This window comes from Micromonospora sp. LOL_021, from assembly GCF_048060215.1.
Lineage (GTDB): Bacteria > Actinomycetota > Actinomycetes > Mycobacteriales > Micromonosporaceae > Micromonospora_E.
The window spans coordinates 169,362-227,032 of record NZ_JBHMIN010000002.1 but is presented as its reverse complement, the minus strand read 5'-3'; the positions used below and the strand labels follow the sequence as shown (position 1 = coordinate 227,032).

General features: G+C 71.5%; 49 protein-coding genes and 1 pseudogene (2 of these 50 cut by a window edge). 21 read left to right on the top strand and 29 right to left on the bottom strand.

The window, feature by feature from the left end; all coding sequences use genetic code 11:
- The 4 genes from ACFHWT_RS03190 to ACFHWT_RS03175 all read right to left on the bottom strand — a co-directional run.
- A protein-coding gene (locus tag ACFHWT_RS03190; RefSeq protein ID WP_416593049.1) for a methyltransferase domain-containing protein crosses the window boundary here: on the bottom strand, positions 1–2,087 show its 5' portion. Its footprint begins 1,189 nt before the window's first position; 2,087 of the gene's 3,276 nt are visible here — the first part of the coding sequence; it begins with the start codon at positions 2,085–2,087; the stop codon falls past the left edge of the window.
- 181 nt (positions 2,088–2,268) lie between these two features.
- Positions 2,269–3,204, bottom strand: a complete 936-nt coding sequence (locus ACFHWT_RS03185; RefSeq protein WP_416593048.1) for a glycosyltransferase family 2 protein — start codon at positions 3,202–3,204, stop codon at positions 2,269–2,271.
- A gap of 120 nt (positions 3,205–3,324) precedes the next feature.
- Entirely contained in the window at positions 3,325–5,517 is a 2,193-nt protein-coding gene (locus ACFHWT_RS03180) for a carbohydrate-binding module family 20 domain-containing protein (RefSeq protein WP_416593047.1), read from the bottom strand.
- Between the two features lie 262 nt (positions 5,518–5,779).
- Positions 5,780–6,673, bottom strand: a complete 894-nt coding sequence (locus tag ACFHWT_RS03175; RefSeq protein WP_416593046.1) for a LysR family transcriptional regulator — start codon at positions 6,671–6,673, stop codon at positions 5,780–5,782.
- A gap of 112 nt (positions 6,674–6,785) precedes the next feature.
- On the opposite strand from ACFHWT_RS03175, the gene ACFHWT_RS03170 reads away from it, so the two are divergent.
- Positions 6,786–7,787 carry a bile acid:sodium symporter family protein gene (locus ACFHWT_RS03170; protein WP_416593045.1) on the top strand — a complete coding sequence of 334 codons (1,002 nt, stop codon included), beginning with the start codon at positions 6,786–6,788 and terminating at the stop codon, positions 7,785–7,787.
- 29 nt (positions 7,788–7,816) lie between these two features.
- Here ACFHWT_RS03170 and ACFHWT_RS03165 read toward each other — a convergent pair whose 3' ends face one another.
- Complete coding sequence (locus ACFHWT_RS03165; protein WP_416593044.1) at positions 7,817–9,130, bottom strand: LCP family protein; 1,314 nt, start codon at positions 9,128–9,130, stop codon at positions 7,817–7,819.
- A gap of 169 nt (positions 9,131–9,299) precedes the next feature.
- Here ACFHWT_RS03165 and ACFHWT_RS03160 point away from each other — a divergent pair, with 169 nt between their 5' ends.
- Positions 9,300–11,231: an asparagine synthetase B family protein gene (locus tag ACFHWT_RS03160; RefSeq protein ID WP_416593043.1), complete on the top strand. Its 1,932-nt coding sequence runs from the start codon at positions 9,300–9,302 to the stop codon at positions 11,229–11,231.
- A 99-nt stretch (positions 11,232–11,330) separates the two neighbouring features.
- Positions 11,331–12,719 (top strand): Na+/H+ antiporter NhaA, encoded by a 1,389-nt coding sequence (gene nhaA, locus ACFHWT_RS03155; protein ID WP_416593042.1) that lies wholly within the window; start codon positions 11,331–11,333, stop codon positions 12,717–12,719.
- A gap of 83 nt (positions 12,720–12,802) precedes the next feature.
- Here the strand turns inward: nhaA and ACFHWT_RS03150 are convergent, their stop codons facing one another.
- Entirely contained in the window at positions 12,803–14,461 is a 1,659-nt protein-coding gene (locus tag ACFHWT_RS03150) for an ABC-F family ATP-binding cassette domain-containing protein (RefSeq protein WP_416593041.1), read from the bottom strand.
- 39 nt (positions 14,462–14,500) lie between these two features.
- On the opposite strand from ACFHWT_RS03150, the gene ACFHWT_RS03145 reads away from it, so the two are divergent.
- The 3 genes from ACFHWT_RS03145 to ACFHWT_RS03135 all read left to right on the top strand — a co-directional run bounded on the left by ACFHWT_RS03145 (position 14,501) and on the right by ACFHWT_RS03135 (position 16,026).
- Positions 14,501–15,253 (top strand): ROK family protein, encoded by a 753-nt coding sequence (locus ACFHWT_RS03145; protein ID WP_416593040.1) that lies wholly within the window; start codon positions 14,501–14,503, stop codon positions 15,251–15,253.
- Positions 15,254–15,403: 150 nt separating this feature from the next.
- On the top strand, positions 15,404–15,775 hold the full coding sequence (locus tag ACFHWT_RS03140; RefSeq protein WP_123607363.1) for a tetratricopeptide repeat protein: 372 nt from the start codon (positions 15,404–15,406) through the stop codon (positions 15,773–15,775).
- Positions 15,772–16,026 carry a Smr/MutS family protein gene (locus ACFHWT_RS03135; protein WP_123606272.1) on the top strand — a complete coding sequence of 85 codons (255 nt, stop codon included), beginning with the start codon at positions 15,772–15,774 and terminating at the stop codon, positions 16,024–16,026. Before ACFHWT_RS03140 ends, ACFHWT_RS03135 begins: the two co-directional genes overlap by 4 nt.
- Positions 16,027–16,053: 27 nt before the next feature.
- Here ACFHWT_RS03135 and ACFHWT_RS03130 read toward each other — a convergent pair whose 3' ends face one another.
- Positions 16,054–16,656: a TetR/AcrR family transcriptional regulator gene (locus tag ACFHWT_RS03130; RefSeq protein WP_416593039.1), complete on the bottom strand. Its 603-nt coding sequence runs from the start codon at positions 16,654–16,656 to the stop codon at positions 16,054–16,056.
- Between the two features lie 68 nt (positions 16,657–16,724).
- Between ACFHWT_RS03130 and ACFHWT_RS03125 the strand changes: the two genes are divergently transcribed.
- Complete coding sequence (locus tag ACFHWT_RS03125) at positions 16,725–17,549, top strand: SDR family NAD(P)-dependent oxidoreductase (RefSeq protein ID WP_416593038.1); 825 nt, start codon at positions 16,725–16,727, stop codon at positions 17,547–17,549.
- A 97-nt stretch (positions 17,550–17,646) separates the two neighbouring features.
- Here ACFHWT_RS03125 and ACFHWT_RS03120 read toward each other — a convergent pair whose 3' ends face one another.
- The 3 genes from ACFHWT_RS03120 to ACFHWT_RS03110 all read right to left on the bottom strand — a co-directional run bounded on the left by ACFHWT_RS03120 (position 17,647) and on the right by ACFHWT_RS03110 (position 19,057).
- A complete protein-coding gene (locus ACFHWT_RS03120; RefSeq protein WP_416593037.1) occupies positions 17,647–17,826 on the bottom strand; it encodes a hypothetical protein in 180 nt (59 codons plus the stop codon).
- A 107-nt stretch (positions 17,827–17,933) separates the two neighbouring features.
- Positions 17,934–18,404, bottom strand: coding sequence for a MerR family transcriptional regulator (locus ACFHWT_RS03115; protein ID WP_416593036.1), 471 nt, complete (start codon positions 18,402–18,404; stop codon positions 17,934–17,936).
- A gap of 47 nt (positions 18,405–18,451) precedes the next feature.
- Entirely contained in the window at positions 18,452–19,057 is a 606-nt protein-coding gene (locus ACFHWT_RS03110) for a TetR/AcrR family transcriptional regulator (RefSeq protein ID WP_416593035.1), read from the bottom strand.
- 62 nt (positions 19,058–19,119) lie between these two features.
- Between ACFHWT_RS03110 and ACFHWT_RS03105 the strand changes: the two genes are divergently transcribed.
- A complete protein-coding gene (locus tag ACFHWT_RS03105) occupies positions 19,120–19,965 on the top strand; it encodes a class I SAM-dependent methyltransferase (protein ID WP_416593034.1) in 846 nt (281 codons plus the stop codon).
- A 25-nt stretch (positions 19,966–19,990) separates the two neighbouring features.
- Here ACFHWT_RS03105 and ACFHWT_RS03100 read toward each other — a convergent pair whose 3' ends face one another.
- A complete protein-coding gene (locus tag ACFHWT_RS03100; RefSeq protein ID WP_416593033.1) occupies positions 19,991–20,431 on the bottom strand; it encodes a hypothetical protein in 441 nt (146 codons plus the stop codon).
- Between the two features lie 488 nt (positions 20,432–20,919).
- Between ACFHWT_RS03100 and tcmP the strand changes: the two genes are divergently transcribed.
- A complete protein-coding gene (tcmP, locus tag ACFHWT_RS03095; protein WP_416593032.1) occupies positions 20,920–21,897 on the top strand; it encodes a three-Cys-motif partner protein TcmP in 978 nt (325 codons plus the stop codon).
- 1 nt (position 21,898) lies between these two features.
- On the opposite strand, the gene ACFHWT_RS03090 is transcribed toward tcmP, so the two are convergent.
- Positions 21,899–22,669 (bottom strand): DUF5131 family protein, encoded by a 771-nt coding sequence (locus tag ACFHWT_RS03090; protein ID WP_416593031.1) that lies wholly within the window; start codon positions 22,667–22,669, stop codon positions 21,899–21,901.
- Between the two features lie 390 nt (positions 22,670–23,059).
- Here ACFHWT_RS03090 and ACFHWT_RS03085 point away from each other — a divergent pair, with 390 nt between their 5' ends.
- Positions 23,060–23,275 (top strand): hypothetical protein, encoded by a 216-nt coding sequence (locus tag ACFHWT_RS03085; RefSeq protein WP_416593030.1) that lies wholly within the window; start codon positions 23,060–23,062, stop codon positions 23,273–23,275.
- Between the two features lie 22 nt (positions 23,276–23,297).
- On the opposite strand, the gene ACFHWT_RS03080 is transcribed toward ACFHWT_RS03085, so the two are convergent.
- Complete coding sequence (locus tag ACFHWT_RS03080) at positions 23,298–23,612, bottom strand: MGMT family protein (protein ID WP_416593029.1); 315 nt, start codon at positions 23,610–23,612, stop codon at positions 23,298–23,300.
- 60 nt (positions 23,613–23,672) lie between these two features.
- Between ACFHWT_RS03080 and proB the strand changes: the two genes are divergently transcribed.
- Both proB and ACFHWT_RS03070 read left to right on the top strand, forming a co-directional pair.
- Positions 23,673–24,782 carry a glutamate 5-kinase gene (gene proB, locus ACFHWT_RS03075; RefSeq protein WP_416593028.1) on the top strand — a complete coding sequence of 370 codons (1,110 nt, stop codon included), beginning with the start codon at positions 23,673–23,675 and terminating at the stop codon, positions 24,780–24,782.
- Between the two features lie 31 nt (positions 24,783–24,813).
- Positions 24,814–26,058 carry a glutamate-5-semialdehyde dehydrogenase gene (locus tag ACFHWT_RS03070; protein WP_416593154.1) on the top strand — a complete coding sequence of 415 codons (1,245 nt, stop codon included), beginning with the start codon at positions 24,814–24,816 and terminating at the stop codon, positions 26,056–26,058.
- A 39-nt stretch (positions 26,059–26,097) separates the two neighbouring features.
- Here the strand turns inward: ACFHWT_RS03070 and ACFHWT_RS03065 are convergent, their stop codons facing one another.
- From ACFHWT_RS03065 to ACFHWT_RS03045, 5 genes and pseudogenes are all read right to left on the bottom strand, one after another.
- On the bottom strand, positions 26,098–26,886 hold the full coding sequence (locus ACFHWT_RS03065; protein ID WP_416593153.1) for a prenyltransferase/squalene oxidase repeat-containing protein: 789 nt from the start codon (positions 26,884–26,886) through the stop codon (positions 26,098–26,100).
- 185 nt (positions 26,887–27,071) lie between these two features.
- A complete protein-coding gene (gene moeZ, locus ACFHWT_RS03060; protein WP_282233470.1) occupies positions 27,072–28,232 on the bottom strand; it encodes an adenylyltransferase/sulfurtransferase MoeZ in 1,161 nt (386 codons plus the stop codon).
- A gap of 155 nt (positions 28,233–28,387) precedes the next feature.
- Complete coding sequence (locus tag ACFHWT_RS03055) at positions 28,388–29,266, bottom strand: DUF3152 domain-containing protein (protein ID WP_416593027.1); 879 nt, start codon at positions 29,264–29,266, stop codon at positions 28,388–28,390.
- Between the two features lie 208 nt (positions 29,267–29,474).
- A complete protein-coding gene (locus ACFHWT_RS03050) occupies positions 29,475–30,392 on the bottom strand; it encodes a DUF3152 domain-containing protein (protein WP_416593026.1) in 918 nt (305 codons plus the stop codon).
- 101 nt (positions 30,393–30,493) lie between these two features.
- Positions 30,494–31,657: pseudogene (locus ACFHWT_RS03045) on the bottom strand (hypothetical protein); the annotation flags it as partial.
- 1,994 nt (positions 31,658–33,651) lie between these two features.
- On the opposite strand from ACFHWT_RS03045, the gene ACFHWT_RS03040 reads away from it, so the two are divergent.
- The 4 genes from ACFHWT_RS03040 to ACFHWT_RS03025 all read left to right on the top strand — a co-directional run bounded on the left by ACFHWT_RS03040 (position 33,652) and on the right by ACFHWT_RS03025 (position 38,112).
- Positions 33,652–34,290 carry a TetR/AcrR family transcriptional regulator gene (locus ACFHWT_RS03040; RefSeq protein WP_278173588.1) on the top strand — a complete coding sequence of 213 codons (639 nt, stop codon included), beginning with the start codon at positions 33,652–33,654 and terminating at the stop codon, positions 34,288–34,290.
- A gap of 66 nt (positions 34,291–34,356) precedes the next feature.
- Positions 34,357–34,581 carry a DUF3107 domain-containing protein gene (locus ACFHWT_RS03035; protein ID WP_278173586.1) on the top strand — a complete coding sequence of 75 codons (225 nt, stop codon included), beginning with the start codon at positions 34,357–34,359 and terminating at the stop codon, positions 34,579–34,581.
- 601 nt (positions 34,582–35,182) lie between these two features.
- A complete protein-coding gene (locus tag ACFHWT_RS03030; protein ID WP_416593025.1) occupies positions 35,183–36,907 on the top strand; it encodes a DEAD/DEAH box helicase in 1,725 nt (574 codons plus the stop codon).
- Positions 36,904–38,112, top strand: coding sequence for a class I SAM-dependent methyltransferase (locus ACFHWT_RS03025; protein ID WP_416593152.1), 1,209 nt, complete (start codon positions 36,904–36,906; stop codon positions 38,110–38,112). Before ACFHWT_RS03030 ends, ACFHWT_RS03025 begins: the two co-directional genes overlap by 4 nt.
- Here the strand turns inward: ACFHWT_RS03025 and ACFHWT_RS03020 are convergent.
- On the bottom strand, positions 38,099–39,067 hold the full coding sequence (locus ACFHWT_RS03020; protein ID WP_416593024.1) for a hypothetical protein: 969 nt from the start codon (positions 39,065–39,067) through the stop codon (positions 38,099–38,101). The genes ACFHWT_RS03025 and ACFHWT_RS03020 overlap by 14 nt on opposite strands.
- 102 nt (positions 39,068–39,169) lie before the next feature.
- On the opposite strand from ACFHWT_RS03020, the gene ACFHWT_RS03015 reads away from it, so the two are divergent.
- Positions 39,170–40,138, top strand: coding sequence for an NlpC/P60 family protein (locus ACFHWT_RS03015; RefSeq protein WP_416593023.1), 969 nt, complete (start codon positions 39,170–39,172; stop codon positions 40,136–40,138).
- Between the two features lie 51 nt (positions 40,139–40,189).
- Here the strand turns inward: ACFHWT_RS03015 and ACFHWT_RS03010 are convergent, their stop codons facing one another.
- Positions 40,190–42,475, bottom strand: coding sequence for a DEAD/DEAH box helicase (locus tag ACFHWT_RS03010; protein ID WP_416593022.1), 2,286 nt, complete (start codon positions 42,473–42,475; stop codon positions 40,190–40,192).
- A gap of 56 nt (positions 42,476–42,531) precedes the next feature.
- Positions 42,532–43,644: a glycerophosphodiester phosphodiesterase gene (locus ACFHWT_RS03005; RefSeq protein ID WP_416593021.1), complete on the bottom strand. Its 1,113-nt coding sequence runs from the start codon at positions 43,642–43,644 to the stop codon at positions 42,532–42,534.
- Positions 43,645–43,813: 169 nt separating this feature from the next.
- On the opposite strand from ACFHWT_RS03005, the gene ACFHWT_RS03000 reads away from it, so the two are divergent.
- Both ACFHWT_RS03000 and ACFHWT_RS02995 read left to right on the top strand, forming a co-directional pair.
- On the top strand, positions 43,814–45,148 hold the full coding sequence (locus tag ACFHWT_RS03000) for a TrkH family potassium uptake protein (RefSeq protein ID WP_416593020.1): 1,335 nt from the start codon (positions 43,814–43,816) through the stop codon (positions 45,146–45,148).
- Positions 45,141–45,815: a potassium channel family protein gene (locus ACFHWT_RS02995; RefSeq protein ID WP_416593019.1), complete on the top strand. Its 675-nt coding sequence runs from the start codon at positions 45,141–45,143 to the stop codon at positions 45,813–45,815. The genes ACFHWT_RS03000 and ACFHWT_RS02995 overlap by 8 nt, the downstream gene beginning before the upstream one ends.
- Before the next feature lie 45 nt (positions 45,816–45,860).
- Here the strand turns inward: ACFHWT_RS02995 and ACFHWT_RS02990 are convergent, their stop codons facing one another.
- The 3 genes from ACFHWT_RS02990 to ACFHWT_RS02980 all read right to left on the bottom strand — a co-directional run bounded on the left by ACFHWT_RS02990 (position 45,861) and on the right by ACFHWT_RS02980 (position 50,280).
- Positions 45,861–47,450 carry a serine/threonine-protein kinase gene (locus tag ACFHWT_RS02990; RefSeq protein WP_416593018.1) on the bottom strand — a complete coding sequence of 530 codons (1,590 nt, stop codon included), beginning with the start codon at positions 47,448–47,450 and terminating at the stop codon, positions 45,861–45,863.
- 48 nt (positions 47,451–47,498) lie between these two features.
- Positions 47,499–49,157: a fused MFS/spermidine synthase gene (locus ACFHWT_RS02985; protein ID WP_416593017.1), complete on the bottom strand. Its 1,659-nt coding sequence runs from the start codon at positions 49,155–49,157 to the stop codon at positions 47,499–47,501.
- Positions 49,158–49,254: 97 nt separating this feature from the next.
- Positions 49,255–50,280 carry a coiled-coil domain-containing protein gene (locus ACFHWT_RS02980; RefSeq protein WP_416593016.1) on the bottom strand — a complete coding sequence of 342 codons (1,026 nt, stop codon included), beginning with the start codon at positions 50,278–50,280 and terminating at the stop codon, positions 49,255–49,257.
- Between the two features lie 279 nt (positions 50,281–50,559).
- Here ACFHWT_RS02980 and ACFHWT_RS02975 point away from each other — a divergent pair, with 279 nt between their 5' ends.
- Positions 50,560–50,862 (top strand): DUF2218 domain-containing protein, encoded by a 303-nt coding sequence (locus ACFHWT_RS02975; protein WP_123606201.1) that lies wholly within the window; start codon positions 50,560–50,562, stop codon positions 50,860–50,862.
- Between the two features lie 3 nt (positions 50,863–50,865).
- Here ACFHWT_RS02975 and ACFHWT_RS02970 read toward each other — a convergent pair whose 3' ends face one another.
- Genes ACFHWT_RS02970 through ACFHWT_RS02955 form a run of 4 tightly spaced genes read right to left on the bottom strand, consistent with a single transcriptional unit; the run spans position 50,866 to position 54,979 of the window.
- The gene (locus ACFHWT_RS02970) at positions 50,866–51,666 is read right to left on the bottom strand and encodes an inositol monophosphatase family protein (RefSeq protein WP_416593015.1); all 801 of its coding nucleotides are present in this window, start codon (positions 51,664–51,666) and stop codon (positions 50,866–50,868) included.
- Positions 51,667–51,669: 3 nt separating this feature from the next.
- Positions 51,670–52,119: a response regulator gene (locus ACFHWT_RS02965; protein ID WP_416593014.1), complete on the bottom strand. Its 450-nt coding sequence runs from the start codon at positions 52,117–52,119 to the stop codon at positions 51,670–51,672.
- A complete protein-coding gene (locus ACFHWT_RS02960; protein ID WP_416593013.1) occupies positions 52,119–53,756 on the bottom strand; it encodes a sensor histidine kinase in 1,638 nt (545 codons plus the stop codon). Before ACFHWT_RS02960 ends, ACFHWT_RS02965 begins: the two co-directional genes overlap by 1 nt.
- Positions 53,753–54,979, bottom strand: coding sequence for a PP2C family protein-serine/threonine phosphatase (locus ACFHWT_RS02955; protein WP_416593012.1), 1,227 nt, complete (start codon positions 54,977–54,979; stop codon positions 53,753–53,755). The genes ACFHWT_RS02960 and ACFHWT_RS02955 overlap by 4 nt, the downstream gene beginning before the upstream one ends.
- 209 nt (positions 54,980–55,188) lie before the next feature.
- Between ACFHWT_RS02955 and ACFHWT_RS02950 the strand changes: the two genes are divergently transcribed.
- A complete protein-coding gene (locus ACFHWT_RS02950) occupies positions 55,189–57,606 on the top strand; it encodes a M28 family peptidase (protein WP_416593011.1) in 2,418 nt (805 codons plus the stop codon).
- A gap of 43 nt (positions 57,607–57,649) precedes the next feature.
- Here ACFHWT_RS02950 and ACFHWT_RS02945 read toward each other — a convergent pair whose 3' ends face one another.
- Positions 57,650–57,671, bottom strand: partial view of a glycoside hydrolase family 9 protein gene (locus ACFHWT_RS02945; RefSeq protein WP_416593010.1) — the final stretch only. It continues 2,309 nt past the right edge of the window; 22 of the gene's 2,331 nt are visible here — the last part of the coding sequence; its start codon lies beyond the right edge, outside the window — the gene reads right to left on this strand; it ends in the stop codon at positions 57,650–57,652.

Genomic DNA, 57,671 nt, shown 5'->3' with positions numbered 1-57,671 from the left:
GCCAGCGCGACGGTACCGGCGGGGTCGCCGGTCAGCCGGGCGATCAGGTCGCCGAGGCTGGCCGCGTCGCTGTACGTGGGCAGCTGCGCCAGCCCGAGTTCGGCGAGCCCGATCCGGCAGTTCGTCAGTGGCAGCGCGCCCGCCGCCAGGCTCTCCAGCAGCCGGGAGTTGACGTTGCCGTACGGCCGGGTGGTGTGGTTGAGGTCGTCGAGCACCAGCAGCGCCCGCCGGTACAGGCCCGGCAGGTTGAAATAGCTGGTCGGGCCGCCGGCGTACCGGGAGAAGTACGGGTTCAGCCCGCGCTTCTCGCCGAAGACGACGAACGGGAAGGTGATGTCCACCCCGCGCAGGCACTGGTACAGGTGCCGCTCCCGGCCCCACGAGTTGACCGTCGTCACCGCGCCACCGCGGACCTGGTCGGTGTCGGGCAGGGTGAACAGCTCGGTGTCCACCCCGAGCGGCAGCAACCCGACCGGCCCGTCGTAGTGCTCGCGCAGCCGGCTGACCGAGGCGGAGGAGGAGGCGACCACCGTGTCGAACAGGGCGAGGTGCGGATGCTCCCGCCAGCGGTCGGTCTCGTTGCGGACCCAGGCGACGATCCGGCAGCGGTCCGGCACGGTCAGCGGGTCGAACGTCGGGATCATGGCGAGCGCCACGTCGGTCTCCGGTGGCAGCTCCGCCCAGCGCTCCGCCGGCAGGTACGCGACCTCGTAGCCGTGCCGCTGCAGGTAGCGGCCGATCCCGACGGCGACGTAGAGGTCGCCACGGCCGGCGTCCAGGTCGACGGTGGAGACGCAGAACGCCACCCGCACCGCGTCGGAGCGGTGAAACCGGTCCTGCGCGCAGGCCCGCCGGTAGGCGTCGCACAGCACCGGATCAGCGGTGAGCCCGTGGAACTGGGCCGGCACGTTGGTGGCCGGCGCCCTGCGGCCCTCCGAGCCGTCGGCACCGGCACCGGTGCCGGTCGTGGCGCGTCGGTTGGTCGACCGGCTCCGTCGGCGTTTGACGGCCCGCAGGCCCTCGTTCGGCCGGAACACGTACCGGACCATCTTTCCGGCCCGGTACGTGTTGCTGTTGGTCATCTTGTTGATCCGGGTCTGCAGCCTGGTAACCGTCTCCTGCAGTTCCTTGACCTTCTGCTGCGAGTCCTTCAACTTTGCCTGGAACTGCGTCCGTTCCTGCTCGGCCCGGCGCAGCGTCTCGCGGGCCTGCAGCGCGTCGAGTCGTTCCTGGCCGACCAGGTCCTGGGCGAGGCGGAACTGCTCGTCCAGTTGCCGGTGCCGGTGCTGGAGGTCGTCGAGTTGCGCGGTCAGCCGCTCGTTGACGGCCAGCGCGTCGAGGTGGGCCGAATGCTCGGCGGTGAGCCGCTGCTCGGCCAGGCTGATCCGGACCGCTTCGGTGGACGGCCGGCACTCCACGACGTACTGGTAGGTCTCGGCCTCCGCACCGAGCTGGGCCACCACCCGGCGCAGCTCGGCGCTGATCTCGAAGGCGCGGGCGCGGTGCGGAGTCTGCTCGGCGGACCGGATCGTCCGGTGTGTCGCGCTGACCAGGAACCCGTTCGACTCCAGCAGCGTCTGCATGCTGGTCCGGGTGAAGAAGCGCAGGTGGGTCGAGTCCAGCAGGCCCGTCCTGGTGTACTCGAAGTTGCCCGTCATCAACTCGATGATGATCGACTCGTGCGCCATGTTCGGGAAGCTGACGACCAGCAGACCGTCCGGCGCGAGGATCTTGTCGTCCCGCAGTGCGCGCAGGACGGAACCCGGTTCGATCAGATGCTCCAGCACGTCGGCGAGGATCACCACGTCGTACTCGCGGCCGGCCAGCGCACCGGGCCAGTCCGGTTCCCGCAGGTCGACGACCACTGTCTCCTGTACGCCGCCGGCCCGGGCCTCGGCGAGCGCCTCGGCGTCGACGTCGGCGCAGGTGACGGTGCGCCCCGCGACGGTGGCGAGCATGCTGGAGACGACGCCCGGCCCCGAGCCCAGATCGAGCACCCGGGGGCCACCGCTCGCCGCCAGCCGGTAGACGGCGGCGGCGGTGTTGTTGGTGTCCTCCGGCTCGAAGCTGTAGGAGTATCTGCTCACGTCCGCCTCCGCGGGTGCGCCGTGGGCCTCGTCGGCCGGGCGGTGCGTAGTGGGGGCGCAGGGGGTGGCTGAACAGCAACTTTACTGGATCAACGGGGTGACTGGCGGCGAAGCGACAGCAACCATGTCAAGTCCGGTTACCGGGCCGACCCGACCCGGTTAGCGAACCGCCCGTCTGCGGCTAGCCCGAGACGAGTGCGTCGATGTCGTCGCGGCGGCCGAGTCGACCGTCCCGGCCGTCGGCGAGAGCCAGTTCGACGAGCTTTTCGTAGCCGCCGCGCAACTGCGGGGCATGGGTGGCGACCTGCCGGAGCCAACAGGTGACGAACGCCTCGAGCTCCGACTCGATTTCGCTCAGCGGGGCGGTGAAGAACCGCTTGCTGAAGTGCAACCGGTTCCGGCACATGTAGTAGACGTAGTACGGCGGCGGGTACCTGCCGGCCGACCGTTTGTAGTGCCACACCCGGGAGTAGGGCGCGAGGACGGTGCGCCAGCCGGCCTGCTGGGCACGCAGGCAGTAGTCGGTCTCCTCGTAGTAGAGGAAGTAGTCCTCGGAGAGCAGGCCGATCTGGCGTAACGTCTCCCGGCGGATCAGGAAACACGCGCCGGTGACGTAGTCGACGTCGCGTACCGTCCCGTCCGGCACGGACGGATCGAACACCCCGGCGTCGGCGTGGTACGTGGACCCGTGGCCCTTGATCACGCCGCCGTTGAACAGGATGCGGGCCGGGTGTCCGCCGTCGAGGATGCGGCTGCCGACAATTCCGGCGTCCGGGTGCTCCTCGGCGGTGCGCAGCAGGCGGGTCAACGTCTGCGCGCTGACGACCGCATCCGGGTTGAGCAGCCAGACGAACTCGGCGGACGACGCCAGTGCGGCCCGGATCCCGATGTTGCAGCCGGCGGCGAAGCCGACGTTGTCACCGGCCGAGACGACCTCCACGGCCGGATCCAGCAGGTCGGTGAGATCGGGCCCGTGGTGCTCCCGCTCGGTGTTGTCGACAACGATCACCCGCTGGTCGGCGGTGTCACTGGCCTGCAACGAGGTGAGGCAACGGACAGTGTCGTCGTAGTACCGGTAGTTGACTACGACGGTTGCTACCCGCGGCCCGATCCGCACCGGTGACCTCCCGAACGGCAGGCGTCCGCAGCCGGTCCGTCCACCTGGGCCGACGCTATCAGCTCGGCCACCGGGTGTACGGCGGATCGGGCGCAGCCGGTCCGCCGTACACACCGTGGGTCACCGCCAGGTGTCGGTGAGGGTTGTCGCGTCGCCGGCCGGGGTGGCGCTGCGGTTGCCGCCCGACTCCCAGTCGACGGTGCCGTCCGGCGCCCGTTTCACGTACTTGTACTCGAAGGACTCACCGGCCGGCAGCGTGACGCTGCCCGACCAGAGCGGGTAGTCGTCCGCAGCGAGGGCGACCGCCCGGGTCGGGTCCCACGAGCCCAGCGCCGGGACCGAGCCGACGACCAGGACGTCCTGTCCGTACCAGGTGGTCGCGGTGACGTCGAAGGTGACCGCGACGGTGCCCGGCTGCTCTCCGCCGGAGCCGGGCTGGCCCCAGGTGGCGGTGAGCGGGGTGCCGCCGACGCCGCTGCGGTTCGCGCCAGCTTCCCACTCGACCGCGCCGTCCGACGCCACCTTGACCAGTTTCCACTCGAACGCCGTACCGTCCGGGACGTCGACGGAGCCGGTCCAGGTCGGGTAGCTGGCCGCGTCGGTGCCCAGCGGTGCCGCGTCGGCAGGGTCCCAGGAGCCGAGTTCGGGCAGCGAGCCGACCACCCGTACCTGCTGGCCGGGCGTGGTCTGCACGGTCACCGTTACCGGGGTGCCGTCGCCCGGGGGCGGGTCGACCGGGGGGCAGCCGGTCGGGTCGGTGCAGTCGAGCCGTGCCGCGACGTGCAGAGCCACCGCCCGGTTCGCCGGGATGTCGGCGTGGAAGCCGCCGTCGGTGACGGCGATCGTGCCGCCGGTGCAGGTGCCACTGTCCGCCCGGTAGGTGCCCCGGGCCACGTTGCAGTACCAGCCGTCCGGCAGGCCGGTGGTGAAGCTGCGGCTCCAGGTGCTGCCGGTCGCGTTGAACGCGGCGTACCCGCGGTCGGCGCGGGCGAAGCCGAACCGGCCGTTGCCGTCGGTGACGCCGCCGCCGATGCCGGTGCCGGCGGTGGCGTTGCGGAAGCTGACCATGCCGGCGACCTGCTCGTCGCGGTGCTCGCAGATCCACTCGGCGCTGGCGCAGTCGGTCGGCAGCGTGGTGCCGTCGCCGGTGCTGGGCGGGCCCTGGGCGACCACCGGGCCAAAGGCGTAGCTGGACATCAACTGCGGGGTCCCGTACGGGTGGGCCAGCATGAACGCGTCGGCCAGGTAGTAGCGGTCGCCGTCCTGGTAGGTGAGCGTCGGGGTGGCCCGCTGGGTGTCGTGGTTGTCGATGAAGACGACCGCCTGGTCGCCGGTCAGCCCGCCGTAGTCCGGCAGGCTGGCCAGCTGGGCGATGTTGCCGTCGCGGAACGCCGCGGAGACCGCCCGCTGGTAGTCGAAGTTGGTGACCTTGCCGTACGGTGCGTACGCGGTGTACGGAACGGTGCCGTCGCCGTACACCTCGTGGAACAGATCGGGCCGGCCGCCGAAGCCGGGCACGTCGTCGAGCCGGGAGATGATGTCCGCCAGGTGGGCTTCCTGGACGTGTTTGGCGGCGTCCACCCGGAACCCGGCGACGCCGAGGGCGATCACCGAGTTCATGTACTTGGCGATCTTGCGGCGTACCTCCGGGTTGGCGGTGTTGAGGTCGGCCAGGTCGAGCAGTTCGCAGTCCTGCACCTCGGTCTTGCTGCCCCAGTCGCTGATGGTGCGGTAGCAGGGGCCGAAGTCGGCGTAGCCGTAGCTGTCTCCGGAGCCGTCGCCGAACAGGTCGGGATAGCCGTACTTGCTGTAGACGGTGCCGGCGCTACCCGGCCCGCTGCCGACCGATCCGGTGCCGCTCATGTGGTTGAGCACCATGTCGACGTAGATCTTGACGCCCTGGTCCCGGCAGCGTTCGACCATGTCGACGAAGTCGGCCCGGTCCCCGCGCCGGGTCTGGTCGATCCGGTACGAGACCGGCTGGTAGTCCTGCCACCACGGATAGCTGGCGCCTTCGGCGCTGGGCAGCACCACGTGTTCCTGCGGCGGGGAGACCTGGACCCCGCCCCAGCCGTCCGGTCCGAGCGTGGTCTCGCACTCTTCGGCGATGGAGTCCCACCGCCACTGGAACAGGTGCACGATCGCGTCGCCGTTGCCGACGGCGGCGGTCGCATTGGCGGTCGTGGCCGGGGTCGCTGCGTGGGTCGTGGCGGTGGTCGGGGCCGGGGTCGTGGCGGTGGCGGGCGCGGTCAGGGCGACGGCCAGCGGGATCCCGAGGACGGCCGCTGCGGCGGTGGCCATCGGTCTGGACACGGTCGATCCGGGTACGGACATCAGCGCTCCAATGCTGGTGATGGCGTGCCTGCGAGGAGGCAGGTACCAGGCTCCTGAAAGAAGTTGCAAGGATCGCAAGCACTTTCAGTCGTGTGGTGAGGGTAACAACCAGACGTCTCGCTGTGAACAGCTTGTTTCGGCCGTAAACCTGAGCTACGTCGGTTGGCGGTCTGCGACCAGGCTGCAAGATTCGACTTCCACTTGCGGCAAGATCCCGTCGACCTGCGGTCCCGGGCCGGGGTCAGCCGGCGGTACGCGGAGTCCGTCCCCGGCCACCGGCGGTCGGCCGACCGGCGGCCCCGACCGCCTCACTGACCGCCGCCGCCACCGCCGGGTCGGCGTCCGGACGGGACAGCAGGATGAACTCCACCTCGCCCAGCGGCGGCAGATCGGCCGGCGCCACCGGGGTCAGGCCGGCCGGCACCAACCGGGCCGAGTGCGGCAGCAGGCCGAGGCCGGCACGGGTGGCGGCCACCAACCCGCCGAGGCTGCCGCTGGTGCAGGCGATCCGCCAGGGCTGGCCGGCGGACGAGAGCGCGGCGAGTGCCTGCGCCCGGGAGATGCTCGGCGGTGGGTAGACCACCAGCGGCACCGGTTCCCCGGCGGCGCGCCGCAGCGGTGCCGGTTGGTCCGCCGCGCCCAGCCAGACCAGCCGGTCACGCCAGACCAGGCTGCCCCGGGACTGACCCGCCAGGCGTTTGGCGAAGACCAGATCGAGTGCTCGGGCGTCCAGCAACTGGTGCAGTGTGCCGCTCAGCGCCACGGTCAACTCGACGTCGACCAGCGGGTTGCGGCGGCGGAAGGTCTGCAGCACGTCCGGCAAGTAGCTGGAGATCAGGTCCTCGGAGACACCGAGCCGCAGCTTGCCGCGTACGACCGTGGTGCTGAAATGCCGGCGGGCCCGGTCGTGCGCGTCGAGAATGTCCCGGGCGAAGCTGATCATCGCTTCGCCGTCCACGGTCAGCTGCACGGTGTGCGTGTCGCGCAGCAGCAGCGGCCGCCCGGCCGCCTCCTCCAGCCGCCGCACATGCGCGCTGACCGTGGACTGCCGCAGACCGAGCCGCTCGGCGGCCCGGGTGAAGCTGAGCAACTGGCTCACCGCCAGGAAGCTGCGCAGCTGGACAGGCTCGTACACAGCTTCAAGCTTATCGCGGTACGCGATGACAGTCAGCGCGGTGATCAGCTTTCCCGCTGATCGTCCGGCCGCCCAGAATGGGTGGACCACCCCCGTCACCTGGAGTACCCGGATGCGCTGGCCCCGCTGGCTGATCATCGATCCGTTCATCGCGATGCTGTTCGCCGTCGTGGCGCTGGCCGCGCTGCTCCCGGTCCGCGGTACCGCCGCCTCGGTCGCCGGCGTCGTCGCCAGCGTCGGCATCGCCCTGCTGTTCTTCCTGCACGGGGCCAGGATCGCCCCGGCCGCGGCGCTCGCCGGTGCCCGGCACTGGCGCCTGCACACCGTGGTGCTGAGCACCACCTTCGTGGTCTTTCCGCTGCTCGGCCTGGCCGTCGCGGTGATCAGCCCGCAACTGCTGCCGGCCGACCTCTACCAGGGAGTCCTCTTCCTCTGCGTGGTCCCCTCGACGGTGCAGTCGTCGATCGCGTTCACCTCGATCGCCCGGGGCAACGTGCCGGCCGCCGTGTTCAGCGCGTCGTTCTCCAACATCGTCGGGGTCGCGCTCACCCCGCTGCTCGCCGTGCTGCTCATGCAGAACACCGGTGACCTGCGGCTGACCGCCGGTTCGATCGGCTCGATCGTCGGGCAGCTGCTGCTGCCGTTCGTCGCCGGTCAGTTGTCCCGGCGGTGGACCGCCGACTGGATCAGCCGGCACAAGAGCCTGACCTCGGTGGTCGACCGGGGCTCGATCCTGCTGGTGGTCTACACCGCGTTCAGTGCCGGGGTGGTCGCCGGGATCTGGCAGCAGATCGCCGTCAGCCAGCTGCTGGTCCTCGGGGCCACCGTCGGTGCCCTGCTGGCGGTGGTGATGGGGTTGCTCTTCGGCGTCACCCGGCTACTCGGCTTCGACCACGCCGACCGGGCTGCGACGGTCTTCTGCGGTGCCAAGAAGAGCCTGGCCACCGGTTTGCCGATGGCGGCCGTGCTGTTCAGCCCGCAACTGCTCGGCCTACTGGTCCTGCCGCTGATGATCTTCCACCAGATCCAGTTGATCGTCTGCGCGGCCCTGGCCCGGTGGTGGTCGAACCGGGCACCAGCGGCCCGTCCGTCAGGCGAGACGACCCGGGTGTAGGTGGGGTCGGCCGACGGTGGGTCGGCCGGTCAGCGGACGACGACCGAGTCGAGCTGCTCGGCGCCGTACCGCTCGATGTACTGCTCCAAGGTGTCGTCGCGTACGGCGGTCCAGAAGTCGACGCCGCGATCGGTGTCCAGCCACATCACCCACTGGTCGCCGACGAACCCGGTGTTCGCCACCGGCGCGGTGACGAACCGAACGTCGTTGCGGATCTTGCGCAGGTCGAAGGAGAGCTGCCGGAGCTTGTCGTTGGTCAGGCCGTCGTCGACGGTGACGGTCGTGGTGATCGCGTCGAGCAGCGCGCCGAGCTGTCGCGGGCTGGTCAGGGTGTCCCGGTCGAGGGTCTCGTCGAGCAGCGCGCGCAGGTAGTTCTGGTGTCGGCGCATCCGGTCGAAGTCGCCCTCCGGCAGGCCGTAGCGCTGGCGTACGTACTTGACGGCCTGCTCGCCGTTGAGCCGCTGCGGTCCGGCGGGCCAGCTGGACTGCAGGCTCGGTCCGGGCGTCCCGGCCGGGATCTCGACGGTCACCCCACCGACCGCGTCGGTCAGGTCCTGCAGCCCGACGAGGTCGATCAGGGCGACGTGGTCGATGCGCAGCCCGGTCACGTTCTCGACGGTCCGTACGGCGAGGCTGGCGCCACCGAGCGCGTACGCGGAATTGATCTTGACGTTGCCGTGCCCGGGGACCGGCACCCACGAGTCGCGGGGGATGGAGACGACGTACGCCCGTTCCCGGTCGGCGGTGATCCGGACCACCATCAGCGAGTCGGTCCGCCCGTACGGCCCGGCGGGGGAGTCCGCGCCGGTGGCGCTGGAGGCCAGGCTGTCGACGCCGGCGAGCAGCACGGTCAGCCCTTCTGCCGTCGGTGCCGGACGCTGATCGGCCGGTATGGCGGCGAACGGGTCGGGGATCCGCTTGATCTCGCCGAGGTAGTAGTGGCTGACGGCGGCCACCCCGGCCACCCCGGCGAGGGCGGCGACCACCAGGCCGGTGATGCCGAGCAGGGCGATGCGGCGCAGCCTGCGTCGACCGTGCCGGGCCGGTGGCCGACGGTGCTGGCCACTGCCGGCGCTCGATCGGGTCAACGCCACCGGGCTGGTCGCGGAACTCGCAGGCCGCCGGTCGGACCACTGTGTCTGGTCGGTGGTCGCCCAGTGGTCGTACGCCTGGTCGGTCGTAGCCCACTGGTCGTGCTGCTGGTCGATGGTCCACTGGTGTGACTCGGCCCAGTCGTCGTCCGCCGTGGTGTGGCGGTGCCGTCCCTGGTCGTACGCGGGCAGGTCGGCCCAGTTCTCCGGGGCCGGTGCCGGATTGCCCTGACCGTCAGGTCGTCCGGTCAATGTGATCACCTCTGGCTCGATCGCTGAGAGATCCAGGCTAACCAGACATTACGGATCTATGACGCCAATCGGCGAAAACCAAGACGGGCTCCCGGCTACCAGGCGTCGTCGGTGGGGCCGGATCGACAACTCGGCACCCGCCGCGACGAGCTGAGGTTAGCGTCACGCTATGTCAGCAATAGTCGGTATCGTCAGTGAGGCCGGCGGTCGTAGTCAGAGCGCCGACCATCTCGCCCTGGCCTGCACCCCGCATGACCTTCAGCGGACCGGTCGCTACCTGGACGACCGAGCGGCGATCGTCGCCTGCTGGTTCGACGGCGACCGGGCCGCGACCCAGTCGCCGTACTACGCGGGTCGGTCGCCGTACTACGCGGCCACGGCGGACGCGGTCGCGGTCAGCTGCACTGCCCAACCCGACCTGCTCGACCTGTACCGGCGGCACGGTACGGCGGCTGTCCCCAGGCTGACCGGCGACTTCGCGATCGCGGTCTGGGACCGCGACCGGAACCAGCTGATGCTCGCGGCCGACCGGACCGGAGAGCGGACGCTGTACTGGCGGCTCAGCGGTGGCCGGCTGACCTTCGCCTCGCAGCTGCGGGCGTTGCTGGCCGATCCCCGTACCAGCCAGGAGCTCGACCCGGTCGCACTGCACCACTATCTGACCTACCGCTACGTCCCCGCGCCGTGGACGATTTACGCCGGCATCCGCAAGCTTCCCCCGGGCACGTCGCTGATCTGGGCGGACGGGCGGGTCACCACCCGTCGCTACTGGACACTCGACGGCGCTGCCGGGCCGACGACGCCGGGTATCGACCAGGCCGCCGAGCAGCTACGCGGGCGGCTGGTCGACGCCGTGCGCTCCCGGCTGCCGGCCACCGGGTCGCCGCAGGTGCTGCTCTCCGGCGGGATCAGCGCCACGCTGGTCGCGGCCGCCGTGACCCGCAGCACCAGCGTCAGGGCACAGACCTGTTCGGTCGGGTTCGGCGAACCCCGGCTCGACCAGCGGGCGGCGGCGCGGACCGTCGCCCGGGCGCTCGGCACCGAGCACCAGGAGTATCTGGTGACCGGGCTCGACCCGGCCGTACCGCAGCAGATCGCCGGCCTGTTCGACGAACCGTTCGCCAGCCCGGCCGCGATCCCCGCCTACCTGGTCGCCAGGTACGCCGGGGTGCGGCGGGCGGAGGCGTTCTGCGGCCTCGGCGGTGCCCTGCTGTACGGCGGGTTCCCGCACCATCTGCTGCTCGGCTGGCTGAACGGCTGGCCGCAGCGGTCGGCCGGACTGCCCGGGTTGCAGCGGGCCGGCGCCGCCCTGGTGCGGCGGAGCATGGCCGGGACCCCGGTACGCCGGTTCGGCCGGCTGCTGGAGGTCGCCGGCTGCCCACCACCGACCCGGTACGCGCGGATCGTCGCCGAGTGCAGCGCCGAGCAGAAGAACGCCCTCTACACGGCGCGGCTGCGCGACGAACTCGCCGACGTGGACAGCGGCCTGCTGGCCGAGGCGGCGTACCTCGCCTCGTCAGGGGACTCCCAGGCGGCCCGGATGACCGATGCGGACCTGCTCGGATACCTGCCCGGCGACGTACTCGCCCGGTGGTCGACCGTGTCGGCCGGCGCGGGACTCCGGCTGCAGGCCCCGTTACTCGACCACCGGCTGCTCGAGTGGGTGGCCGGCCTGCCGGCATCGTGGAAGGTGCCGGGGCGGCGGCGGAACCTGGCGCGGCGGGCGGCGGCCGGCTGGTTGCCGGGCCGGGTGGTCATGTCCGATCCGGTGGACGCCCGGCCACCGCTGGCCAGCTGGCTGCGGGCCGAGCTGCGCGAACTCGCCCGGGACCTGCTCACCGACCGGACCTTCCAGGACCGTGGCCTGTTCCAGCCGGCTGCGGTCCGCCGGCTGCTCGACGAGCACCAGGCCGGGCTCGACCACGCCGGCGAGATCTACACGTTGCTGCAGCTCGAACTCTGGCTGCGGCACCGGACGGGGTCGGTGAGAGACCCCGCACTTGCTGGTCAGCGCGACATGACCTTGGAAGAATCGGGGTACGGCACAACCGGTGCCGGAGGTTGCCCGGCGCCGGCGTCGCCAACCGGAGACCTTCGGTAACCGCGCCGGAACGGATAGTGTGATCATCATCGACGCGCCGGTCAACCAGGACCGGCGTCGCTGTACCTGCTGCACGTACGTGGAGGTGGAGTTCTCTACATGACCGACCCGACCCCCACCAAGGCTTCCGGATCCGGCGACAAGTCCGGATCGAGTGAAAAGTCGGACTCAACCAGGCCGCCGGAGTCCCGGCGTCCGTTCCAGCTCTCCTCCTGGGCGGAAGCCAAGTTCATCGGCGACGTGCTCCGCACCGAGACCGTCGGCGGCGGGCTGCTGCTGCTCGGCGCGGTCATCGCGCTGATCTGGGCCAACTCCCCGTGGGGCGACGCCTACACCGACCTGGGCCAGTTCGTGCCCTGGCCCGGTGGGGCACCGCTGCACCTGGACGTCGACCTGGCGCACTGGGCAGCGGACGGCCTGTTGGCGATCTTCTTCTTCGTGGTCGGTCTGGAACTCAAACGCGAATTCGTCGCCGGTGAACTGCGCAGCCCACGCCGGGCCGCGCTGCCGGTGATCGCCGCGATCGGCGGCATGGCCATGCCGGCGCTCATCTACGTACTGATCAACCTCAACACCGGCGACAGCGCGCTGCGCGGCTGGGCGATCCCCACCGCCACCGACATCGCGTTCGCCCTCGCCGTGCTCGCCGTCATCGGCTCCCACCTGCCGCAGGGCCTGCGCGCCTTCCTGCTCACCCTGGCCGTCGTCGACGACCTGCTGGCGATCACCATCATCGCGTTCTTCTACACCGAACAGGTCAACTTCCTGGCCCTGGCCGGTTCACTGCTGCCGCTGCTCGCCTTCGCGCTGCTGCTGCGGTTCGGCAGGACCTGGTGGTGGGCGCTGATCCCGCTGGCCGCCATCACCTGGACGCTGATGCACGCCTCCGGCGTACACGCCACCATCGCCGGCGTACTGCTCGGCTTCATGGTGCCGGTGCTGCCCCGCAAGGGCGAGCAGCACGGCATGGCCGAGCACTTCGAACACCGGTGGCGGCCGGTCTCCGCCGGCTTCGCCGTGCCGGTCTTCGCCTTCTTCGCCGCCGGGGTGTCGCTGCGTGACGGCGGCATCGGTTCGGTGCTGACCGATCCGGTGGCGATCGGCGTGATCGCCGGTCTGGTCCTCGGCAAGACGATCGGCATCCTGGGCGCCACCGGGCTGATGACCCGCTTCACCCGCGCCGACCTGGGCGGGCTGAAATGGGTCGACCTGCTCGGGGTGTCCCTGCTGGCCGGTATCGGGTTCACCGTCTCGCTGCTGATCGGCGAGTTGGCGTTCGGTGCCGGCAGTGACCGCGACGCCCACGTCAAGGCGGCCGTCCTGATCGGCTCGCTGACCGCGGCGCTGCTCGCCGCCATCGTTCTCGGCCGGCGAAACAAGGTCTACCGGCGGATCTCCGAACAGGAACGGCAGGACCGCGACGGCGACGGAATCCCGGACATCTACCAGCAACTGCCGCAACCGACACCGGACGACGACCGACGCTGAGCCGGAGTGCCGGCGGCGACCGCCGCTGACCCGGATCGACCGGCGGCGGCCCCGCAACCTGGTCGTACCCCCTGGTCCTGCCCCTAGTCGAGGGACAGGTCCAGCAGCGACCGGAACGCGGGGCCGTCACGGTCCAGCGTGATCCGCCGGGTCAGCCGCACCGACTCCAACATCCGCCGGTCGTGCGTGACCAGCAGCAACGTGCCGGTGAACGACGCCAGCGCCGACTCCAACTGCTCGATCGCCGGCAGATCCAGATGATTCGTCGGCTCGTCGAGGACCAGCAGGTTCACCCCGCGCGTCTGCAGCAACGCCAACGCCGTACGGGTCCGCTCGCCCGGCGACAGGGTGGCCGCCGGCCGCAGCACATGGTCGGCCCGCAGTCCGAACTTCGCCAGCACCGTACGGGCCTCGGCGGGTGCCAGGTCGGCCGCCGCCCGGAACGCGTCCAGCACCGGCTCGTCGCGCAGGAACAACTGGCGGGCCTGGTCGATCTCGCCGACCACCACCCCGGGGCCGAGCCACGACTCGCCCGAATCCAGCGGCAGCCGCCCCAGCAGCGCACCGAGCAGCGTCGACTTGCCGGACCCGTTCGGCCCGGTGATCGCCACCCGGTCCGCCCAGTCGATCTGCAGATCCACCGGGCCGAGGGTGAACCCGCCTCGGCGTACCACCGCATCGCGCAGCACCGCGACCACCGCGCCGGCCCGGGGCGCGGCGGCGATCTCCATCCGCAGCTCCCACTCCTTGCGCGGCTCCTCGACGGTCTCCAGCCGCTCGATCATCCGCTCGGTCTGCCGCGCCTTCGCCGCCTGCTTCTCGGCTGTCTCGCCCCGGAAGTGGGGGATGAACTTGTCGTTGTCGGTGGCCTTGCGCCGGGCGTTACGTACGCCCTTGTCCATCCAGGCCCGCTGAGTACGGGCGCGGGCCTGCAGCCCGGCCCGGGTGTCGGCGTACTCCTCGTACGCCTCCCGGGCGTGCCGGCGGGCCACCTCCCGCTCGGCCAGGTACGCCTCGTACCCGCCGCCGTAGTGGTTGACCTGCTGCTGGGCCAGGTCCAGCTCGACCACCCGGTGCACCGTACGGGCCAGGAACTCCCGGTCGTGCGACACCAGCACGGCGCCGGCGCGCAGCCCGGCGACGAACTGCTCCAGCCGGGCCAGCCCGGCCAGGTCCAGATCGTTGGTCGGCTCGTCGAGCAGCACCACGTCGTACCGGCTGAGCAGCAGTGAGGCGAGCTGGGCGCGGGCCGCCTGGCCGCCGGAGAGCGCCGTCGTCGGCTGATCCAACGCCACCGTCAGACCCAGGTCGGCCACCACCTGCTCGGCGCGTTCGGCCAGGTCGGCGCCGCCGAGATCCAGCCAGCGTTCCAGCGCCACCGCGTAGCTGTCGTCGGCGCCGGGCTGGCCGGCCGCGAGGGCCTCGGCGGCGGCGTCCATCGCCTGCTGCGCCGCCGCCACCCCGGTCCGGCGGGCCAGGTAGTCGCGTACCGACTCACCCGGCCGGCGCTGCGGCTCCTGCGGCAGCAGCCCGACGGTGGCGGTCGGCGGGGTGCGGGTGACCGTGCCCGACTCGGGCGTATCCACCCCGGCCAGGATCCGCAGCAGCGTCGACTTGCCGGCACCGTTCGCGCCGACCAGCCCGATCACGTCGCCGGGCGCGACGACGAGGTCCAGCCCGGTGAAGAGCTGCCGGTCACCGTGCCCGGCGGACAGGTCCCTGGCGATCAGTGTGGCGCTCATGGCCCGGCGATACTAGCCGCTGCCCGGCACACTGTGCTGATGATTTCCACGCTGGCGATCGACTGCGGCGGCGGCGGCATCAAGGCGTCCGTACTCGACGAGGCCGGCACCATGCGGGCCCGGCCGCTGCGGGTGCCGACCCCGTACCCGCTGCCGCCGAAGCGCTTCGTCGACACCCTGCGCGAGTTGCGCGACCAGCTACCGGCGGCCGACCGGGTCACCGTCGGAATGCCCGGCATGATCCGGCACGGCGTGGTGGTCGCCACCCCGCACTACGTGACGAAGGCCGGTCCGCGAACCAAGGTCGACCCGACATTGTTCGCCGAATGGTCCGGCTTCGACGCCCGTACGGCGCTCGGCGCTGCCTTCGACCTGCCGGTGCTGGTGCTCAACGACGCCGAGGTGCACGGCGCCGGAGTGGTCGCCGGCACCGGCTGCGAACTGGTCCTCACCCTCGGCACCGGGCTCGGCTGCGCGCTGTTCGACGGCGGCCGGCTCGCTCCGCACCTGGAGCTGTCCCAGGCGCCGGTGCGCTGGGGGCAGAGCTACGACACCTACGTCGGCGAGCACGAACGCCGCCGGCTCGGCGACGCGTTCTGGTCCCGGCGGGTACGCGGCGTCGTCGACGGTCTGCGACCGGTGTTCTGCTGGGACCGGCTCTACCTTGGCGGCGGCAACTCGCGGCTGATCCGGCCCGAGCAGGTGGCCCGGATGGGCGACGACGTGGTGGTGGTGCCGAACACGGCCGGCATCGTCGGTGGCGTACGGGCCTGGACGCTGATCAGACCCTGAGACCGCTCCAGATCTGACTGGTCTGTGGCGGATCATCCGGAAACTGACTGGGTGACCGGCGGATGTCCGGTACGGGAACAGTCGCATTCCGCCGGTGGTTGTGCCAGCGTCAAGGTTGTCGGTGATCGCGACCGGGAAGGTGGGGCGGCCATGGATCTGTTGGAGGAGTACCGCCGGGCGAACCTGTACTTCGAGTCCGGCGACCCGTCCGGGGCGGCCCGGCTGCTGGAGCCGATCATCGCCGCCGAGCCCGACAACTCGGCGGTCCGCCAGCTGCTGGCCCGCTCCTACTTCAAGTCGGCGCAGCTCGGTCGGGCCGAGGAGCAGTTGCGCGAGCTGATCGACCGCGACCCGAGCGACCACTACGCCCACCACGTGCTGGGCCGTACCCTGGAACGGCTCGGCCGGCCGTCGCAGGCGCTGCGGCACCTGCGGCTCGCCGCCGCCATGCGCTCCGAGCATTCCGACTACCTGGCCGCGCTGCGCCGGGTCGAGGCGAAGGTCAACGGAAGGGCGTCGTGAAGATCAAACTGGACCTGCACGACATCTACAACCGTGGCCAGGACATCGATCGGGCGTTGCGGGGTGTCATCGACGAGGCGGTGGCCAAGAAGGCCACCCTCGTCGAGATCATCCCGGGCAAGGGCTCCGGCCAGCTGAAGAAGCGGGTGCTGCGGTTCCTCGACCAGAAGGACGTCAAGCAGCTCTACCACCGGGTGGAGAAGGACTCGAAGAACTTCGGCCGACTGTTCGTCCACTTTCGCTGGAAGTGACCCGGCGTGCCCGCAGGCGGTGAGGCGTCACCCGGACCGGGGGCCGAGGGCCGCCATCGCCCGGTCGACGTAGTCGGCGAGTGAGTCCTCGGTCGTGGACGCCAGCCAGGCGTGCTGTGCCGCGACCAGGCAGCCGAAGGCGGCGGCGGCGAGCGCCCCGGGCGTCGGATCGTCGGCGGCGTACGGGCCGCCGGCCGCCGCCGCCCGCTCCCGTAGCACCGCGACGACGGCGTGCTGCATGCTCTGCAGCTTGCGCAGATAGACGGCGAGCAGCGCAGGCGTCTCCAGGATCACCCGCTGGACGGGCTTGCTGACCTGCTGCTGGTCCGTGGTGTCCACGATGTCGAACAGCCGGCGTAGCGAGGTCCAGACGGGTTCGTCAGCGGGGCGTTCGCGCAGGTTGTCGAGCATGTCGTCGGCGCCGAGGTCGAACTTGCCGACGACGATGTCCTCCTTCGTCGCGAAGTAGCGGAAGACGCTGCGCTGGGACATGCCGACGGCCGCGGCGATGTCGTCGATCGTGGTGGCGTCGTAGCCCCGGGAGACGAAGAGCTGCAGCGCCGCGTCGGCGATGTCGCGCTGCACGGCCCGGCGGGTGCGTTCGCGCAGGGTTGGCTGCTTTCCAGTCATGATGTGGTCAGCCTAGCATCGGCCGTCGCAGTTGACAGTAGCTGACAGTTTCGGCGTACAGTGTCGCCATGACCAAGGTGATCGTCATTACCGGATCCAGCGACGGCATCGGTGCCGCGGCCGCCCGTCAGCTGCACGACGCCGGCCACCGGGTGGTCGTCGTCGGGCGTTCCCCGCACAAGACCGAGGCCGTTGCCCGCGAGATCGGCGCGGAGCACTTCCTCGCCGACTTCGCCCGCCTCGACGAGGTACGCAAGCTCGCCGCCGAGCTTGACGCTGCGTACCCGCGAATCGACGTGCTCGCCAACAACGCCGGCGGCGTCTTCGGCGACCCGACCAAGACGACCGACGGATTCGAGCTGACCTTCCAGATCAACCACCTGTCACCGTTCCTGCTGACCCGGCTGCTCATCGACAAGCTGACCGCGTCACGGGCCACCGTGATTCAGACGTCGAGCGTCGGCGCGCGGCTGGCGGGCAAGATCGACGTCGATGACCTCAACCTCGACCGAAACTTCGACCCGGTACGCGCCTACAGCGCCGCCAAACTGGAGAACATCCTGTTCACCACGGAACTGCACCGCCGGTACCACGCCGACGGCATCGCCGCCGCCGCGTTCCACCCGGGCAACGTCGCGACCAGCTTTGGGACCCAGTCGGCGAGCCGGCTGATGCGGTTCATCACCACCAACCCGGTCACCCGGGCCATGCTGACCACCCCGGAGAAGGGCGCCGACCAGTTGGTGTGGCTGGCCACCAGCCGGCCCGGCCTCGACTGGGAGCCCGGCCGCTACTACGAAACGCGCCGGCCCGCCAAGCGCGTCAACTCCCAGGCGTACGACCCTGATCTCGCCCGTCGGCTGTGGGAGCGTTCGGAACAGCTGCTCGGCTGACCGGCGTCGCCGCGCAGCGGCTCGGCCAGCTCGACCACCTGCTCCACGGGTGTCCCGCCGCAGGTCCCGGCCGGCGCCCCGCTGCCCGACCGCGCCGTCATCGCTGGCCTCGCAGCCGGGCGAGGAGCAGCCGGAACACCTCGGCCTGGGCGGGGGAGAGCTCCCCGGTGATGGCAGTCAGCAACTGGGTACCTGCTACGTTGCCAGCGTTCGTGACGATGACGTCGGTCATCTCGGCCGGCAGGAAGCCCTCCAGGTCGGCGGCGAGTGACGCCACGTGCGTCGGCCGCGTCGGCGTCGGCGATCTCGTCGAGCCGTCGGTAGAACTCCTGCGTACGAGCCGACATCGCCGGCTCGGTCAGCGGCTGGAACAGCGCGCTGAACTCACCCCGCTGATCCGGTCCCGGTGTCCAGCAGCGCCAGCATCTCGCGGTCAATGGCGGCGAACGCCGATCCGTCGGTCGGCAGTTGACGCAGCACCGCCGCCATCTCCTCGGACACCGTGGCATCGGCGTCCAGCTCGTCGACGGACTCGTCGGCGGCCAGCAGTACGGCGAGCCGCTGCCGCCTGCTGGCGATCGCTGCCTGCTGGCGGGCCAGGTCGGCGTCCAGCTCGGTGAGCACCTCGCGCAGCTCCCGGCCCCGGTCGTCGGCGAGCACGTCACGGATCTCGTCGAGCGAGAGCCCCAACTCGCTCAACCGGCGTACCCGGGCCAGGGCCACCGCATCCCGCAGCCGGTATTCCCGGTAGCCGTTGGACAGCCGCTCCGGCTCGGGCAGCAACCCGAGATGGTGGTAGTGGCGCACGGTCCGGGTGGAGACCCCGACCAGCGCGGCAAGCTCGCCGATCCGCATGCCACCAGTAGAAACGTTGCCGCTACGACAAGGTCAAGCGGCGATCGTCAACGCGATGGGCCCGTGCGGCGGGCGCTGTCGAGGGCGACGGAGACGACCTTGCGCACCGCCGGTGCGTCCGGTGGGTTGCTCTCCCGGTCAGCGAAGAGCAGATGTCCGGTCCCTGCCAGTATCGGCGCGAGCGCGTCGATGTCGGCGTCGACCGCGATCCGGCCGAGGTCGCGCTCGGTGGTCAGATAGGACGCGATCATGGAAGTGGCATCCGAGAGGATCGGCAGTCGTGGGTCCGGTCTGGCCTGCCGCAACCGTCTGCGGAGCTCGTCGCGGGAGACGATGAGACTGATCAGGGCCAAGGTCACCGATCCAAACAATTCGGTGAGCAGCCCGGTCAGGTTGCCGGCGACGGTGCCGGTCCCGGCTGTCTGCTGCAGGGCGGCGGCCTGGGTGTCGATCCGGGCCATCCGGTCCAGCACGAACTCGGTGAGGAAGGTGTCGAAGTCGGTGAAGTAGCGGTGCAGGACGCCCTTGGCGACCCCCGCCTCGGTGGTGACCGCCCGGCTCGTCAGCCCACTTGGCCCAGCTTGGAGCAGGACGCGTTCGGCGGCGTCGAACAACTGCTCGCGCGCGTCGCGGATGGCGACACCGGTCGGCACTGTGCGATCCTCCGCTCGTCTGTCGGCCACTGCAGTGGGCGATTGCCCACTAGAGTGGGCGCATGCCCACTCCACCGTCCGGTCGGCCACCGGATCCTCATCTTGCCAGGGGCGTCGCCGAATCGTTCGGCGTCGACGCACCGCGCTACGACCGGGCCAGGCCTCGCTACCCCGCCTCTCTGGTCCGGCGGATCGTCACCGTCAGTCCGGGATCCGAGTTGTTGAACGTAGGCTGCGGCACCGGCATCGAAGCCCGACAGTTTCAGCAAGCCGGCTGCACGGTGCTCGGGGTCGAACCCGACCCGCGAATGGCGGACTTCGCGCGGCGCGCCGGCGTCGAGGTCGAGGTGGCGACGTTCGAAAGGTGGCAGGCCGCAGGACGGACCTTCGACGCCGTCATCGCCGGAACGGCCTGGCACTGGGTCGACCCGATCGCTGGAGCGATCAAAGCCGCCCGGGTCCTGCGCACCGGTGGCCTGCTGGCACCGTTCTGGCATGTGTTCCAGCTCCCGCCCCTCGTGGCGGAAGCCTTCGCCGCCGCCTACCGGCGGGTGGTGCCCGACTCGCCGGTCGCCTTCGAGCCAGACAAGCAGGGTGTGGACGCGTACCAGCCGCTGTTGACCAGAGCCGCCGACGGCATTCATGAGGTAGGTGGGTTCAGCATCCCCGAGCAGATGCGCTTCGACTGGACGCAGCCGTACACCCGCGACGAGCTGTTCGACCTCATGCTGACCCAGGGCCTTCTCACCCGGCTCGCACCGGACGGACAGGCAGCGGTGTTGGACGGTGTCGGACCTGCCGTCGACGAGGCCGGCGGCAGCGTGACGATGTCAGGTACGACCGTTGCCGTCGTCGCGGTGCGGACCGGTGGCGGCACCGCTCCGACGGCGGCCATACCGGCGGAGTGAGCCAGGCACGTGGTCGTCCGTGGCGTCAGCGTTGGAAGACGTCCGGGAAAGCGGCGATCGCGCTCTGCAGATCGGCCAGGGGTCCACCGTCGATCGGCGTGCCCGCAGCCAGCAACGCGTCGGTGCCGCGCCAGACCGCCGCCGCGTAGTTAGCCTCGGACACCCGACACAGCGGTCGGCCGGCGGGCGTGCTCAGCCGCAGACCATGACGGCGGGTACGGCGTACGGCGAAACCCCAGCCACTGGCGGTGCTGGTCAACATGTAGCTGGCGTCCGGGTGCGCCAACAGGGTCACGACGCCGTTGAGCATGTCTGCGGCGACGAGGTACACCATCGACAATCCACGCGAGCCGAGCTGGCGGGAACGGTGGGCCCCGCCGTCCCAAACCAGGCTGATGTGCCCCAACTCGAACCCGATCACCTGCGGTGGCGCGTCAACGGGCGTGTCGAACTGCACTGCGATCACCCCGACATGATCACAGACCCGGCGGTTGGGTCGCCATCCCCGCCGCCGGGGCCGGCAGATGCATCGGCCGCTACCGGCGCGAAGATGAGGCAAACGTCCAGCTAAAGGGTGTTCGACATGGGGTGTCAGTCGGGCCAGGCGAAGGTTTGACGTCGCTGACGGCGAGCGGGTCCGCCGCGAGTGAACCGGCGCACCATCTGGTTGATCGCCGCCTACCGGATCATCGCTTCCGACACCGCCAGGCGGCGTTCGTAGTCACGGGCCAACTGCCGACCAACACAGAATCAAGATCGTGATTACGTGATCTTGCTAAGTTCCAGTTCAAGAGATGTTGACGGTGGCGCCTCGACATAGTGATCTTGCTGTCATTGCCAAGTCTTGTAGCTCGATTGTTCGCCAACTACGTGTTCACCCCTTTACGGCGAGTCCATGCGAGCCTTACTCTTCAAGACTCGGACGGTCACCCTTCGTTGTGCGAGGAGTCGTGGATGGCAGCCAAGAAGTGGGGCTGGTGGACGAGGCACAAGCTGCAGATCTTGGAAGATTACCTGGCAAGCTTCGCAACCGCATCAAAAAAGGCCGATGAGCGGATCTACCTTGACCTGTTCGCTGGGTGGCCCGAGAACGTCGCCAGAGAGACCGACGAAATGATCTTGGGATCAGCGCGCCGCGCTTTGTCCGTTGATCCTCCCTTCACGCGAGTCTGTCTATTTGAGCTTGACGAGAAGGCCCGGCGTCTGGAGAAGGCCGTCCGGTCCGTGTATCCAGACCGGGCAGGAATCAAGGTGTACGACAAAGACTGCAATGTCATGGTTTCGGCGGCACTTCAAGAGCTCCGGCCGGTTGCTTGGGCGCCAACGTTCGCATTCGTTGACCAGTTTGATTCGGAAGTCAAGTGGTCGACGCTGGAGCAGATCGCGCGATTCAGGCGAGCCAAGACGAAGGCGGAAATGTGGATTTTGTTTGCTACCGGGATGTACCCACGCGGTCTGAATATACATGGTCGAGACATGAATGCGCAGTACGGTGATACTTTATCGGAGATGCTGGGTAGCGAGGAATGGGTGCCGATTGCGCAGGCTCGGCGTGACGGGCGCCTAGACGCAGCCCAAGCGCGAGACGAGTGGGTCAACTTGGTTCGGTGGCGTCTGGAGACCGTGCTGGGTTACCGAAAATCATACGGCTTCACGATGAAGAACACCGGTGGTCAGGATATATACGACATGATTTTTGTAACCGATCACGATGCTGGTGACCGCATCATGCGGCATCTGTACGGTAAGGCAATGAGTGAGCATCAGGCAATGCGTCAGCATGCCCTAGCGCTCCGCCGTGATAAGCGTGCGAAGGATCAAGGGAAATCGGGTCTCTTTGATATTGCTCCTGATATGGTGACAGCCGGAGAGATGGATGATAAGAAGGTCTACGATCCGGAGCCGCCGCGTCCTCCTTACGGTTTTCGCTGACCTATGTAGCGGTGGCCAATGAGTCTGCAGATCGCCTGTTATCGGGCATTTGGTCCCAGGTTTGGCCATCCAGCACGCGCCCCCCTGCCTTCGGGCTGCGTCCGCCCCACTGTTTGAAAAAAAACGCAACTTTCGCATCAATGCAGGAGTCGCGGATGCTACGTATCCACTCCGGATTCATCGGTCGCGCACGTGGGCCTGACTCGCCGCCGCCAATCACCCAGTCAATTCCGGTAAAGTCTATCTTGTCGAGCGGTCCGAGGAGTGGTTCGGCCGAGATGAACCGCACGGCGGCAGGTACGTTGCGAAGGTGTTCGATGCGTCTAGCTTGGGACTCGTCTTCGACGCTGACTCCCATCCAGACGTTCGTCGGCCAAGGCAAGTCTGGCGCGAGCCGCGCGAGCCGCGTTGCCCGTTTCGTAAGAACTTGATAGGTGTGCTGCGGCGTCGCGACCATCGTCGCAAACACTCTTGCGACGAAGCTGGTAGGTACGCGAGCGTGAAAAAGGTCACTCATTGAGTTTACGAAGACGATTCTGGGTTCCCGCCATCGAAGAGGAGTGTCAAGAGTGTCTTCGTGGATCGCTACGCCGAAGCCTGGGCCGGACGTCTGAGGGTCGCCGTCGGTCTGGTACTTCAGTGAGCCCATCGCCTTGAGCCGCTTTGCCAAGCTCAGGGCATAGCAGTTGTCGCATCCTTGCGAGATCCGATCACAACCGGTCGTGGGATTCCAGGTGGCCCCGGTCCACTCAATCGCGCTGCGGTCTGCCACGGCACCCCTTCCCGAGCGATCACACCAATTACTCGAACATGTGTACGGCAAATGGCTCCGGCTTGCAACCCTTCAACCGGTAGCTGAGTCTCTCAGATCCGCCCCGTCCGAGATCGCCACCGCTGGAGACCCGGATGCCATCACGCAACGGTCCGGAGCGATGGCGACGCCTCAGCGGCATCTGCGTGGCACGCCAGCAAGTGGCAGCCGTCGCCTGAGCTGCTATGAATCGCTCCGTCGCTGGCGCATTGTCCTAGCGGTGAGGAACGCCAACCGCCGGGGGAAGTCGGCGCGCCTGTCGGTGCCGGTGCCCGGTGGGTGTGGTGTCCAGTCGTCGTCTGGGCCGGAGATGACCCGCACGCCTTCGGGGCGTAGGTCGGCGATGGAGCGTTGGAACGGGCACGGGCGTGCCTCGACGGCGGTGACTTCACCGGGGCGGGGCGGTGGCTGGTCGAAGCCGACCGCGTCGCACCAGCGGAGCTCCGCTGCCGACCTTTTGTGCGTACCGTCGTGGCTGAGGTCGCCCGGTGCGGGCCGCAGGTCGCCGGCGTCGCCCGGCTGGCGACGGCGCTCGGGCTGACGACGTATCCGCCACGAGCGGGCTAGGCGGGAACGACGTGCCTGAGCCTCACCTTGATGTGTCCGGGTACCAGGCGGCGGCCCTCATGTCGACGCCGTCGCCCTTCAACGGGCATCCTTCGGCGCGCAGCAACGCCTGAGCCCGGGTTTCGTGCCCCGGCGGCAGCCGGCCGGCCGAGGAAACCACCCGGTACCACGGGACGGCGGAGCCATGGCGCGACATGATGTTCCCGATCAGGCGGGCGGAGGCCCGCCCGCTCGTCTCGGCCAGGGCGTCGGCGACCGCGCCGTACGACATGACCCGCCCGGGTGGGATGCGTTCGACGAGCGCCAGCACTTCCTCGACGTACTCCTGCGGGGTCACGCACGCCACGATATGAGATCTCGCGCCGACGACGCGCACGCCGGCACGCACAATGGGCGGGTGCGTGCCGCAGTTACCCAGGCGAAGCGGGTCGTCGTCAAGATCGGTTCCTCCTCCCTCACCACAGCGGAGGGCGGTCTGGACGGCGACCGGGTCGACGCCCTGGTCGACGTCCTCGCCGCCCTGACGAAGCAGGGCAAGGAGGTCGTGCTCGTCTCCTCCGGGGCGATCGCGGCCGGGCTCGCACCGCTCGGGCTGACCCGACGCCCGCGTGACCTGGCCACCCAGCAGGCGGCGGCCAGCGTCGGGCAGGGGCTGCTGATCGGCAGGTACGCCGCCAGCCTGGCCCGGCACGGTCTGACGACCGGCCAGGTGCTGCTGACAGTCGACGACGTGACCCGGCGGGTGCACTACCGCAACGCGTACCGGACGTTGCGCAAGCTGCTGGACCTGGGCGCGATCCCGATCGTCAACGAGAACGACACCGTCGCCACCGACGAGATCCGGTTCGGCGACAACGACCGGCTGGCGGCCCTGGTCGCCGCCCTGGTCCACGCCGATCTGCTGGTGCTGCTCTCCGACGTCGACGCCCTCTACACCGGCGACCCGGCGAAACCGGCCAGTGAACGGATCACCGAGGTGCGCGACGCCGCCGACCTGGCCGGGGTGGCGATCGGCAGGGCCGGGCGGGCCGGGGTCGGCACCGGCGGCATGGTCACCAAGGTGGAGGCGGCCCGGATCGCCACCGGCTTCGGTGTCCCGGTGGTGCTGACCGCCGCCCCACTCGCCGCCGAAGCTTTGCGCGGTGCAGCGGTCGGCACCCTGTTCCACCGGGTGGAGCGCCGGCCCGCCGCCCGGCTGTTCTGGCTGGCGCACGCCACCGCGCCCCGGGGCCGGCTGCACCTGGACCCCGGCGCGGTGCAGGCGGTGGTGGCCCGCCGCAAGTCGCTGCTGCCGGCCGGGATCACCGCCGTCGACGGTACGTTTACCGCCGGTGACCCGGTCGACCTGGTCGACGCGGCGGGCGCGCCGGTGGCCCGTGGGCTGGTCAACTACGACGCGGTGGAGCTGCCGACACTGTTGGGTCGGTCCACCGGTGAGCTGGCCGCGGCCCTGGGGCCAGGATACGAGCGGGAGGTCGTGCACCGCGACGACCTGGTACTGCTGTAGCAGAACAGTTGAGGAGACGACGACGATGACCGTGAGCGTGACCGAGCAGGGCCGCCGGGCGCGGTTGGCCGCCGACGAGCTGGTCACCGCGACCCGGGCGGCCAAGGACGCCGGGTTGCTGGCGATGGCCGATGCGCTCGTCGCCCGTACCGCCGAGATCGTGGCCGCGAACGCGGCCGACCTGGCGGCCGGACGGGCCGGCGGCCTGTCGACGGCGCTGTTGGACCGCCTCGCCCTCAACGACCAGCGGATCGCCGACATGGCGCAGGCGTTGCGGGAGATGGCCGGGCTGGCCGACCCGGTCGGTGAGGTGGTGCGCGGCTCGACCCTGCCGAACGGGCTGGAGCTGCGGCAGGTGCGGGTGCCGTTCGGGGTGGTCGGCATCATCTACGAGGCGCGGCCGAACGTGACCGTCGACGCCGCCGGGATCTGCCTGAAGTCGGGTAACGCGGCGCTGCTGCGCGGCTCGTCGTCGGCGGCCCGGTCCAACGCGATCCTGGTCGAGGTGCTGCGGGACGCGCTGGTCGGCGTCGGACTGCCGGCGGACGCGGTGCAGCTGCTGGACGCCTCGTCGCGCGACTCGGTCAAGGAGCTGATGCGGGCCCGCGGCCTGGTCGACGTGCTGATCCCGCGCGGTGGGGCGGACCTGATCCGCACCGTGGTCGAGGAGTCGACGGTGCCGGTGATCGAGACCGGGGTCGGCAACTGCCACGTGTACGTCGACGCCGCCGCCGACCTGGACAAGGCCCTCGCCGTGGCGGTCAACTCGAAGACGCAGCGGCTGTCGACCTGCAACACCGCCGAGTCGCTGCTGGTGCACGTGGACGTGGCGGCGGCGTTCCTGCCGAAGATGCTGGCGGCGTTGCGTGACGCCGGGGTGACCGTGCACGGCACCCCGGAGGTCGCCGCGTTCTCGGCCGACGTGGTGCCGGCCACCGACGACGACTTCGCCACCGAGTACCTGTCGGCCGACATCTCGGTCGCCGTCGTCGGCTCGCTCGACGCGGCGGTGGCGCACATCAAGCGGTACGGCACCGGGCACACCGAGGCGATCGTCACCGACTCGGCGAGCGCCGCCCGGGAGTTCGTCGCCCGGGTCGACGCGGCGGCGGTGATGGTGAACGCGTCGACCCGGTTCACCGACGGCGGGCAGTTCGGCTTCGGCGCGGAGATCGGCATCTCCACCCAGAAGCTGCACGCCCGCGGGCCGATGGGGCTGCCGGAGCTGACCTCGACGAAGTACGTGGTCACCGGCGACGGCCAGCTGCGCCGGTAGGCCTACCCGGCGACGGTCACCTGCGCCGGGCAGGCTCGGTCAGCGGCAGGCGCGGATCGCGGCCAGGACGACGTGCACCTCGAACGCGTCGCCCGCGTCGCTGTCCCAGCCGCCGTCGCTGCGCTGGGTGGCGGCCAGCCGGCGGCGGGCGTTGGTCAGCAGCCAGTCGTCGTCGGCCAGGCCGGCCCGGCGCAGCGCGGCGGCCAGCTGGGCGACATCGCCGGGGGCCATCGTGGCGAGCCGGTCGTTGAGCACCACCTGCATCCGGGCCGACTCGTAGAACATGGTCTGCCGGTAGAGGGTGGCGGCGGCCAACCAGCCGGCCAGCAGGTACGACGGCCAGGTGCCGTCCGGGCGCATCTGGGCACCCAGGTAGTGGGCGGCGCGCTGCGCGGCGGCGCGGTGACCGGGGTCGCCGGCACCGTCGGTGTCGGCGACGCTCAGCCAGTAGCCGGCGTTGGCGGTCAGGTAGTAGGTGGCTTCCGGGTCGCCGGGCCGCGCCCAGTCGGGTGCCTCGGCGGCCAGGCTCTCGTCCTCTTCCCAACTGCCGTCGGCCCGTTGCCGGGCGGCCAGCCAGTCGAGCGCCTTGCGGGCCGGTGGCCGGTCGAGCGCACCAAGGTCGTCCAGCTCGGCGAGCCGGAAGCAGGTGGCGTCGACCGAGGCGACGTCGCCGGCCCAGAAGGCGGGCCAGCCGCCGTCCGGGGCCTGCCCGATCTCGGCGCTGGTGAGTGCGTCGGGCTGCGGGGCGGTCCCGGTCCGCAACCAGGACAGCCGGGCCCGGTCCACGGTGTCGCCGTGCGCGACGACGAACCCGATGGCGGCATCCATGTCGACCACGGACGACAGGCTACCGGCGGGTCCGCCGGTCCGCCTCGGTAACTCAGTCAAGGTCAACTAGCCGGCCGGGGATCTGGACGGACCGGATCCCCGGCGGCGCCGTCATGACTGGCCGGTGGCCGCCAGCCCGAGGGCGGGCGGCCACCGGCCGCTGAATCAGTAGCTGGGCAGCGACATCAGTAGCTGGGCAGCGACGGGTCGATCTGCTTGACCCAGGAGAGCACCCCGCCCTGGACGTGCACGGCGTCGGCGAAGCCGGCGGCCTTGACCGCGGCGAGGGCTTCGGCCGACCGTACGCCGGACTTGCAGTGCAGCACGATCTGCCGACCCTGCGGCAGCTTGGCCAGGGCCTCGCCGTTGAGGAACTCACCTTTGGGGATCAGCGTCGAGCCGGGAATCTTGACGATCTCGTACTCGGCCGGCTCCCGGACGTCGACCAGGAAGAAGTCCTTGCCGGCGTCCTGCCATTCCTTCAGCTCGCGGGCGGTGATGGTGGAGTCGACGACCGCCTCCTCGGCTTCGGCCGACACCGCGCCGCAGAAGTCGTCGTAGTCGATCAGGCCGGTGATCGGCTCGCCGTTCGGGTCCTTGCGGATCTTGATGACCCGGTAGGTCATCTCCAGGGCGTCGTAGACCATCAGCCGGCCGAGCAGTGGATCACCGATGCCGGTGATCAGCTTGATCGCCTCGGTCACCATGATCGACCCGATCGAGGCGCAGAGCACCCCGAGCACGCCGCCCTCGGCGCAGGACGGCACCATGCCGGGCGGCGGCGGCTCCGGGTAGAGGTCCCGGTAGTTCGGGCCGTGCTGGTCCCAGAAGACACTGACCTGGCCGTCGAACCGGTAGATCGACCCCCACACGTACGGCTTGCCGAGCAGCACGCAGGCGTCGTTGACCAGGTAGCGGGTGGCGAAGTTGTCGGTGCCGTCGAGGATCAGGTCGTACTGGCCGAAGATGTCGAAGACGTTGTCGTTGTCCAGCGACACGTCGTGGATCTGGATGTTGACGTACGGGTTGATCTCCCGCACCGACGACGCGGCCGACTCGGCCTTGGACCGGCCGATGTCCGACTGGCCGTGGATGATCTGACGCTGCAGGTTCGACTCGTCGACGGTGTCGAAGTCGACGATGCCCAGCGTCCCGACACCGGCGGCGGCCAGGTACATCAGGGCGGGCGAGCCGAGCCCGCCGGCGCCCACGCAGAGCACCTTGGCGTTCTTGAGGCGTTTCTGGCCGTCGACCCCGACATCCGGGATGATGAGGTGCCGCGAGTAGCGGCGGATCTCATCGACGGTCAGCTCGGCGGCGGGTTCGACGAGCGGGGGCAACGACACGGTGAACTCCCCGGGATCGGCAATGCTGGCTGCGCTATTGTTGCTCGCTTCGCGCCAACTCGGCCATGAGTAGCGACACCGCCCGCCATCCGGGATCCGGGAATAGCCGCACCCGACGTAGGCCGGCACCCGGCACGTGGGCCGGTCGCTCCCGGTCAGGTCATCGGTGGGCCGGCGTACCGCTTGCCGTCCAGGTAGGGCCAGCCGTTGGCCACACAGCCCTGCATTCCGTACGTCTGCTGCTGCATCACTGGAGCGGGTCGGCCGGGTGCCGGGCACAGCTCGTGGCCCATGCCGAGCTGGTGCCCGACCTCGTGGTTGATCACGTAGGCGCGGTACTCGGCGAGTGTCCCGTCGTAGTGCGGCACCGCCTCCAGCCAGCGGGCCAGATTGATGATCACCTGGCCGGGCAGCCGGCACGAGGTGTACTTCTCGGTGGACAGCCCACCGAGCGCGCACATCTGCTCCGAGGTACCCGGGGTGGCCAGGTAGATGGTGAACTCGGCGGCGTCGACCCGGGACACCCGCTGCAGCCGGAACTGCCGGGACGCGATCCAGCTGCGTCCGTCGCCGAGTGTCGCGTCGACGATCGCCGCAAACTCGTCGGCGCGCTGGCCGGTTCCGTCCTCGACGGCGACCCGGAACCGGCGCAGTTCCCCGGCCCAGCCGAGCAGCGGGCCGGTCCCGGTGAGGTAGCCGAAGGTGCCCGGCCCGGTCTCCGGGTAGCTGGCCGGCGTTGAGGTCGGCGGCAGAGCGGTGCCGTCCGGCGGGGCGCTGCCTGCGGGTGCCGCCCCGCCGCCGCCGGGCCCGGGTTCAGGTACCGCCGCCGCCAGCAGCCCGGTGGCGCCGGAACCGGCTCGTAGGACGTCGGTGACGATCAGCGCCGCCGCCATCGTCACCAGGACGAGTGCCCCGGCCCGGCGGCGTCGGCGACGCGCCGCCCGTCGACGGTCCGTCCGGTGATCCCGCTGACGGTCCGGCCCGTGGTCCGTTCGGCGGTCCGGCTCCTCGGTGTCTCGTCGTCGGTCGTGCATCCTGGCCCGCCCCTCACGGCGTGCTTCGCCACCCGCGCCGGTCGGACTGGTGCACGACAGGGGGCGAACCGGCGCGGCTCCCTGGCCTGACCTGCCCAGATTGTCACGGCATGTCGGTAAGGCCGGAACGACGCGCGGGGATCATCGGCTCAGGGATTCAATCCGACCGTACGCCCCGTATCCTCCGACGATCCGTCGAGCGGCCGGATCACAACGGGGGACCGGCGTACCGCTCGCCGGCCAGGAACGGCCACGGGTTGGCCACACATCCGTTGAGGAACAGGGTCTGCTGCATCATCACCGGGGCCGGTTCGCCCTCCCCTGGGCAGCGCTCGTGGCCGTAGCCCAGCTCGTGGCCGACCTCATGGTTGATCACGTACGCCCGGTAGACGTCGAGCGGAACCTCACCGCTGACGTAGTGGTCGACCGAGAACCGCCAGCGGTCCAGGTTGATGATCGCCTGGCCCTGCGCCCGGCACGAGGTGTACGGCTGGCCGTCGATCCGGATGTCCACCCAGCCGGCCTGGCACATCCGAGCGGCGGTCTGCGCCGTGGCCAGGTAGACGGTGAAGTCGTGGCCGGCCTGGTCCGGCACCCGCTGCAGGCGCAGCTGACCGCCGCCGATCCAGCTCCGTTCGTCGGAGAGCAGCTTCTCCACCGCGTCGCCGAACGCCTCGACGTCCTCCTCGGAGCCGATCTCCACGGCCACCCGGTAGCGGCGCAGCGTGCCGGACCGACCGGCGATCTTCCCCTGCTTCGAGCTGAAATCGAACTCGCCGCTGCCGGCCGACGGTGCCGTACCGGACAGCCGCAGCACCGGCGCGGGTGGCGCGGTCGTCGGTGGCGGGCCGGTCGTCGGTGGCGGGCCGACGCTGGCCGTCGCCGTCGCGGTGCCACCGGGCGGCGCGGCCACCGCGTCCCGGTCGCCGCCCACCCCGACCCGGGGCAACGCGACCCCGATCGCCGCCAGGCCGAGCACGGTCACCAGCACCGCCGCCAAAACCGGCCACCGCAGGTGCCGCCGACGGGTACCCGACGCGTCGCGTCGCTGCCGGCGGTGCGCCGACCGGCTCCGTGCCCCGGACGGGTGGTCACGGCGTGTCGGGCGGGTACGGCGGTCGGACATCGCTGACCAGCGTGCCACAGCCGACGCCGGTCCGGGCACCCCGGATCGGCGCGTCGGTCCGGGCACGCGGTCTGGCCGACCGGGCCACAGATGCGTGCCGGTCAGGCCAGCAGCGCGTCCAGTCGCCGGTTGACGGCGGCGAGTGTGGCTCTCACCACAGCCTGCCGCGGGTCCCCCGAGACGACCGCCGAACCGGCCAACTGCTCCACCCAGCCACCGCAGGCGAGCAGTACGACGACCACCGCCACCTCGCAGCCGCCCATCGGCACCACGGCCGCGTGCTCGACGATGCACCGTCCCCGGTCCGCCGCGCCGGCCGGACCGGCCAACAGCTTCTCGATCGCCGAGGCGGCGGCCACCGCGCACAACCGCAGCACGTACCCGTCGACCGCCGGCCCGGTCGCCACACCGGACGTGGTCCGCTGGCCGGCGGTCAGCCGCACCTCGACGGTGGCGTCCACGCCGAACGTGCTGACCTGGACGTGGTCCAGCACGACCCGGGGGCCGGGCCGACCACCCGGGTTCAGCGGCCGGGGCGGCCCGCTCTCCGGCGCGGTGCCGCTCGGCTCCACGCACGGCACGGCGGCTGTCGCGGCGGCCGTGCCTGCGTGCCGTGGCGGCGGATCGTCCTGGCCGGGGCGGGGACCCAGCGGCTGGCGGCGGCGGCGCGGGACGTCCGCCGGTTCCGGGGCGACCCAGCCGGGTACGCCGCCCGGTGCCGTCGGCGGCGGAGCCGTCGAGCCCGGCGGCCGACCCGGCGACGACAGGTCGGCGCGGCCGGGCAACGCCGGCAGCCCGTGGTCGGGTTCGACACCCGGCAGGTTCTGCGGTGCCGCCGCCAGGCCCATCCGTTCCTGGAGCAGCCGCGCCACCAACCGGCTCACCTCGGCCGGGTCGGCACCTTCGGCCAGGTCGAGCCGGAGGCTGTGGGCACCGGCATCGGTGGTCCGCAGCGAGGCGTCGCGGACTCCGCCGACGCCGCGTACGGCCGCCAGGATCGCTCCGACGTCGAAGCCTTCCGGCCGCTCCTGCGGCTGGTCGACGACGTCGCCTCGGCGCAGGTGGGACGCGATCCGCGCGAGCTCCGGCGTCTCCGCCGCGTGTTCGACCGGCGGCAGCTGCTGTGGCACGGTCGGCACGTCCGGGTCGGCGGGAACCCGCTGCGGCAACGCGTCCAGCGCGGCAGCCGCGATAGGGGTGGTGGACAAATCCGCCGGATGTTCGACCGGCGGCAGCGCACCACCGGCCGGCTCGGCAGTCACCGGCGCCTCAGCCGGTCCGGACGCCGTGGCCTCGCCCAGCTCATCGTCGGGGCGGCGGGAAACCGCCCGGCGGCGGGGCATCAGGTCGTCGGTGTCCCCGCCGCTGTCGCCCTGGCCGGGCCGTCCCGGTCCGTACTGCCCGGCGGGAGCCGTCGGCTCGTACCGGGGCTGGCCGCTGACCGGCCGGTACCCGGCGGCCTGGCCCAGGTCGGCCGGGCGGTCGGGGCGCCACGGCATCTCCTCCGGCACGGTCGGCGGATCCGGCATCGCCCAGCCCGACTCGCCGCTCGCCGCGCCCGGCCAGCCGCCGCGGTCGTCGCCGCCCCAGCTCGGTGGCGGCGGACCGGACCAGCCGCTGTCCGCCGTGGCGGACCGGTCGTCGGACCAGGCCGGCGGCTCGGTGTCGCCCCGTTCCGCCGGGCCGCTCGGACCACCGGCGGCCTCGGCCGCCCACCCCTGACCGCCGGATTCCGTGGCCGCCCAGCTCGAACCGGTTGGTCCGTCCGTCCAGCCCGGCTCCGCCGCTGACCAGTGCTGCCCGTACGACCAGTCCGGCTCAGCGGCCGGTGGCCCGGACGCCGGCCCGGAGGGTGGCCCCTGACCACGCTGGGACCGGTGACCAGCCTCGTCGCCGGAGGGCCGGTCCCAGGCGGCGGAGCTGGTCGGTCGCGGCCATTCACCGGTGGCGCTCTGTCGGTGCCACTGGTCGGCGGCTGGCGCGGCGCTGGTCGGGACCGGCCGTCGCCATTCGCCGCTGGCGCCGGGCCGGGGCCATTCGCCGGTCACCTGCCGGGACCATGGCCCGCCAGCACCTGGACCGGGCCATTCGCCGGTCGGCTGCCGGAGCGGACCCGCGTCGGACGGCTGCCCAGCGGGCTGCGGCGGTGCCGGGGCAAGGTCGTTTCGGCCGGCAGGTTCGTCGCGGCCGGCGATGTCGTCGTGTCGGGCAGGTTCGTCGCGTCTGGCTGCGTCCGCCGTACGGCCGGCGGGGCCGCCAGCAGACCGGTCGGCCGGCGTGCCCGGGGGGCCGGGTCGGTCGGTCGACATCCCGGGTCGGTCGGTCGACATCCCGGGACGGTCGGGCGGGAGGCCGGACTGCGCGCTGCGCTGCCGGTCGGGCTCGACCGGGCGGTCGTCGGGCTCGGATCGTTGCCCGCCCGGCCGACCGGTCGTCGGCGGTTGGAAGCCCGGTGGGGTGCCGGGGCGGGCCGGCCGGGCGGGTGACACCGGTGCCGCCGAGGCCACCGGCACCGCGCGCAGCGGCGCGGTCGGCACCACCCGGGCCGTCTCCTGCCAGCGGGGCGGCGGGTTGACTGGCGTCGGGGCCGGGCGGGGGCTGTCACCGCCCCGGCGCTCGGCGGGGCCACCAGCTGTGGGCGGGTCGTCCGCGGGTCCACCGGCCACCCGGGCGGTCGGCTCGTCGTCGGCCCGTCCGGTGTCCGCGCCGCCCGGCCGGATCGACTCACCGGCCGGTGCGGGGCGTGGGGTCGGTACGACGGTCTCGGCCGGCCCGGAGACCGGTCGGCCGTTGACGGCTGTGGCCCGGCCGTTGTCGGTGCTACGGGAGCCGCGGGTGGCTGAGCCGCCGCGCGGGGTCCGGGTGAACGGCAGCACCTCGGCGTACCGTGACGGCGGGTCGGCCCAGTGCGGGCCGCTCACCGGTTCGTCGCGGGCGGCCCAGCCGGCACCGGCATGGTCGGCGTCCGGCCCGACCCCGGAGCCGTCCGACCACCGGGTCGGCGACCCCGTCCAACTGCCCATGCCCTGGTCACGACGGTCTCGCGGATCCGCTCCGCCGTCCTCTGGTCCCGGTGCGGCCCCGCGGGGTTCACCTGATTCGTCCACCGTGCGCTCCTCGGTCGCCCCCGCTGAGGCTACCGTGTGCTGACAGTGGCGATAAGTTGCAACGTCGGGCCAATTGACCGGCCAGGTGATATGCACTGATCGTTTCGTTTCTTCGCCGACCAGATGGCCGCGACCGGACTCGGAGGTTCGACATGACCGCTGCGTCGAGCGACGCACAGACAAGCGGCCGACCGGCCCGGATGCCGCGGTCCGCCCGCCGCAAGCAACTGCTCGCCGCCGCCCAGGAGGTGTTCGTCGCACAGGGTTACCACGCGGCGGCGATGGATGACATCGCGGAGCGGGCCGGCGTGTCGAAGCCGGTGCTTTATCAGCATTTTCCGGGCAAGCTGGAGTTGTATCTGGCGCTGCTCGACACGCACTGCGACGCCATCATCGCGAAAGTCGCTGCCGCGATGGCCGCGACCACCGACAACAAGGAGCGGGTCAGCGGCGCGGTGCAGGCCTACTTCGACTTCGTCGACGAGGAGAGCGGCGCCTTCCGGCTGGTCTTCGACTCCGACCTGCGTAACGAACCGCTGGTACGGGCCCGGGTGGAACGCGTCGAACGCGAGTGCATCGCGTCGATCACCGACACCATCATCTCGGACACCGGGGTGAGCCGGTCGCGGGCCGAACTGCTCGCCTCCGGGCTGGTCGGCGCGGCCGAGACCGCCGCCCAGTTCTGGCTGGCCGGTGGTCGACAGGTGCCCAAGGACGAAGCGGAGTCGTTGCTCGCCGCACTGTCCTGGCGGGGCATCGCCGGGTTCCCGCTGCAGGGCGAGGCATCCTGAACACAGTGCGTCCGCATCGGCTAACCTTCGCGTTGGCGTTGTTTTCGCCCACCTCAAGGAGGACCCGTGGAGGTCAAGATCGGCGTGCAGTACGCGCCGCGCGAGCTCGTTCTGGACAGTGCCCAGTCACCGGCTGAGATCGAGCAGATCGTGACCCAGGCAATCACGACCGAGGGGACTCTGTCACTCACCGACGAGCGCGGCCGCCGGGTCATCGTCCCGGTCAGCAAGATCGCGTACGTCGAGATCGCCGAGGCCGCTCCCCGCTCGGTCGGCTTCACCGTCCGCTGACCTGGCCGGACCGGCCCGAACCTCGCCAGGTCGGCTACCGATCACCGGCTGCCGACCGTACCGGTCCGGATCGGTTCACCCTGATCCGGATCGGTCCGCCCAGACCACCGCGCCGGTCGCGATTTCGGCCCGGTCGCGACCCCGGCCGGTCGGCCCCGCCGCCGACCGTGCCGTTCGTCACTGCCGCCGTACCTGCACCGCAGCGGCGGCGTGACAAGAACCACAGCTGAGCCGTCGGATCCGGCCGCCGTCGCCGACGATCTCCACGTTGACGCGGACCGTCAGCTACCATGGTCAGCAATGCTGCGGCCGTCGAGGATGCTCGAGCGGGGTTCGCGGCGCGCGTGCGGCCCGCGACCTGTCGATCGCGTGTGGCCAGCGCCGTCAATTGACGCACTGCGGCACGCCGCAGACAACGCGTCGCCCCGGCATCACGGCGGCACGCCGCAGCACCCGCACCGCACCGACCCGACGTCGGTGCCGACGACCATCGGACGCGCCGGGCCGGCGCGCCGCACAACCGGCGCCGTCGCGGCGCCGCATCCGACACGCGCCCTCAGGAACAGGCGGGGCGCACCACGAGAGGCACCCCCGACACCTGATGACTGACATTTTCGATCACAACGCCGGTGACGAGCCGGCGAAACGCCCACCGGCACGGCCGGACAGCCCCACCTTCGCCGACCTGGGTGCCCGCCCGGAGACGGTGACCGCGCTCGCCGAGGTCGGCATCGTCCACGCCTTCGCCATCCAGGAGTACGCCCTGCCGATCGCGCTGCGCGGCAGCGACCTGATCGGCCAGGCACCGACCGGGACCGGTAAGACGCTCGGCTTCGGCGTACCGCTCATCGACCGGGTGCTCGCGCCGGACGAGGGTGGTGACGGCGTGCCGCAGGCACTGGTCGTCGTCCCGACCCGCGAGCTCGGCCTGCAGGTCGCCAAGGACCTGGCCGCCGCCGGCAGCACCCGCGGCGTGCGGGTGCTGCCGATCTATGGTGGTGTCGCGTACGAGCCGCAGATCGAGACGCTGCGCTCCGGCGTGGAGATCCTGGTCGGTACGCCGGGGCGGTTGATGGACCTGGCCAAGCAGAAGAAGCTGCGGCTGGACCGGATCCGGGCGCTGGTGCTGGACGAGGCCGACCGGATGCTCGATCTGGGCTTCCTCGACGACGTCGAGCGGATCCTGGCGATGCTGCCGGAGGACCGGCAGACGATGCTGTTCTCCGCCACCATGCCTGACCCGATCGTGGCCCTCTCCCGGCGGTTCCTGCGCCAGCCGGTGACAATCCACGCCGGGCACACCACGGAGGCGGGCGTCCCCCCGCTGACCCGTCAGGTGGTCTACCGCACCCACCCGATGAACAAGATCGAGATCGTCGCCCGGATCCTGCAGGCCGAAGAGCGCGGGCTGACGATGATCTTCACGCGTACCAAGCGGGCGGCCGACCGGGTCGCCGAGGACCTGGACTTCCGTGGCTTCGCGGTGGCCGCCGTGCACGGCGACCTCGGCCAGGGAGCCCGGGAACGGGCGCTGCGCGCCTTCCGCACCGGAAAGATCGACATCCTGGTGGCCACCGACGTCGCCGCCCGCGGTCTGGACGTCTCCGGCGTCACCCACGTCATCAACTACGACTGCCCGGAGGACCAGGACACCTACACCCACCGGATCGGTCGCACCGGCCGGGCCGGCGCGACCGGGGTGGCGGTGACCTTCGTCGACTGGGAGGACATGACCCGGTGGCGGATCATCGACAAGACCCTCGGGCTGGAGATGCCCGAGCCGCCGGAGACGTACCACACCTCCGAGCACCTCTACGCAGACCTGGACATCTCCCGCGACGTCTCCGGCACGCTGCCCAGCGCCGACCGCACCCGCGCCGGGCTGTCCGCCGAGGTCGAGGAGGACCTCGGCGGTCGCAGCGCCGGCCGACGGCGGCGCGGTGACGGTGACGGCCGCGCCGAGCGCGGAGCGCGCGGTGACAGCCGGGGCCGCCGGTCGTCGCGGTCACGCCGCTCCGCCGCGCCGGACGACACCGACCGGTCCGCCGCCACCGTGACGACCACCGGCGAGGACGGTGCCCCGGCCAGCCGCCGGCCGCGTCGGCGGCGGCGCGGCGGCCAGCTCGTCGACGGCGGTGCCGGCACCGACTCCGGTGCGGCGTCCACCGGCGGCACGGAGATCGCGGCCGCCACCACGTCGGACGCCGGCTCGGGCGGTTCCACACGCCGCCGCCGACGCCGCCGGGGTGGCTCCGGTGGAGCCGGCCGGGCCGATCAGGTCGGCGGAGCCGGCCGGACCGATCAGGGCAGCGGCGGCGAAAACTGACTCGATCCCTCGCCGACGCCCTCGACGACGTCCGGGCGCTGCTGCTCAGCCCGCAGCTCACCCGGGCGGTCGCCGCCGGACGTCGGCGCAACGCCGCCCCGTCGGTCGTCCGGGCCGAGCTCCGGCCGGTCGCCCTGCGGTCCGGTACCCATCTGCAGATCGTCACCAACGACGGCACCCGTCCAGTGACCCGTAACCTGCCGCCGGGTGCCCCCGCCGAAGCAGCGGTCGACCAGTTGCTCGCCGAGCCGTTCGGCAACTGGCACGTCGAGACCAGCACCAGCACCCTGCAGCTGCGGGTGACCAAGAAGGGCACCGCACAGGTGCACCGGTCGACCGCCGACCGGGCCGACACCGGCCCCGGCGACCACGACCGGGCCAAGCGGTACCTGCTGGATCCGGACGACCCGCTGTTCGCCGCGATCGGTGCCAATGCCGCGAAACGTCGCCAGGTCGACGCGTTCCTGCGGGCACTCGCCGCCACCCTGCCCGACCCGCTGCCCGCCGGGCCGCTGCACGTCGTCGACCTGGGCTGCGGCAACGCCTACCTGACCTTCGCCGCCTACCGCTACCTGGTCGCCCGCGGCGCGCAGCCGGTGGTGGCCGGCGTCGACGTCCGCGAGGACCAGCGGCGGCGCAACACGGCACTGGCCGACCAGCTCGGCTGCGCCGGACAGGTCCGGTTCGTCGCCGGCACGATCCAGCAGGCACCGGTCGAGCCGGCACCGGACCTGGTGCTGGCGCTGCACGCCTGCGACACCGCCACCGACGAGGCGCTGGCCCGGGCCGTCGACTGGCAGGCCCGGTGGGTGCTGGCCGCGCCCTGCTGCCACCACGACATCGCCGCCCAGCTGCGCCGGCAGCCGGCACCGCAGCCGTACGGGCCGCTGGTCTCCGCCGGCATCCTGCGGGAACGGTTCGCCGACGTGCTCACCGACACGCTGCGGGCGACCCTGCTCCGGGCGTACGGCTACCGGGTGGACGTGGTCGAGTTCATCGACTCCCGGCACACGCCGCGCAACCTGCTGCTGCGGGCCCGGCGCGGCGGCGTAGCTGACCGGCGCGAGCAGCACCGGGCCTACCGGGCGCTGGTCGACCAGTGGGCGGTGACCCCCCGGCTGCAGACCCTGCTACCGGCGCTGCCGGACGCCGCCGGGACGGCCGTGCCGGACGCCGCCGGGACGGCCGTGGTCAGTCGACCGTGACGGTGAACTCGGCGGTGTGCACCTCGCCGGCCACCTGGAAGTCCAGGAACAGCCGGTAGTCGCCGGAGCTCGGGGCGGTCAGCCAGAACTTCACCGCACCGTCGACCAGCTCGGCCTCCGGATGCACGTGCAGGTAGCCGAGGTCGCCGTCGCGCAGCGCGACCAGATGCCCGTACGCGCCGAGGTAGGGCTCCAACGTCGGGGACTGGCCGGCCCGGCTCACCTCGAACAGCAGCGGCGTCACCACACCGCGCCGCGCGACCCCGCGCATCCGTACGGTGAAGTCGTCCACCTCGGCGGTGTCGGCGGCGGCCGGCAGGTCGGTCGGCAGGTACTCGCCGGCCACCACGAGGTCGACGCCGAGGGTCAACGCGACCGGCGTACCGCCGGAGTCGCGCAAGGTGAAGTCGGTGTAGAGCCGCCAGATGCCGGCGGCGGCCAGCCGGACCGGGACGCTCCAGGTGCCGTCCGGCGCCATCGTCGGATGCAGATGCTGGTAACCGGTCAGATCCCGGCGGGCGATGATCAGGTGCATCGGCTTGTCGTGCACCACGTCGAAGGTGGTGACCGGCCGCTGATCGGCGTCGACGATCTGGAAGCGCAGGTCGACCTGGTCGCCGACCGGTAGCTGCCGCTGCACCGGCACCAGGGTGTAGCCGCCGACGCTGACCGACAGGCCGGACACCTGACCGCCGCCGTCACTGCCGTCGGTGCCGCCGCCGTGCACGTGCGGTGTGGTTCCGGGCGGGTGGGTGTGGTCGGCCGCGCCGGCCGCGTACTGGGTGCCGATGCTGGTCGGGGCGGTCACCGCCCGGCCCAGGGCGAATCCGGCGAGCATCGCGAGCACGACGGCAGCGACCCCGGTCGCCAGCCGCACGGTGGATGTCCCCGGTCCGGGCCCGGCCAGATCCGTCGGCTCCGGCGGATCGCCGGCACCGGTCGCTGTTTCTCCCACCTCGCCGACGGTAGTCGCTACTGGCCGGCAGCGCCTCGGCCGGGTCGTCGGCCGTGGCTTCCGCGACGCACCGTCGTTGTACCATCCGTGACCGTTAATAGCTTGGCAGGTAGGGCAGCCGCCCTCGTCACCGCTGTAACCGCCACGTTGCTGCCGGCTCCGGCCCAGGCGCAGGCCTCGATCGCCGAGTTGGACCGGCGGATCGACCAGGCGGCCCACCAGTTGGAGACGGTGGTCGAGCAGTACAACGAGATCCGGCTGGACCTGCGCCACAACCAGGAACGCGCTGGTGGACTCAGCGAAACGATCATCGAACTGGACCGGCAGCTCGCGGTCCGACACGATCAGGTCGGCCAACTCGCGGCCAGCAACTACCGGGTGAACGGTGCCCGACCCGTCGCCACCTTGCTGTCCACCGCGTCGGCGGAACACTTCGTCGACCAGTTGCTCATCGCCGACGTGATCAACCGCGACAACGAGCGGACGATCGCCGGGCTGCGCGACACCCGCGACCGCAGCGAAGCGGCGCGCCGGGCGGCGAACGCGCTGATCGAGCAGCAGCTGCTGCAGCAGGAGCAGCTGTCCGGGACGCAGCGGCAGATCGAGTCGGACATCCGGGCGCTGACCGAGCTGCGGGACCGCCAGCAGGCGCTGCTGGACCGGTCCGGCGCCGACGCCGCCGACCGCAGCCCGGCGGCCAACCCACTGCCCGAAGCGGCGACCGGTATCGCGGCCAGCGCCGTCGCCTTCGCCCATGCCCAGCTCGGCAAGCCGTACCGGTGGGGGTCGGCCGGGCCGCACTCGTACGACTGCTCCGGACTGACCTCGGCGGCCTGGGCGAAGGCCGGGGTGCGGTTGCCACACAACGCCCGCCGGCAGTTCGGCACCGTCACGCGGCTCGGCCGCGATCAGCTCCGCCCCGGTGACCTGGTCTTCTTCTACAGCAATGTGCAGCACGTCGGGATCTACATCGGGGCCGACCAGATGATCCACGCGCCGCGGCACGGTGAAGTGGTCCGCGTCGACCGGATCGACCGGATGCCGATCAAGGGCTACGGCCGGCCGGGCTGACCTTGGGCCGGGCTGACTGCGGCCGGGTGATCCCGTCTCGCTCGGACCGGGTCAGTTGGTGGTGGCGAGGGCGAACGGCAGCACCGCCGGGGCACCGGAGTGCCGCAGCAGCCGGGCCACGACGGTCAACGTCCAGCCGGTGTCGACCAGGTCGTCGACCAGCAGCACCGGGCCGGTCAGCCCGGACAACGCCGCAGCCAGCTCCGGCGGCGCGGCGAAGGCGTCATGGACGGTACGGACCCGTTGGGCGCTGTTGCCCCGGCCCTGAGCCGACGGCGGTTCGGCCCAGGTCGGCTCGACCGAGCCGAGCAGCGGCAGCCGGCCGACCTCGGCGATCCGTCGGGCGGTGCTGGCCACCAGCTCCGGGCGGGTCCGGGAGGCGACCGCCACCACCCCGACCGGCCGGGCCGGCCACGGTTGGCCGCCGCGTGCCCACTCGCGGAGCACGTCGATCACCGCACCGGCGACGTCCGCCGGCAGCGCGGAGTCCGGCCGGCCGGCGGCGAGCAGGTCCCGCAGCCGGCTACCCCAGCCCAGGTCGGACAGCCGCCCGACGGCCCGGCCGGGCAGTGCCTGCTCGTCGGGGCCGATCTTGCCGCGCAGCGGTACGCCGACCGCCTCCAGCCCGGTCGGCCAGAGCTTCTTCGGAGGGATCTCCACTCCGGCGCGGCCGAGGAAGGACTCGGCGGCGCGCAGCGCGTCCGGACTCACCTCGGACGGCAGCCACCCGCCGGCGCACCGGTCACAGCGCCCGCACGGCTGGGCCTGCGGGTCGTCCAGACAGTGGCGGAGGAACTCCATCCGGCAGCCGGGCCGGCCGGCCGGCGGCGCGGTGTCGGCCGGTACCGCGTACTCCTGCATGATCTGCTGTTCGGCGGCGCGGGCCTGGGCCACCCGGCGCAGCCGGGCGGCGTCGTAGTGCCACGGCTCGCCGGTGGCGACCCAGCCGCCGCGCACCCGGCGTACCACACCGTCCACGTCGAGCACCTTGAGCATCAGTTCGAGCCGGGTGCGCCGCAGGTCGACGATCGGCTCCAGGGCCTGGGTGGACAGCGGACGGCCGGCGTTCTCGAGGGCGGCCAGCACCGAGCGCACCTGTTCCTCGCGGGGGAAGGCCAGGGACGCGAAGTACCGCCAGATCGCCTGGTCCTCGGGGCCGGGCAGCAGCACCACGTCGGCGTACCGGTCGCCGTCGAGCGCCCGGCCGGCCCGGCCCACCTGTTGGTAGTAGGCGATCGGCGACGGCGGCGCGCCGAGGTGCACCACGAAACCGAGGTCCGGCTTGTCGAAGCCCATGCCGAGCGCGGACGTCGCCACCAGGGCTTTGATTTTGTTGTCCAGCAGGTCCTGTTCGGCGGCGCGGCGTTGCGCGTCGTCGGACTGGCCGCTGTACGCGGCGACGGCGTAGCCCCGGGACCGCAGGAACTCGGCGGTCTCGGCGGCGGCCGCGACGGTGAGCGTGTAGATGATGCCGGAGCCGGGCAGCGTGTCCAGGTGGTCGGCGAGCCAGCCGAGCCGGTGCGCGGTGCCGGGCAGGTCAAGTACGGCCAGCCGCAGCGACTGGCGGTCCAGCGGACCGCGTAGCACCAGCGTGTCGCCGAGCCTGCCGGCCCCGCCCTGGCCAGCGCCGCCTTCGCCCTCGCCGGCGGCACCGCTGGCGCTGGTGACGCTGGTGGCGTCGAGCTGTTCGGCGACGTCGTCGGTGACCCGGGTGTTGGCGGTCGCGGTGGTGGCCAGCACCGGCGTGCCGGGGCGCAGCTCGCGCAGGAAGGTCCGGATCCGCCGGTAGTCGGGGCGGAAGTCGTGCCCCCAGTCCGACACGCAGTGCGCCTCGTCGATGACCAGCAGGCCGGTGGTGGCGGCCAGGCTGGGCAGCACGTTGTCCCGGAAGTCGGGGTTGTTCAGCCGTTCCGGGCTGATCAGCAGTACGTCGATCGCGCCGGCCCGGATCTCCGCGCTGACGGTGTCCCACTCGTCGAGGTTGGCGGAGTTGATCGTCCGTGCCTGGATGCCGGCCCGTTCGGCGGCGGCCACCTGGTTGCGCATCAACGCCAGCAGCGGCGAGACGATCACGGTCGGCCCGGCTGGCGCGGTCGGTGCCGGCCCGGCCGGGGTGGCCGGGTCGGCACCGGCGCGCAGCAGCGCGGTGGCGATGAAGTAGACCGCCGACTTGCCCCACCCGGTGCGCTGTACGCAGAGCACCCGCCGCCGGTCGACGACCAGTGCCTCGATGGCCCGCCACTGGTCGTCGCGCAACGTCGCGCCCGGCCCGGCCAGCCGGTGCAGGGTCTGCTCGGCGCGGTCGTGCAACTCGGCCCGGTCCGGCGTAACGGTCATCGGTGGACCGTAGCAAGGACCGGCGGAACCGACCGGCCGGCGGCCCCGGGTCGGGCTCAGCGGGTGGCGGCGCGGACCGCCACGGCGGTGTCCGGGTGGTCGGCGAACAGCCCGTCCAGCCCGAGGCCGTAGAACAGTTCGTACTCGGCGGTGATGTCGCCCCGGGCGGCCGGGTCGGTGCCGATGCGGTGGTCGGCCGGCAGGAACTGGTTCTCCGCCCGGAACGTCCAGGCGTGCACCGCCAGCCGGGCCCGGTGGGCGTCGCGGATCAGCGAGGTCGGGGCCAGCAGTGCGCCGTCGGCGTCGCGCGGCACGATCAGGTCCTTGGTGGGCCCGATGGCGTCGGCGTACCGGCTGATCCAGGCGAGCCCGTCCGGGGTGGCCAGGTCGGCGTAGCCGCGCGGGTCACCGGCCACGACGAAGTCGTACGGCCGGCCGCTGCCGCCGAGCAGCTGCACCAGCCGCACGTCGGTCATCCGGCTCAGCTTGCGCAGGTTGGCGGTCTCGAAGGACTGGATGAACACCGCGTCGGTACGCCGGGTCAGCTTGTTGCGTCGCAGCGTGTCGACCAGCGGCTCCTCCAGCGGCAGCCCGATCGACTGGAAGTAGGTGGGATGCTTGGTCTCCGGGTAGATGCCGATGGTCCGACCCAGCCGCCGGCTCTCCGACCGGGCCAGGTCGATGACCTCCTGCAGGGTCGGCACCGCGAACTCACCGTCGAACGCCGTGTTGGTCGGCCGGACCTGCGGCAGGCGCTCCACGGCCCGCAGGGTACGCAGCTCGGCCAGGGTGAAGTCCTCGGTGAACCAGCCGGTGACGGAGCGCCCGTCGATGGTTTTGGTGGTCCGCCGGTCGGCGAACTCGGCGCGGTCGGCGACGTCGGTGGTGCCGGAGATCTCGTTCTCGTGCCGGGCGACCAGCACCCCGTCGGCGGTCGACACCAGGTCGGGCTCGATGTAGTCGGCGCCTTGACGGATCGCCAGCCGGTACGCCTCCAGGGTGTGTTCCGGCCGGTAGCCGCTGGCCCCTCGGTGGGCGATGACCAGTGGTTTCGGCTCGGCCTGCGGCTTGCCGCGGGCCGCCGGGTCGGTTGCGGTGGCGGCGGACGGGATCGCCATGGTGGCCAGCAGGGTGCCGGCGAGCAGCATGATCGGCAGAGTACGCGACAACGTCGTCTCCTCACAGGGGTTCCCGGGGCACGGTCGGGCGTCAGTGAAGACGCCCCGGACGACGGGCGGGAGACCGGTGGGCGACAGGCGGACGGTGACCGGTCGACCACCACATGAATGTCGATCAATATACGGTGTTTTCCGGTTTTGCGGTGGTATGACATCATTGATGCGCCGGCCGCTGCGAAACCCCGCCCGGATCGTGCCGATCGCGTTCCTCGGGGCGATCGCCGTGGGCACCGTACTGATGATGGTGCCGGCCAGTCGCCAGGGACCCGACGCGGCACCCTTCGTCACGGCCCTGTTCACCGCCACCTCGACGGTCTGCGTGACCGGGTTGGCCGTCACCGACACCCCGACCTACTGGACGCCGCTCGGCCTGGTACTGATCACCGTGCTCACCCAGCTCGGCGGATTCGGGATCATGTCGCTGGCGACCCTGCTCGGCCTGCTGGTGTCCCGCCGGCTGGGGCTGCGCAGCCGGCTCACCGCGCAGGCCGAGACCAACAGCCTCGCGCTGTCCGACATCCGGCGGGTGCTGCTGCGGATCGCGGCGACGATGCTCGGCGCCGAGACGGCGATCACCCTCATCCTGGCCGCCCGGCTGTGGCTGCACTACGACTACCCGCCGCCCCGGGCCCTGTGGTACGGGCTGTTCCACGCCGTCCAGGCGTTCAACAACGGCGGCTTCGTCCTCTACTCCGACGGGCTGGTCCAGTTCGTCGGCGACTGGTGGATCTGCCTACCGCTGATCGTCGGCGTGGTGGTCGGCGGGCTCGGCTTCCCGGCCCTGTTCGAGCTGGCCCGCGAGCGTGGCCGGCCGCAGCGCTGGTCGGTGCACACCCGGCTGACCGTGTGGGGCACGGTGACGCTGATCGGCATCGGCTTCGTCAGCATGCTCACCTTCGAGTGGGCCAACCCGCGTACCCTGGGCCCGCTCGACCTGCCGGAGAAGCTGCTGGCCGCGCTGTTCCAGGACGTGATGACCCGGTCCGGCGGGTTCAACACGGTCGACGCGGGGGAGTTCAACCCGGAGACGACGGTGGTCTCCATCGGGATGATGTTCATCGGCGGTGGCAGCGCCAGCACCGCCGGCGGGATCAAGGTGACCACCTTCTTCCTGCTCGCCTTCGTCATCTGGTCGGAGCTGCGCGGTGAGCACGACGTGGTGATCGGCCGGCGGCGGATCGCGGCGGCCGGCCAGCGTCAGGCACTGACGGTGGCGCTGATCGGGGTGGCGCTGGTCGGGGCCGGCACCCTGGCGCTGATCAGCCTGACCGACGACATCGGCGGCGAGCAGGCGCTGTACGAGGTGACGTCGGCGTTCGGCACGACCGGGCTGTCCACCGGGATCACCGGTGACCTGCCCGACCCCGCCCAGGTGCTGCTCGTCGTGCTGATGTTCGTCGGCCGGATCGGCAGCGTCACGTTGGGCTCGGCGATCGCGTTGAACACCCGGCGGCGACGGTTCCACTACCCGGAGGAGCGACCCATCGTTGGCTGACCGTACCGGCACCAGGTCCACCCGGACCGTGGTCATCATCGGGCTCGGCCGGTTCGGCGGCCAGATCGCCGACTCGATGCTGCGGATGGGCTTCGACGTGCTCGGCGTCGACTCCAGCCCGGCGGTGGTCCAGCAGTGGGCAGACCGCCTGACGTACGTGGTGCAGGCCGATTCGACCGACACCGAGGCGCTGCGTCAACTGGGTCTGCGGGACTTCCAGCGGGTGGTGGTCGGCATCGGCTCGGACGTCGAGGCCAGCGTGTTGACCGTGCTCAGCCTCGCCGAGATCGGCGTCACCGAGGTGTGGGCCAAGGCGGTCTCCGGCAAGCACGGCAAAATTCTGCGTTCCGTCGGTGCCCGGCACGTGATCTATCCGGAGGCCGCGATGGGCGACCGGGTGGCACACCTGATCACCAGCAAGATGCTCGATTTCATCGAGTTCGACGACGGTTTCTCGATCGCCGAGACCCGGCTGCCGAGCGGCACGGCGGGCCGGCGGCTCGGCGAGACCGACCTGCGGTCGCGGTACGGGGTGACGGTGATCGGGGTGAAGATACCGGGGGAACGGTTCACCTACGCCGACGGCGACACTGAGCTGCGCGAAGGTGCCCTGCTGATCGTCTCCGGCACCACCGAACAGGTGCAGCGGTTCGCCGCCGCCACCTGAACCCGTACGTACCCCGGCAACCGAGCCGCACCGTCCGCCGGTGTCCTACCGGACCGGGGACGGGTCGGCCTCCGGCTGACCGTTCGCCGTCTCCAGCAGTTCGGTCGTCGCGCCCGCCGCCTGTCCGGCGACCGCCGCCACGGACACGTCGCAGATCAGCTCGTCGAGGTGGAATTCCAGCGGGAGCGTGTTGACCCCGTCGTAGTCACCGGCCAGCTGGAGCTGCGCGGTCGTCCCCGGAGCCAGGGTGGTGGCGTCGGCGGCGGGCCGCAGCCGTACGTCGCCGCCCTGCTGTTCCCACTGCCCGCCCCGCACCGCGGTGAGCCGCTGGGTGCCAGGGAAGGCGAAGCGCAGCGACCAGTCGGTCAGTACGGCGGAACCGGTGTTGGTGACGGTGGCCGCCGCGACGAACTCCCGCCCGGAGTCGCCGCGTACCGTGTATTCGACCCGGCAGGGCGCCGAGGACTGGGCGGCGAGCCCGAAGTCCGGCGGCGCGGCCACCGCCTCGCGGAACCGGTCGGTGGCCGGCGTGGCACCGGCTCCGGCCCAGACCAGGGCGCTGAGCATCATCAGGCCGACCCCGATCACCACGGCTTCCGCCCGGCGCTGCACCCACGAGGTCCGCAGCCGGCGGCGCCGGCTGGTGCCGGTCGCGACCGGCAGGTCCAGCCCGGTGACCTCCAACCCGCAGGTGACATCGACGCCGACGGGTGACGGTCCGTCGTCGGTGGTGCCGTCGGTGTCGGAGCCCGGCCGGTTCGGCAGCGGCGCCACCATCGACGGCGACAGCCCGGCGGCCACCCCGACGGCGGCCGCCAACGTCTTCGCCACCTCCTCGCTGGTCGGCCGGTCCGCCGGACACTTGGCCAGGCACCGCAGGGTGAGGTCGACCACCTCCGCCGGCAGTCCGGCGACCGGCGGCATCGGGTCGGGCACGGTGTGCAGGTGCGCCCGCAGCATCTGGGTGACGCTTGCGGCCTGCCAGGGCAGCCGGCCGGTGAGTGAGCGGTAGAGCAGCAGGCCGACGGCGTACACGTCGGTGGCTGGTGAGACCTGGCCGCCGTTGAGGCGCTCCGGCGCCAGGTACGCCGGGGTGCCGAGCAGGTTGCCGTCCGGGCCGACGTCGCTCTCGCCGGCCAACGCGGAGATGCCGAAGTCGACGACCTTTGCCCCGGTGCTGGTCAGCATGACGTTCGCCGGGGTGACGTCGCGGTGGACGACGCCGGTGGCGTGCGCGGCGGCGAGCGCCGAGGCGACCTCGGCGCAGGCCACCACCGCGTCCCGCCAGGACAGGATGTGCTCCCGGCGAAGCCGGGTGGCCAGCGATTCGCCGTCCACCAGCTCCATCACCACGTACGGCAGGGTCGCTTCGTCCCGGACGGCTTCGCCGTAGTCGTAGACGTTGGTGATGTGCGGGTGGCACAGCCGGGCGGCGGCCTGCGCCTCCACCCGGATCCGATGGCGGAACACCTGGTCCGGGGCGTACTGCGGGGCGAGGACCTTGATCGCGACCTGCCGGTCGAGGATCTCGTCGTAGCCGCGCCAGACCACCGACGTCCCGCCGGTGCCGAGCCGTTCGATCAGTCGGTACCGGTCACCGAGCAGTTGCCCGCAGTCGTTCGCCACCCCGCCCATGACAACCGAGTTGCCCGATCTGGCCCAAGCTACACCTGCGGAAACGCATCAGGGGGCGACGAGCAGCTGGTCGACCGGGGCGTAGTCGTCGGTGAGCGGCTGCGCGCCGGCCACGAAATCGGTCAGTTCGTCCCCGGCGAGCAGATCGAACTCGGCGCCGACCGAAGCGGTCAACCGGGCCCGTACCTCGTCCAACGGCAGCGGCCGGTCGGCGGCGAGGATGACGAAGTTGCTGCCGCTGAGCCGGGTCGACGCCCCTGGCCGGGTGATCAGGGCCACCTCGGGGAACTCGGCCGCGACGGTGGCCACCTCGGCCTGGATGAACCGCAGCGGCGGGTAGTCGATCACGTTCTGCAGGTAGATGCCGTCCGGTCGGGTCACCCGGCGGATCTCGGCGGCCATCTCCCGGGTGGCCAGGTGCCAGGGCACCACCAGGTGCCCGAAGGCGTCCCCGACGACCACGTCGACGCTGTCCGTGGGCAGGTCGGTGACCAGGATCCGGGCGTCGCCGACCACCACGGTCAGGTCGGGACCCGGCTGTACGTCGAGCTCCCGCACGCCCAGGTCGACCAGTCCACCGTCGATTTCGTAGACGGTGTTGCGGGTGCCCGGCCGGGTGGCGCTGAGGTACCGGGGCATGGTGAAGCCGCCGCCGCCGAGGTGCAGCGCGTCGAGCGGTTCCCCGGGTGGGGCGGTCACGTCGAGGGCGGCACCGATCCATCTGGTGTAGGCGAACTCCAGGTGGGTGGGGTCGTCGAGGTCCACGTACGAGTGGCGGGCCGAGTTGAGCAGCAGCAGCCGCCCGGAGTCGCGGTCCGGGTCGGCCTGCACGGTGGCGCAGTGGTACTCGGTCTCCACGTCGCACGGGTCGGGTGCGACGACGGCGAGGCCGACGGCGAGCAGCCCGATCACGGCGACGGCGGCCCGCGTGGCGGCGCCTTTCCGGCCGCCGCCTGCGGTGCCGTCGGTGGCGGTGGTCGCGGTGGCGGTGGTCGCGGCGGCGGATGGCCGGGTGCGGTGCAGGTGCAGATGCACCCCGAGGGCGATGCCGCAGCCGCCGAGCAGCAGCGCCAGCGTCATCAAGATCACGCTGCTGGGCAGCGTGGCGACCAGGAAGAAGCCGGTACCGAGGGTGGCGGTGATCGCGCCGAGTGTACCGATGCTGGACAGCTTGCCGACCACCTCGCCGGTGCGGTTCAGGTCGCCGAGCTGCAGTTTGATCACCAGTGGGGTGACCGCCGACAGCAGCGCCGCCGGCAGCACGATGGCCACCATGGTGAGCAGCAGGATGCCCACCACGGCGCTGCCGCGCAGCAGTTCCCCGGCGTACCGCACCAGCGGAAGGGTGATCGCGGTGGTGATCCCGGCGAGGACCAGCGCGGCCGGCAGCAGCGGGCGGGGGTCGCGCCGGTCGGCGATCCGGCCGCCGATCCAGGTGCCGTAGGCGATCGCGGCCAGCGCGACGCCGATCACCGCGCTGTTGGTCTGCAGGGTCACCCCGATGTACGGCCCGACCAGCCGCAGCGCGACGATCTCCAGTACCAGAACGGCACCGCTGGAGACGAAGACCAGCGCGGCGGCCAGGCCGGGACGCAGCGGCGTGGCCGGCGGTGCCTCGATCTGTGCACCGGCCGCGAGCTGGGTGCCGGCGGCGGAGTCTGCCGGGTCGGCGCTGTTGGTGGCGACGTCCGGTGGTGGCGAGTCCATCGCTGTGATGGTACGCATCCCGCCCGCCGCCCGACCGGTGGTCGAGCGGGATACACGGAGGGCTGGTTCAGAGCATCGACAGATGCACGCGGTTAGGTCAGAGCATCGAGAGATGCACGTGGTTGGTATGGTCGCCGGCCGGGCTGCCGCCGCCGTTGTACGACCGCCAGCCGGTGCCGGGCATCCAGATCTGCCGGTACCAGATGACGTAGAGCACACCGAGCCGGTCGGCGTTGTTGATGTAGTAGCCGGCGAGGTTGTTGCCGTACGTGCGGTCGCCACCGGTGGCGGCGCGGTTTTTGAATCCGCCGGCTTCGGCGGAGAAGTCGCAGGCCCGGCCCTTGGGGTGTTCGCCGCTGCCGCCGTTGCGGAAGCAGGAGACGTACCGGGTGAAGCCGGCCGCCTTCGCCTGATTCAGGGCGTGCAGGGTGCGCGGGGTGATGCAGCCGGAGGTGGTCGGGTCGTCGACGTTGCAGGACTCGGACGGCCAGGAGCCGTCGGAGTTGCGGGGCGCGGGTTTGGCGGCGGCCGAGGTGGTGCTGACGAATCCGCCGCTGGACTGGCCGCCGACGGCCGCCAGGGCGCGCTCGGCGTCCTGCTTCTTGCGGGCCATGATGGCGACCTGCTTCTCCTGCTCCCGTACCTCGTTGTCGATCGCGGCCTTGGCCCGGGCGGCCTGCTCGTGGGCTTCGGTGAGCGCCCGCAGGTTGCGGCCCTCCCGCTGGGCCATGACCTCCAGCCCGGCGGCGCGGTCCAGCATGTCGGCCGGGGAGGCGCTGTTCAGCAGCAGGGTGACCGAGGTCAGCCGCCCCACCCGGTAGGACTCGGCCGCCATCAGCCCGACCTCGTCGGTGAGCGAGACGAGCCGATCCTGTACGGCGTCGTACTGGGCGGTCAGCTCCTTCTGGCGCTTCTTGGAGTTGTCCAGCTTGGCCTTTGCCTCGATGTGCCCCTTGGAAGCGGCCTCCAGTACCTCGCGCAGGCTCTTGTTGTCGCCTTCGTCCGGGGCGTCGGGCGCGGCCGAGGCGACCGGTGTGCCGATCACCAGCGCGATCGCGGTGACCAGCGCAACGAGTGACGCCGCCACACCGGAGCGCCGCCGGAATTCCGTCGTGCCGACCACAGTCGCGTCCTCCTGGATCACTTTGTCGGGTCGCGGTCCGTAAACCGGGCACAGCTTACCGGATTTCACCGTCGCCACTGGAACACCGGCGCGTCGAGTGCATTACCACACTATGCAGATGGCGCGCAGTCGAGTCCCAACTATTACCTGTAGCAATGAACTCATCACGCAAAATCAGCACGATTACAGATCGTGATGGTCGGCGTGTCGCACAGCCATCCCGGCGATGCCGCAGGTCGCCAGTAAATTAAGCTAGCCTAACCTTATCCACAGTCTCCAGTGAGGATTCCGGTGCCACGTTCCGAGGCTCACGTCCGGACCCCACGGTCGCGGCGCCACCTGACACACCTGTGCGAACACTTCGCCACCGCCGTACCCGTGAAATGGACCGCCGACCAGGGGCTGATCGACTTCGGTTTCGGCACCTGCCGGATCGACGCCACCGACGACAGCCTCACCCTGCACGCCGACAGCGACGACGACATCGGGCTCGCCCGGGTGGAGTACCTCGTCGGCGAACATCTGGAACGCGCCGGCGCCCGGGAAAGCCTCGCCGTCGACTGGCAGCCCGCCGGCGGCTGATGGTCACCCGGCCGGCAACAGCGCCGACCGTACCTCCTGCCAGACCGCGTCGGTCCGGGCCACCAGCAGCCCCGACCGGTCGTCGGTGAAGTCGTACGGGCTGCCGTCCAGCCGCATCGCCACCCCACCGGTCTCCCGCACCAGCAGCGTGCCCGGCACGTGATCCCACGGCAGAGTCCGCCAGAACACCGCGAAGTCCTGCTCGCCGGCGGCGATGTCCCAGTGCTCCCGACCGGCGCAGCGCTGCCCCGGCAGCACCGCACCCACCCGGTCACCGCCGGCCTCGACGGCGGCCCGCACCGGCACCGGCAGATACTCCAGCGGCACCGCCCCGCGCAGCTGGCCCACCGGTGGCGTGGCCGACGGCGACGTCAGCCGTACCCCGTCCACCCAGCAACCGGACCCGCGCTCGGCCGACACCAGCGACCCGGCCACCGGGTCGAGAATCCAGCTCGCCACCGGTTCACCAGCGGCGAGCAGGGCCACCATCATCACGAACGGCCGGCGGCCGGCCGCGTAGTTCGCCGTACCGTCGATCGGGTCGACCAGCCAGACCCGGCCAGCGTCGCGCAGCCGGCGCAGCAGCCACTGATCGACGGCGACCGCCTCCTCACCGACCACCACCGAATCCGGCGCCAGCCGCCGCAGCCCGGCCGCGATGACCTCCTCGGCCTGCTGGTCGGCCACGGTGACCAGGTCACCCGGCGCCTTCTCGGTGATGTGCTCGGCGGACAGCTGGTTGAACCAGGGCAGCACCGCCCGCGCCGCCGCTTCCCGCAGCAGCTCACCCACCTCGTCGATCATCTGTCAGCCGCGTGGGGGCAGCTTCACCACGCTGACGAAGAACTCGTCGATCTGCCGGATCACCGCGATGAACCGCTCGAAGTCCACCGGTTTGGTCACGTACGCGTTCGCGTGCAGCTGGTAGGAGCGCAGGATGTCCTCGTCGGCCTGCGAGGTGGTGAGCACCACCACCGGGATCCGGCACAGCTCGTCGTCCTTCTTTATCTCCTCAAGGACCTCACGGCCGTCCCGCCGGGGCAGGTTCAGGTCCAGCAGGATCAGGTCGGGCAACTCCACGTCGGCGTACCTGCCCTCCCGGCGCAGGTAGGCCAGCGCCTCGGCGCCGTCCGAGACGACGGTGAGCCGGTTACGGACCTTGTGCTCCTCGAACGCCTCCTGGGTCATCAGCACGTCACCCGGATCGTCCTCGACCAGCAGCACCTCTATCGGGCTCTTGCCGTCCGGTTCGGTCATCACACGCTCGCCTCCTTCTCCGCCTGCTCCGCGTCGCCGTCGACCGGCGCTGCGGACACCGGGTCCGGGCGGGCGGTCATCGGAAGCGTAAAACGGATCGCCGTACCCTCGTCGACCTGGGTGTCCACCCAGATCCGGCCGCCGTGGTACTCGACGATCTTCTTGCCGATCGCCAGCCCGATCCCGGTGCCGGGGTAGGCGTCCTTGGAGTGCAGCCGCTGGAAGATCACGAAGATCTTGTCGGCGAACTCGGCCTCGATCCCGATGCCGTTGTCCCGGCAGCTGATCTCCCACTCGCCGTCCAGCTCACGGGCGGAGATCTCCACCCGGGGCGGCACCTGCGGCTGGCGGAACTTGAACGCGTTGCTCACCAGGTTGACCAGCAGATTCGTCAGCAGCGGCTCCTCACCGGGGACCACCGGCAGCTCCGACCAGGTCAGCTCGCCGCCGGCGTACTCCCGGCTCGCCTCGGTCTGGCCGGCCACGTCGGTCATCACCTTGTTCAGGTCGACGTCGGTGAAACCGGAGGTCATCCGGCCGATTCGGGAGAACGCCAGCAGGTCGTTGATCAGCCGCTGCATCCGCTGCGCGCCGTCGACCGCGAAGGCGATGTACTGGTCCGCGCGGGCGTCCAGCTGACCGGCGTACCGGCGCTGCAGCAACTGGCAGAAGCTGGCCACCTTGCGCAGCGGCTCCTGTAGGTCGTGCGACGCCACGTAGGCGAACTGCTCCAGGTCACGGTTGGACCGGACCAGCTCCTCGGCCTGCTTCTGCAGCTGGCCGTTCACCCGCTCGACCTGCTCCCGGGCCTGCCGCACCTCGGCCAGATCGGCGGCGATCCTACGCCGCATGCCGTCCACGTCGCTGGCCAGCGCGGCCAGCTCCGGTGGCCCGATGTTGGCGATGTCCCGGTGGTACTCGCCGTTGGCCACCTGCCGCACCTGCGCGGCGAGACCGGTGACCGGGCCGATCACCAGGCGGTTCAGCGACATCAGCAGGACCACCCCGGCCAGCGCCACCACCGCCGCCGCCACGGCCAGCAAGCCGGCCAGGGTCCGACTGGTGCTCCGGGCGTTCGCCGCGACCCGGTCCCGGACCGTCAGGATGTCCGCCTGCAGTTGGTCGACGTCGGCCCGTAGCTCGTCGAAACGTTCCCGGGCGGCGTCGCCGAGCAGCGCCTGCCCGGCGTCGGTCCCGTCCTCCTCGACGGCGGCGATCGCCGGCTCGGCGACCAGGTCACGCCATTGCCGTGCCTGGTCGGCGATGGCCTCGATCTGGCCGCGCAGCGGATCGTCCTCGGCAATCAGACTCAGCATGTGGTCGATCAGCTGCCGTTCCTGCACCGCCCCCTGCCGGTACGGTGCGAGATCGGCCGGATCACCGGACACCGCGTAGCCACGTACCCCGGTCTCCTGGTCGACCAGCACGGTCAACAGGCTCTCCGCGTCGGTCCGCAGCGGGCCGATCTTGGTGAGCATGGTGTCGATGTGGCTCTGGTTGGCTCGGGCGACCAGCGCCGCGCCGCCGGCCAGAGCCGCCAGTAGTCCGCCCACCACGACACAGAGCAGCGTCACCCGGGCGCGTAGCGTCAGCCGGCTGGCCGGGGACACCCCGGCCGGTGGCGGAGCGGCGGTCACCGGCCACCACCCCGGCTGACCAGCAGCATCGCCACGTCATCGGCGAGCGGACCACCGTTGATCTCCTCGGCCCGGCCGACCAGCCAGCCGGGCAGCGCCGGCAGCGGCACGTCCCGGGCCGCCGGATCGGCCACCAGCCGTTGCAGGCCCGCCACGTCCAGCCGTTCGTCGGAGTCGCCGAGCCGCCCTTCGATCAGACCGTCGGTGTACATCAACAGGGACCACTCATCGGCGTCGAACTCCAGATCGAAGGCGCGGGGCGGGCGGGGGTGGACGCCGAGTAGCAGGCCGCCGGGGGCGGGTACCGGCGCGACCTGACCGTGGCGGAACAGCAGCGGCGGCGGATGTCCCGCCAACCGTACAGTGGCCCGGTTGGCGGCCAGGTCCAGCCGGACGGCGGCCACCGTCGCGAAGATCTCCCGCAGCCGGCGTTCGCTCATCAGCACCTGCTCCAGCGCCGGCAGCACCGCGTCGTCGGCCACCCCGGCGAGCACCAGCGCCCGCCAGGCGACCCGCAGCTCGACCCCGAGCGCGGCCTCGTCGGCGCCGTGTCCGCAGACGTCGCCGACGATCAGGTCGATCCGCTCGGGCGTGGTCTGCACCACGTCGAAGAAGTCCCCGCCGATCAGCGCGGCGTGCCGACCCGGCCGGTAGAAGGTGTGCACCGAAACCTCGTCGGTGTCCATCAGCGGCTGCGGCAGCAGGCCGCGCTCCAGCCGGGCCGACTCGGCCTGCCGCAGCTCGACCTCACGCAGCCGGCGGGCGTTTTCGTCGGCCCGCTTACGCTCGACGGCGTACCGCAGCGCCCGACTCAGCAGCACCCCGTCGACCTGGCCCTTGACCAGGTAGTCCTGGGCACCTTCGACGACCGCGTCGATGCCGAGATGCTCGTCCTGACGGCCGGTGAGCACGCAGACCGCCGCCCGGCCGGCCACGCCGAGCACCCGGCGCAGGCCGTCCAGCCCCTGGGCGTCCGGCAGCCCCAAGTCGAGCAGGACGCAGTCGACCCCGGCGATCCGCTCCCGGGCCTGGTTCAGGCTGTTCGCCACCACCAGGTCGACCGCCGCCTGCGCCTCCGCCAGCAACTCGCCGACCAGGAACGCGTCGCCCTCGTCGTCCTCGACCAGCAGCACCCGCAGCCGCTCCGCCGGCGCGACAGGAATCGGCGGGCCCGGCTCGGACCGAGGATCGGAACGGGGCGGAACAAGTGACGAACCGGTCATGCCGGCCTGCCGCTGGTCCGCCGCCGCGCCAGGTGAGTATCGATAGTGGGCTCCTTCTCGATGACCCGCTGATCGTCCCCCGGCTGACCGGCGCGCACAACAGCAGGCATCTGCACAAACTAGGCCACCCGCCCGAAGCCTGGTGACCCGGCCGGCCCGGGTTGGGCAGGATGTAGGCGCCCCCGACCCCCGCAGCGCAGGAGAACACCATGGGCGTACCCCTCGTCACCGCCGCCCACCGGGCGTTCGCCCGGCCCCGTCGGCGGCCGGCCGCCGCGCTCGCCGCGCTGGCCGTCCTCGGCCTGGTGGCCGCCGCTGCGCTGGTCGACCTGCGCCCACCCGCGCCGCGCGGCGTCGACGCGCCGGCCACCGAGTTCAGCGCGGACCGGGCCCACCGGCACATCGAACGGATCGCCCAGCGGCCCCACCCGACCGGCAGCGCAGCCAACGACGAGGTCCGCGACTACCTGGTCGACACGCTGACTGGGCTGGGGCTGGCCCCGCAGACCCAGGACGCGATCGGCGCCGAGGCCGGGCAGCTCAGCGGCGCGGCCAGCGGCGCCACCCTGGCCCGGGTACGCAACGTGGTCGCCCAGATCCCGGGGAACGACCCGACCGGACGGGTGGTGCTGGTCACCCACTACGACTCGGTCCAGGTCAGCCCGGGTGCCAACGACGACGGCGCCGGCGTCGGCACCCTGCTGGAGGTGGCCCGTGCCATCACCGCAGGTGACCGGCCGCGCAACGACGTGGTGCTGCTGTTCACCGACGCGGAGGAGGCCTGCCTGTGCGGGGCGGCGGCGTTCGTCGCCGGGCATCCGCTGGCCGACGCCGACGACACCGTGGTGCTCAACCTGGAGGCGCGGGGCAGCGGCGGGCCGGTGGTCACCTTCGAGACGTCCCGCGACAACGCCGCCCTGGTCGACCTGTTCGGTCGCGCCGCCCCGCACCCGATCGGCACGTCGTTCGCCGTCGAGGTCTACCGGCTGCTGCCCAACGACACCGACTTCACCCCGTTCCTGGACGCCGGCTTCGCCGGGCTGAACTCGGCGTACATCGACGGCTCGGCCATCTACCACACCCCGCAGGACAATCCCGCGTCGATGGATCTGGCCAGCCTGCAGCACCACGGCGACAACACCCTCGGCCTGGCCCGCGGGTTCGGCGCGGCGGACATCCCGGCGCTGTCCGCCGACTCCGACGCCACCTACTTTCCGACCCCGCTCGGGCTGGCCCGCTACTCCGGCGCGCTGACCTGGCCGTTGGCGGTGCTGGCCGCCGTCGCGGTCGGCGTACTGGCCTGGGCGACCCGGCGACGCGGCCGGGCCGACTGGCCGAGGCTCGCCGCCGGGTTCGGGCTGGCGGCGATCCCACTGGTCGCCGCGCCGGTCGCCGCGCAGCTGCTGTGGACCGTCGTGGTCCGGCTCCGGCCGGAGTACGCCGACCTGCTCGACCCGTACCGGCCGGTGCCGTACCGGCTGGCGGTGCTGGCGCTGACCACGGCCGTGATCGTCACCTGGTACGCGTTGCTGCGGCGGCGGGTCGGCCCGGCGGCGCTGGCCGTCGGCGGACTGGCCTGGCTGGCCCTGATCGGTCTGCTGCTCGCCGCACTCGCCCCCGGCGGGTCCTACCTGGCGACGCTGCCGGCGCTGGCCGGCACGGCCGGTTGCCTGGTCGCGCTGTCGCTGCGGATCACCGGCCCGTGGCCGGTGGTGGCGCTGGCCGCCGGGGCGACGGTCGGCGTGCTGCTGCTGGCGCCGACGGTGGTGCTGCTCTTCCCGGCGCTGGGCATGGGCCTGGCCGCGGCCGCCGCGTTCGTCGCGACGCTGCTGGCGCTGGCCGCGCTGCCGGTGCTGGACCTGCTGCTGCCACAGGCCGGCGGGCAGCGCGGCGTCGCCGCGGTCCGGGCCCGCCGGGCCGGGCCGGTGCCGGCGGTCGCCGCCGGGCTCGCCGCGCTGGTGCAGGCCGTGGTCGGCCTCGTCGTGGACCGGTTCGACGCCGACCATCCGGTGCCGACCCAGCTGATGTACGCGCTGGACACCGACACCGGCGAGGCCCGCTGGTTGAGCTGGGAGACCCGGCCGCAGCCGTGGACCGCCGGGTACGTCGACCAGGCCGCGTCGGTGGCCGACGAGTTCCCACTGATCGGTGACCATCCACTGCGTACCGGGCCGGCCGAGGCGGCGAACCTGCCGGCGCCGGCGCTGGACCTGCTCGACGACAGCGGGGTGGCCGCCGACGGGCTGCGTACCCTGCGGTTGCGCCTGCTGCAGCAGCGGCCGGTCCGGCTGGTGGGGCTGCACGTGGCGGCCGGCGGGCCCGAGGTGGTGTCGGCGACGGTCGCCGGCCGGGAGGTGCCGGTCGAGTCGACCGGCACCTCGTCCGGTGACGGGTGGAGCTTCGGGACGGTGTTCCACGCCCCGCCGCCGCAGGGGCTGGAGGTCGTGCTGGTGCTGCGGGCCGGCGACGGCGCGGACGCCGCCGCCGGCCCGGTCCGGGTGCGGGTGGCCGACGGCAGCGACGGCCTGGCCGACCTGCCCGGCTTCACCCCCCGGCCGACCGGGGTCGGAATCGCCGGTTCACACACCAGCGAACTGGTGACCGTCGCCCGGACCTACACGTTCTGACCTCCACGGCCCGGTGCCCGCCCGAGCGGCGCAGGGGTGTGGATCAGCCGCGGCCCTGGTCGGCG

Coding starts and splice junctions, on each gene's coding strand:
- ACFHWT_RS03170 (WP_416593045.1), top strand. CDS start 6,786: ATGCGCTGGCCCCGCTGGCTGATCATCGATCCGTTCATCGCGATGCTG.
- ACFHWT_RS03160 (WP_416593043.1), top strand. CDS start 9,300: ATGTCAGCAATAGTCGGTATCGTCAGTGAGGCCGGCGGTCGTAGTCAG.
- nhaA (WP_416593042.1), top strand. CDS start 11,331: ATGACCGACCCGACCCCCACCAAGGCTTCCGGATCCGGCGACAAGTCC.
- ACFHWT_RS03150 (WP_416593041.1), bottom strand. CDS start 14,461: ATGAGCGCCACACTGATCGCCAGGGACCTGTCCGCCGGGCACGGTGAC.
- ACFHWT_RS03145 (WP_416593040.1), top strand. CDS start 14,501: ATGATTTCCACGCTGGCGATCGACTGCGGCGGCGGCGGCATCAAGGCG.
- ACFHWT_RS03140 (WP_123607363.1), top strand. CDS start 15,404: ATGGATCTGTTGGAGGAGTACCGCCGGGCGAACCTGTACTTCGAGTCC.
- ACFHWT_RS03130 (WP_416593039.1), bottom strand. CDS start 16,656: ATGACTGGAAAGCAGCCAACCCTGCGCGAACGCACCCGCCGGGCCGTG.
- ACFHWT_RS03125 (WP_416593038.1), top strand. CDS start 16,725: ATGACCAAGGTGATCGTCATTACCGGATCCAGCGACGGCATCGGTGCC.
- ACFHWT_RS03115 (WP_416593036.1), bottom strand. CDS start 18,404: ATGCGGATCGGCGAGCTTGCCGCGCTGGTCGGGGTCTCCACCCGGACC.
- ACFHWT_RS03105 (WP_416593034.1), top strand. CDS start 19,120: ATGCCCACTCCACCGTCCGGTCGGCCACCGGATCCTCATCTTGCCAGG.
- tcmP (WP_416593032.1), top strand. CDS start 20,920: ATGGCAGCCAAGAAGTGGGGCTGGTGGACGAGGCACAAGCTGCAGATC.
- ACFHWT_RS03065 (WP_416593153.1), bottom strand. CDS start 26,886: ATGGATGCCGCCATCGGGTTCGTCGTCGCGCACGGCGACACCGTGGAC.
- ACFHWT_RS03055 (WP_416593027.1), bottom strand. CDS start 29,266: ATGCACGACCGACGACGAGACACCGAGGAGCCGGACCGCCGAACGGAC.
- ACFHWT_RS03050 (WP_416593026.1), bottom strand. CDS start 30,392: ATGTCCGACCGCCGTACCCGCCCGACACGCCGTGACCACCCGTCCGGG.
- ACFHWT_RS03040 (WP_278173588.1), top strand. CDS start 33,652: ATGACCGCTGCGTCGAGCGACGCACAGACAAGCGGCCGACCGGCCCGG.
- ACFHWT_RS03030 (WP_416593025.1), top strand. CDS start 35,183: ATGACTGACATTTTCGATCACAACGCCGGTGACGAGCCGGCGAAACGC.
- ACFHWT_RS03010 (WP_416593022.1), bottom strand. CDS start 42,475: ATGACCGTTACGCCGGACCGGGCCGAGTTGCACGACCGCGCCGAGCAG.
- ACFHWT_RS03000 (WP_416593020.1), top strand. CDS start 43,814: ATGCGCCGGCCGCTGCGAAACCCCGCCCGGATCGTGCCGATCGCGTTC.
- ACFHWT_RS02990 (WP_416593018.1), bottom strand. CDS start 47,450: ATGGGCGGGGTGGCGAACGACTGCGGGCAACTGCTCGGTGACCGGTAC.
- ACFHWT_RS02985 (WP_416593017.1), bottom strand. CDS start 49,157: ATGGACTCGCCACCACCGGACGTCGCCACCAACAGCGCCGACCCGGCA.
- ACFHWT_RS02970 (WP_416593015.1), bottom strand. CDS start 51,666: ATGATCGACGAGGTGGGTGAGCTGCTGCGGGAAGCGGCGGCGCGGGCG.
- ACFHWT_RS02965 (WP_416593014.1), bottom strand. CDS start 52,119: ATGACCGAACCGGACGGCAAGAGCCCGATAGAGGTGCTGCTGGTCGAG.
- ACFHWT_RS02955 (WP_416593012.1), bottom strand. CDS start 54,979: ATGACCGGTTCGTCACTTGTTCCGCCCCGTTCCGATCCTCGGTCCGAG.
- ACFHWT_RS02950 (WP_416593011.1), top strand. CDS start 55,189: ATGGGCGTACCCCTCGTCACCGCCGCCCACCGGGCGTTCGCCCGGCCC.